The 41,651-nt window shown below is 67.6% G+C and carries 30 protein-coding genes; 16 read left to right on the top strand and 14 right to left on the bottom strand.

Annotated elements, in window-relative coordinates; translation table 11 throughout:
- Window positions 1-121: 121 nt before the first annotated feature.
- Entirely contained in the window at window positions 122-1,786 is a 1,665-nt protein-coding gene (locus KEG38_RS49850; protein WP_272427973.1) for a chemotaxis protein CheA, read from the bottom strand.
- Window positions 1,787-1,909: 123 nt separating this feature from the next.
- Here KEG38_RS49850 and KEG38_RS49845 point away from each other — a divergent pair, with 123 nt between their 5' ends.
- The gene (locus KEG38_RS49845) at window positions 1,910-2,410 is read left to right on the top strand and encodes a chemotaxis protein CheW (RefSeq protein WP_272427972.1); all 501 of its coding nucleotides are present in this window, start codon (window positions 1,910-1,912) and stop codon (window positions 2,408-2,410) included.
- A 1-nt stretch (window position 2,411) separates the two neighbouring features.
- Window positions 2,412-3,344, top strand: coding sequence for a CheR family methyltransferase (locus KEG38_RS49840; protein WP_272427971.1), 933 nt, complete (start codon window positions 2,412-2,414; stop codon window positions 3,342-3,344).
- A 295-nt stretch (window positions 3,345-3,639) separates the two neighbouring features.
- Here the strand turns inward: KEG38_RS49840 and KEG38_RS49835 are convergent, their stop codons facing one another.
- Entirely contained in the window at window positions 3,640-5,427 is a 1,788-nt protein-coding gene (locus KEG38_RS49835) for a methyl-accepting chemotaxis protein (protein ID WP_272427970.1), read from the bottom strand.
- 372 nt (window positions 5,428-5,799) lie between these two features.
- On the opposite strand from KEG38_RS49835, the gene KEG38_RS49830 reads away from it, so the two are divergent.
- Window positions 5,800-6,552 carry an SDR family NAD(P)-dependent oxidoreductase gene (locus KEG38_RS49830; protein ID WP_272427969.1) on the top strand — a complete coding sequence of 251 codons (753 nt, stop codon included), beginning with the start codon at window positions 5,800-5,802 and terminating at the stop codon, window positions 6,550-6,552.
- Window positions 6,553-6,606: 54 nt separating this feature from the next.
- Here KEG38_RS49830 and KEG38_RS49825 read toward each other — a convergent pair whose 3' ends face one another.
- The 6 genes from KEG38_RS49825 to KEG38_RS49800 all read right to left on the bottom strand — a co-directional run bounded on the left by KEG38_RS49825 (window position 6,607) and on the right by KEG38_RS49800 (window position 14,665).
- Entirely contained in the window at window positions 6,607-8,490 is a 1,884-nt protein-coding gene (locus KEG38_RS49825) for a hypothetical protein (RefSeq protein ID WP_272427968.1), read from the bottom strand.
- On the bottom strand, window positions 8,487-9,668 hold the full coding sequence (locus tag KEG38_RS49820) for a ferritin-like domain-containing protein (RefSeq protein ID WP_272427967.1): 1,182 nt from the start codon (window positions 9,666-9,668) through the stop codon (window positions 8,487-8,489). The genes KEG38_RS49825 and KEG38_RS49820 overlap by 4 nt, the downstream gene beginning before the upstream one ends.
- A gap of 90 nt (window positions 9,669-9,758) precedes the next feature.
- Window positions 9,759-11,387 carry a serine/threonine-protein kinase gene (locus KEG38_RS49815; RefSeq protein WP_272427966.1) on the bottom strand — a complete coding sequence of 543 codons (1,629 nt, stop codon included), beginning with the start codon at window positions 11,385-11,387 and terminating at the stop codon, window positions 9,759-9,761.
- The gene (locus KEG38_RS49810) at window positions 11,384-11,956 is read right to left on the bottom strand and encodes a sigma-70 family RNA polymerase sigma factor (protein WP_272427965.1); all 573 of its coding nucleotides are present in this window, start codon (window positions 11,954-11,956) and stop codon (window positions 11,384-11,386) included. Before KEG38_RS49810 ends, KEG38_RS49815 begins: the two co-directional genes overlap by 4 nt.
- A gap of 88 nt (window positions 11,957-12,044) precedes the next feature.
- Window positions 12,045-13,781, bottom strand: a complete 1,737-nt coding sequence (locus KEG38_RS49805) for a HEAT repeat domain-containing protein (protein ID WP_272427964.1) — start codon at window positions 13,779-13,781, stop codon at window positions 12,045-12,047.
- Between the two features lie 44 nt (window positions 13,782-13,825).
- Window positions 13,826-14,665 carry a hypothetical protein gene (locus KEG38_RS49800; RefSeq protein WP_272427963.1) on the bottom strand — a complete coding sequence of 280 codons (840 nt, stop codon included), beginning with the start codon at window positions 14,663-14,665 and terminating at the stop codon, window positions 13,826-13,828.
- 160 nt (window positions 14,666-14,825) lie between these two features.
- Here KEG38_RS49800 and KEG38_RS49795 point away from each other — a divergent pair, with 160 nt between their 5' ends.
- Window positions 14,826-16,280, top strand: coding sequence for a YecA family protein (locus KEG38_RS49795; protein WP_272427962.1), 1,455 nt, complete (start codon window positions 14,826-14,828; stop codon window positions 16,278-16,280).
- A 483-nt stretch (window positions 16,281-16,763) separates the two neighbouring features.
- On the opposite strand, the gene KEG38_RS49790 is transcribed toward KEG38_RS49795, so the two are convergent.
- A complete protein-coding gene (locus tag KEG38_RS49790; protein WP_272427961.1) occupies window positions 16,764-17,996 on the bottom strand; it encodes a hypothetical protein in 1,233 nt (410 codons plus the stop codon).
- Window positions 17,997-18,312: 316 nt separating this feature from the next.
- On the opposite strand from KEG38_RS49790, the gene KEG38_RS49785 reads away from it, so the two are divergent.
- From KEG38_RS49785 to KEG38_RS49770, 4 genes are all read left to right on the top strand, one after another.
- A complete protein-coding gene (locus KEG38_RS49785) occupies window positions 18,313-19,143 on the top strand; it encodes a hypothetical protein (protein WP_272427960.1) in 831 nt (276 codons plus the stop codon).
- Between the two features lie 66 nt (window positions 19,144-19,209).
- Entirely contained in the window at window positions 19,210-20,091 is an 882-nt protein-coding gene (locus KEG38_RS49780; RefSeq protein WP_272427959.1) for a hypothetical protein, read from the top strand.
- Window positions 20,092-20,498: 407 nt separating this feature from the next.
- Window positions 20,499-21,266: a hypothetical protein gene (locus tag KEG38_RS49775; RefSeq protein WP_272427958.1), complete on the top strand. Its 768-nt coding sequence runs from the start codon at window positions 20,499-20,501 to the stop codon at window positions 21,264-21,266.
- A 30-nt stretch (window positions 21,267-21,296) separates the two neighbouring features.
- Window positions 21,297-22,124, top strand: a complete 828-nt coding sequence (locus tag KEG38_RS49770) for a hypothetical protein (RefSeq protein ID WP_272427957.1) — start codon at window positions 21,297-21,299, stop codon at window positions 22,122-22,124.
- A 240-nt stretch (window positions 22,125-22,364) separates the two neighbouring features.
- Here KEG38_RS49770 and KEG38_RS49765 read toward each other — a convergent pair whose 3' ends face one another.
- A complete protein-coding gene (locus KEG38_RS49765) occupies window positions 22,365-23,828 on the bottom strand; it encodes a hypothetical protein (RefSeq protein WP_272427956.1) in 1,464 nt (487 codons plus the stop codon).
- A gap of 362 nt (window positions 23,829-24,190) precedes the next feature.
- On the opposite strand from KEG38_RS49765, the gene KEG38_RS49760 reads away from it, so the two are divergent.
- Window positions 24,191-26,326, top strand: a complete 2,136-nt coding sequence (locus KEG38_RS49760) for a hypothetical protein (protein WP_272427955.1) — start codon at window positions 24,191-24,193, stop codon at window positions 26,324-26,326.
- Here the strand turns inward: KEG38_RS49760 and KEG38_RS49755 are convergent, their stop codons facing one another.
- Window positions 26,327-27,697: an MFS transporter gene (locus KEG38_RS49755; RefSeq protein ID WP_272427954.1), complete on the bottom strand. Its 1,371-nt coding sequence runs from the start codon at window positions 27,695-27,697 to the stop codon at window positions 26,327-26,329.
- 71 nt (window positions 27,698-27,768) lie between these two features.
- On the opposite strand from KEG38_RS49755, the gene KEG38_RS49750 reads away from it, so the two are divergent.
- Window positions 27,769-30,498, top strand: a complete 2,730-nt coding sequence (locus KEG38_RS49750; RefSeq protein WP_272427952.1) for an MGH1-like glycoside hydrolase domain-containing protein — start codon at window positions 27,769-27,771, stop codon at window positions 30,496-30,498.
- A gap of 349 nt (window positions 30,499-30,847) precedes the next feature.
- On the opposite strand, the gene purU is transcribed toward KEG38_RS49750, so the two are convergent.
- On the bottom strand, window positions 30,848-31,744 hold the full coding sequence (gene purU / locus KEG38_RS49745; RefSeq protein ID WP_272427951.1) for a formyltetrahydrofolate deformylase: 897 nt from the start codon (window positions 31,742-31,744) through the stop codon (window positions 30,848-30,850).
- Window positions 31,745-31,913: 169 nt separating this feature from the next.
- Here purU and gpmA point away from each other — a divergent pair, with 169 nt between their 5' ends.
- On the top strand, window positions 31,914-32,660 hold the full coding sequence (gene gpmA / locus KEG38_RS49740; protein ID WP_272427950.1) for a 2,3-diphosphoglycerate-dependent phosphoglycerate mutase: 747 nt from the start codon (window positions 31,914-31,916) through the stop codon (window positions 32,658-32,660).
- 9 nt (window positions 32,661-32,669) lie between these two features.
- On the opposite strand, the gene KEG38_RS49735 is transcribed toward gpmA, so the two are convergent.
- Window positions 32,670-33,491, bottom strand: coding sequence for a PAS domain-containing protein (locus KEG38_RS49735; RefSeq protein WP_272427949.1), 822 nt, complete (start codon window positions 33,489-33,491; stop codon window positions 32,670-32,672).
- A gap of 108 nt (window positions 33,492-33,599) precedes the next feature.
- Window positions 33,600-35,918: an ATP-dependent helicase gene (locus KEG38_RS49730; RefSeq protein WP_272427948.1), complete on the bottom strand. Its 2,319-nt coding sequence runs from the start codon at window positions 35,916-35,918 to the stop codon at window positions 33,600-33,602.
- A gap of 152 nt (window positions 35,919-36,070) precedes the next feature.
- On the opposite strand from KEG38_RS49730, the gene KEG38_RS49725 reads away from it, so the two are divergent.
- From KEG38_RS49725 to KEG38_RS49705, 5 genes are all read left to right on the top strand, one after another.
- A complete protein-coding gene (locus KEG38_RS49725; RefSeq protein ID WP_272427947.1) occupies window positions 36,071-38,200 on the top strand; it encodes a D-alanine--D-alanine ligase family protein in 2,130 nt (709 codons plus the stop codon).
- 85 nt (window positions 38,201-38,285) lie between these two features.
- On the top strand, window positions 38,286-38,579 hold the full coding sequence (locus KEG38_RS49720; protein ID WP_272427946.1) for a hypothetical protein: 294 nt from the start codon (window positions 38,286-38,288) through the stop codon (window positions 38,577-38,579).
- Window positions 38,580-38,647: 68 nt separating this feature from the next.
- The gene (locus KEG38_RS49715) at window positions 38,648-39,967 is read left to right on the top strand and encodes a serine/threonine-protein kinase (protein WP_272427945.1); all 1,320 of its coding nucleotides are present in this window, start codon (window positions 38,648-38,650) and stop codon (window positions 39,965-39,967) included.
- Between the two features lie 17 nt (window positions 39,968-39,984).
- A complete protein-coding gene (locus tag KEG38_RS49710; protein ID WP_272427944.1) occupies window positions 39,985-40,977 on the top strand; it encodes a tetratricopeptide repeat protein in 993 nt (330 codons plus the stop codon).
- Between the two features lie 159 nt (window positions 40,978-41,136).
- On the top strand, window positions 41,137-41,535 hold the full coding sequence (locus KEG38_RS49705; RefSeq protein ID WP_272427943.1) for a response regulator: 399 nt from the start codon (window positions 41,137-41,139) through the stop codon (window positions 41,533-41,535).
- The last annotated feature ends 116 nt before the right edge of the window (window positions 41,536-41,651 follow it).

The raw sequence follows: 41,651 nt of genomic DNA, 5'->3' as shown, positions 1-41,651 counted from the left end.
GCGCATCGCGCAGTTCTTCCAACTCGAGTCCCGGGCTTGCCCTGGTTCGGGTCGAGGGGCGAACAGCCCCCGCGGGGTCCGGGGCAGCGCCCCGGCGAAGCGCCTCCGACCAATGCTCAGATCAGCCGCCTGGCTGCGCCCGTTCGCCCAGGGCCAATGCATGGCGGCAAATGTCCGGAATGCTCAAGACCAGGGCGACCCTCCCATCCCCCAGGATCGTCGAGCCAGAGACGCAAGGGACGTGGCCGAGGAAGGGCCCGAGAGGCTTGATGACTGCCTGCCGCTCGCCGAGGACGGCGTCCACGACGAGGCCGAGCGTCGTCTCCTCGTGCTGGACCACGACGACATGCTCGCGCGCGGGCGCCGCGCCGGAAACACCAAAGAGCGACCGCAATCGCAGGTAGGGCAATACGGTGCCGCGCACGTCGAGGAGGCCCACGGCGTCCGATTTGCTTCGTTCGGCCGCTGGGAAATCGAGGCACTCGCTGACGGCCTCGATCGGAAGGACATACGTCGTCCCCTCGAGCGCGACACCAAACCCGTCGATGATCGCGACCGTGAGCGGGATTCGCAGGGTGACGGTGCAGCCGTCGCCCGCGCGGCTCTCGATCCGCAGCGTCCCCCGAACGGCCTCCACGTCCCGACGCACGACGTCCATTCCAACGCCCCGCCCCGAGGTCTGGGTGAGGGCGCGCGCGGTGGAGAACCCGGGGGTCAAGACGAGACGAAGCATCTCCTCGTCCGAGAGCTCGGGCCGCTGCGTGACGAGGCCCGAAGCAATCGCTCGTTCGAGGATCTTCGCGCGGTCGAGGCCGGCGCCGTCGTCGACGATCTGGACGACGACCGCGCCCATGTCGTGGCGCGCGCGCATCACGATGCGCCCGCACGCGTCCTTTCCCTTGGCCACGCGCACGCGCGGGTGCTCGATGCCATGATCGACGGCATTCGAGACGAGGTGAATGAGGGCGTCGCGAATATGATCGACGATCCGGGTATCGACCTCCGCTCCCTCGGCTTCGACGACGAGGTTCACGAGCTTGCCGCTCGCCCGCGCGAGGTCCCGAGCAATGCGCGCATACCGCCGAAAGACCTCGTCGAGACGCACCATCCGAGCCCGCATGATGAGACCCTGGAGCTCGCGATAAGGGCGATCGGCCTGCTCGTGCGCCTCGCGCAGCTCGTACCCCGTGGCGGGCGTCTCGCCGTCGAGCAGCTCCGTGAGCCGGTTTCGTGCGACGGCGATCTCGCCGAGGAGCGTGAGCATCGTATCGAGTTTGTCGAGATCGATCCGGAGTGTACGTGGCCCCGATTCCGCGCCGCGGGCCGGCGCGACGACACCGGAGATCGAGCTCGGCCCCGTCGAAAGCCCCTCCTCGCCGCCCGGAGGCGGCGGCGCCGCGCCCTCGACGGCGCGCCCGAGCCGCGCGCGCACGGAGAGAGATTGGGCCGCGAGCGCTTCGCTCTGCGCGGACGGCGCTTCGACCATCTTCCGCAGGACATCGACGCTCTCGAGAAGCAGCGTAATCGGTTCGTCCTTGGGCGAGAAGGAGCGCGCGCGCATGCGCTCGAGCGCGGTCTCCATGGCGTGCGCGAGCTCGGCGACGTGAACGAAGCCGAGCGTCCCGGCGTCGCCCTTCAACGAGTGCACGGCCCGGAACACCCTGTCGAGCACCGCGCCGTCGTCGGCGCTCACCTCGCGGCCGAGCAGATCCTCTTCGATTGCGTCGAGGCTCTCCTTCGACTGGCCGAGGAACCGTTCGACGAGCGCTTCGAGATCAGCGTCCACGTCCGCAGGAGCATGCCTCGGGCGCGAATGCCTGTCAACGAACCGACGCCGCCGCCTGCGCGCACGTGGAACTTGACGGACGCGGCTCTTTTCGCTTTGCTGACGGGGATACGGAGGTCTCTCATGGGAGACGTCGAGCAGGCGGGCACCTCCCAGTACATCTCGTTCCACGTGGCGGGGGGCGAGTACGCGGTGCGTATCCTGGGAGCCCGGGAAATCATCGAATATACGGACATCACGCGCGTGCCCATGATGCCTCCCGCAATCCTGGGCGTTTTGAATCTGCGCGGGCACGTCGTGCCCGTTGTCGACCTCGCGGAGCGGTTTGGAATGCCTGCTTCGACCATCACCCGCCGGACGTGTATCCTCGTGGTGGAGACGCACATCGACGGGGCCCTCACGAGGGTGGGGATCTTGATCGACGCGGTGGGAGACGTTCTCGAACTGCAGGCGAGCGAAATCGAGAAGGCCCCGCCCTTCGGGACGAAAATGCGTCTGGATCATCTCCTCGGGCTGGGGAAGGTGGACGGGAAGCTGGTTCTCTTGCTCGACATCGATCACGTCCTCTCCCCGGACGAGCTCCTCGCCGCCCGTTCCCTCGAGCCAGCCGCCGCGAGCACGTGACGTGAATTCGTCGCGCAATGCGTCGCCGGCGGGGCTGTTCCTTTCGATCCCCGACGACGAGTTCAAGCTGTTCCAGGAGCTCGTCCGCCGGCACTCCGGAATATCGCTCGGCCCCCACAAACGCCCGCTCTTGCTCTCCCGGCTCGCCCCCCGGCTGCGCGCACTCGGGCTCCATTCCTTCGCAGAATACCACCGTCGTGTGACCGGCCCCGGAGGACAGGCGGAGCTCGAGCAAATGCTCGATTGCATCTGCACGAACGAGACCCGCTTTTTCCGGGAGCCCCGGCAATTCGAGCTGATCCGCCGCACCCTCCTGCCGGAATGGACCTCACGCCTCGGGCAAGGAGGGGCCGCGAGCGCGGCGGCGACGGTCCCCGCGACGCACCGGCGGCTGCGGGTCTGGAGCGCCGCCTGCTCGACCGGCGAAGAGCCCTATTCCCTGGCCATGACGCTCCTCCATGGCCTCGCGCCGCTCCCTCCGGATCCACGACACGCAATCGAAATCCTCGCCACGGATCTCTCGACCCGGGCGCTCGATCGAGCGCAGCGGGCAATCTATCCCATCGAGCGAGCCCCCGAAATCCCGCACGACTATCTGTTCGCCTACATGCTCCGCGGCCAGCGCTCGCACGCCGGGGAGATGAAGGCAGGCCCAGAGCTCCGAGCGCTCGTGACGTTCCGCCGGGAGAACCTCATCCAAGTCACGTCCCAGAAGCTCGGGCGTTTCGACCTGGTCCTCTGCCGCAACGTGCTCATTTATTTCGACGCAGCAACCAAGGCCCTGGTCCTCGACCGCATCGTCGATTGTCTCAACCCCGGCGGGTATCTCTTTCTGGGTTATGCCGAGAGCCTGAATGGCCAGGTGCGCGGAATGGCAAACGTCGCGCCCTCGGTCTACCGGCGCGAAGCTCTCAGAGGGGGGTCCACAGCGTAGCGCCGGGGTTTCACCCCGGACCCCGACCAGGGGTTGTCCACCCCTGGACCCGGACCAGCGCAAGCGCTGGACCCGGGGTCGATGAACTGCGCAATGCGCAGTTCATCGAGCAGGTCGAGGCAAGACTGGCAACGCCGCTCGTGGTCTTGCCACAGGCCCGTCCGAGAAACCGCGCATCGCGCGGTTTCTCGGCCCTCGGTCCAGGCCGTGCCTGGTCCGGGGTGCAGGGGGCGGACAGCCCCCTGCTGGGGTGCGGGGCAAAGCCCCGCGCACGCGCCCCCTGTGGAACACCCTCTCAAAATCGCGTGAAGTCATCGTCGGAGCTCGACGCTGACCGAACGCTTCCGTTTCCTTTCACCGACCGCTTTTGCAATCGAGCTGCGGGCCCGCCGCGGGGGGCGCTCCACTTCGCGTCGTGCGCGCGCGGCGACTTGGGGAGGCGGACGTCCTCCAGCCCAACGACTGTGAAGAATGCCACGAGCTCCGTCAGCATTTCGGCCTGCGTGGCTAGCTCTTCGGCGGTCGAGGCCAACTCTTCCGACGACGAGGCATTCTGCTGCGTGATCTGGTCGACCTGGATCATCGCCTGGCTGACTTGACCCACGCCGTCCGATTGTTCGTTCGACGCGTTGGCCACGGATTGCACGAGGTCCGCTGTCCTCCGGATCGCTGGCACGAGCTCTGTGAGGAGCTGCCCGGAGCGCTCGGCGGCGCGTACGCTCGTGAGTGCGAGACTGCTGATCTCCTTGGCCGAGGTCTGGCTTCGCTCGGCGAGCTTTCGGACTTCCATGGCGACCACGGCGAACCCCTTGCCGTGCTCCCCTGCCCTCGCGGCCTCGATCGCTGCATTGAGCGCGAGCAGGTTCGTCTGGTAGGAAATGTCCTCGATGATCGAGATCTTGTCCGCGATGACCTTCATCGCGTGAACCGTATCCGCGACGGCTTTCCCGCTCTCCTCCGCGTCCTGCACGCCCTTCAGCGCCATCTGCTCCATCTGCCGGCTGTTGTCGGCGTTTTGCTTGATCGACGCGCGAATCTGCTCGAGACGCGCCGTGGTCTCCTCCACGGCGACGGCCTGCTCGCTCGTCCCTTGGGAGAGCGTCTGCGACGTCGCGGAGACCTGCACGGCCGCGCCCGACGTCGCGGCCGCGCTTTCGCGGATTTCACCGATGATTCGCGAGAGTTTGTCGACCATCTTCCGGAAGGAGCTCCCGAGGACGTCCTTGTCCGACCAGGCTTTGACCTCCACGGTGAGATCGCCGGACGCGATTCGCTCGGCGGACGTCGCCGTGTCCTGGAGCGAATCGACCATGGCCTTCATGGCGGAGATCATTCGCCCCGTCTCGTCCTGGCTCGTGGCTTGCTCGACCTCGGGGAGCTCGCCCTTGGCGATCTGGGACGCGGCGGCGACGGCGGACTCGATGGGCTTCGTGATGGCGCGGGTGAGCATGATACCGAGCGTCAGGGCGACGAGGAATGCGGCGACCACGATGCCGAGGACGAAGGACCTCGACTTTTCGTACACGCCGATGGCGTCTGCCGCTGCCCGGTCCATCTTCGCGAAGGCTTCATTCGAGAGATTCTCGACGTGCTCGTCGACGTTCCCGGCGAGGGTGCGCGCCTCGTCGAGACGCTGGCTGGCCTCCTTGGCTTTGCCTTGCTGCGCCAGCTCGATGACCTGCGCTTCCACGCGCCGCAGGTCCTCGACTTGTGTCTTGATGTCGGCGGCGCGGCTCTTACCGTCGCTATAGGCGTGATCCTGGTAGCTGTCGAATTCTTTGTCGAATGCGGCGCTGTACTTGGAGTAGCCGGAGGTCCACTTCGGGATGGCCCCCATGTTGCCGGTGGCGCTCTCGATGACGATGTTCCGGACCATTCGCGCTTCCTGCACGAGCTGCGTGTTCGCGCCTCGAAGGTGCGCCAGGCTCACCGCGTGCCGATCGTGGAGATCGGTCAAGAGCTCGGCCATCGTGGCCATCCCGCGCAAGCCCTGGTAGCCGACCGCCGCGGCGAGGCTGGCGATCAACACAAAGCCGAACATCAGCTTTTTCGTGAGCGATGCGTCCCGAAACGCTGCCAGCATGGTTCACCCTCGCGCCGGGAGTGCGAGCCAGTGACGTACGGCCCCCCGGTGATTCCAATCATGGCAGATTACAAGCTTTCCATTCGAAGGGCAAGATCTCGCGAGGTCGAGCTTCGTGACACCCCCTTCCCCGCGCCCGCGTCATGTCCTGGATCGCCGAGCACCTGACGCTCACCCGATGCCACGCGAATGCGATACGCAGGTAATGGAGGGCGACCCGTAGGCCACCGCGCGCATCGGCCTCCGAGCGCTCGAGGCGCCTCCCACCAAACCCGCGCGGAGTGCAGCACGGTTCGTCCGGCAGAATGCCATTGACCCGATCCTTCCAGCGGAGTATGCGGTGCATCGGGGGCGTGAAAAGGTGGAATACGCATGCTTCTCAGGGACAAGGTGATCATCGTTACCGGGGCGACGTCGGGCATTGGCGAGGCGACGGCGCTGGAGGTCGCGCGCCAGGGCGCGAAGGTGGTGCTCGCCGCCCGCCGCGAGGAGAAGGGCGAAGCGCTCGCCGCGCGCATCCGCGACGAGGGCGGCAAGGCGCTTTTCGTGCGCACGGACGTCTCGGTGCCCGCGGACATCGAGGCGCTGGTGGCGCGCACGCTGCAGGCCTTCGAGCGCCTGGACGGCGCGTTCAACAACGCGGGGATCCCCGGGCCGCTCGGGCCGCTCGCGGACCTGCCCGTGGACGAATACCGCAAGCTCATGGCTGTCAACCTCGATTCCGTGCTGCTCTGCATGCAGCACGAAATCCGCGCCATGCAAAAGACCGGCGGCGGGGCCATCGTCAATTGCGCCTCCATCCTGGGCCTGGTCGGGGCGCCGACCTTCGGCGGGTATTCGACGGCCAAGCACGGGCTCATCGGCATGACGAAAGCCGCCGCGGTGGATTACGCCGCCGCGGGGATCCGCGTGAACGCGGTGCTGCCCGGGCCGGTGGAGACGGAGATCTGGAACCACGTGAACCAGGGCGAGCAGATCTTCGCGGCATTCACGCAGGGCGTGCCGATGCAACGGTATGCGCGATCGGAAGAGATTGCGCGGCCGGTGGTGTTCTTGCTGTCGGATTGGTCGTCGTACGTGACGGGCACGTACCTGGCCATCGACGGCGGGTACATGATCCGCTGAGAAGCCCAGCGTTCACGCCTCCTCGGCCCTCTCCCCAGCCGAAGAACCCGCGCTTCAGCGTGCGGTTTTTCCGAGCCCCGCAAGCGCCTTCGCCGCCGGCGCGGCCGCATCACCTTTCGTATCGGCGAGCGCGAGGAGCGTGCCGCGCTCTTTCATGAGCGCGAGCATCGCGATGAGCCCACGACGGTTCGTCGCGTCGGTTTGCGCCGCGCGGAAGAGACGATATCGCAGCACGGAGCGCGTCACGGAGTGGGGTCTCCAACCGAAACTGACGCTCTCGAGCCCCGCGGCGACGGCATCACGCACCCACGTCTGACGTTCGCCGCGCACCACCACGTCCGCGGCCTCTTCGGCGCGCGTCGCCCAGCGGAGGACGTTCGCAAATGTTGGATCCTCGTCCGTGACGTGGGCCATGCCGTTCGTGAGGGCCATCTTGATTTGCTCTTTTTCCCGCGCGTCGAAGCCGTCGATGCTCGAGAGCAGCCGCGTCATGGGGCCGGAGCCGCCGAGCAGGAGCGCGATCGCCGCATCGACGCGCAGCCTCTTGTCGCCGAGCTTCGCTTCGAGCCTCGCCTGCGCCGCGCTCTCCAGCGCGATCAAGCCGAGCCCGTAGGCCATGGAGCGACGCACGCTGTCGAGCGTCGCTCTTTCGAACAGATCGACCATATCCATGGCGTTGCCTGCCGCGGAGCGCTCGGTGAAGACGGACGCATAACAACCGGCGACGAAGTCGGACTTGGGCCCGCCCGTCGCCATCTGCGCTTTGATCTTCGGGAAAAGGCTCGCTCTCGCCGCGTCGTCCGTGCACCACGCGAGCGCATCACAAGCCTCGAAACGCGCCTCTTCGTGCCAGGTCGTGTCCTCGACGAGCTTCATGAGGGGTTGCGCCGCGCGCGGATCCGCGAAATGGGACAGCCCCTGCGACGCGCCAACCCCGAGCGCTCGCAGCACCATGCCGAGCATGGCGATGTTGTCCGTGTTGAGCACGTCCTGGGTGATGTCGAGCGCGGGGTCCTTCTTGCGTTCGAGCTGGGCCAGGAGCTTCGGGAACGACGGCTCGTCATGGAACATCCCGATGGCCCGAAGACCGGATTGTGCCAGCTCGAATGCGACGGGAAAGGGTGGCTCCGCCCCTCGCGCCGGGAGCGGCGTCTTCGGGAATGCCCATCCGCGAAGGAGGCCGAGCCCCTTTTCGGATCGAATGGCTGCGAGGACAAGCATTCCACGATGATGCGGCGCCGGCGTCTCACGGACCCACGCGATCACGGAGTCCTCGACCGCCGCCCGGATCTCGTCGACTTTGTCCGGGTGCATCGTCGCGAGGTCGCCGAGGAGGCGCGCCGCTCCGATGCGCTGCAAATCGTTGTCGGAGTGATGACCTCTGCCATCCTGCTCCCACCAGCGCTCCCGGTCATAAATGTCGGTCGGCTTGTGCTTCATCCGCTCGCCGAGCAAACGCACGGCCCGGAGGTCGCCTATCTCCGCGAGCAAAGCACCAACCACGCCTTGCCAGTGCATCGGTGGCTTTTTCGCGTCAACCCAGGCGACGAGCGGATCGGCGCTGCGTGGGTCCGCGAGAGCGTGCAGCTCATCCATGATGAACTTCGTCTGGAGATACATCACCTCCAGCGACGTCGCATCGACGACATCGAGCGCGCGGACAAGGCCCGGTCCGCCGAATCGGTCGCGGATCTCGCCGACGTGTTCCCTCCACTCGGGCGTCTTGATGCGCCGCAAGGCCTCGAGCAAAGGCTCGATCCTGTCCACGGGCGGCGCTTCCGCCACGGGGGTCGCCGTCTCCAGCGACGCAGGCGCGACGACGACGGGCGGCGTGGGCGTGGTCTTCGGCGGCGGAGGCGGTGGTGTTGCAGAGCAGCCGAGGAGGAAGGAGAAAAGCCCGATGGCGCGGCGCGGAAACACGGCTCGAAGAGGGGTCATGAAAGTCCGGCGCCTCCGTGCCTCCGCATCCACGCGCGCCGGGCGGGGATGCCGTGACGTTCGAGCCCGGGCACGATGACCTGCTCGACGGTATCGAAGAACAGGCCGCGCGCGTCCGGACCGCTGCACAACCCGTAGACGACGCCCTCCGGCGGAGGCAACGAGCCCTCCGGCAGGTGCGCGAGCTCGTGCTCTTCGAGGTGTGCGAAGGCGACCTCCAGGTAATCGCCGAGCCGCTCCTTGATCTCGTCATCGAGGCGCTGCGAGAGCGCGTCGAGCATACGCCAGCCAAAACGAGAGTGGCCGACCTCGTCGGCATAGATTTGCGTAAGGAGATCCCGGAGCTCGCCCGCGGGCATTTCGATGCGCTCGGCGCCGATGAGCGCCACGGCGACGGTCTCGCTCAGGCAGCAGATGCTGAGCATGTTGCGGAGCGCAGATTCGAGCGGCGTCGCGTCGTCCGCGTGCTCCGGATACGCTTCGCCCACGGGGGCCTCGGTGAGCGCTTCGCCCCCGAGCGCCTCCACGACCGCGCCGCAAAGGACACCGTGGCGCCGCTCCTCGTCCGCAAAGCCTCGGACCTCCTCCACGAGGTGCGCCTCGAAGCCCGCCCCTTCGAATTGCCTGGCGAGCCCCTCGAAGACACGCGCCGACCCGTGCTCATTGAGCATACGCGCGCGCCAGGTCGCGATGGCCGACGCGGTGAGGTGCGGCAAATGCGGGACGGCCGGGCGCGCCCGTCGCGCGGGCTCACGCAGATCGAGCCTCACGCTCGCGCTCGGGCCACGCGAAGGTCTCCCGTGCCACGTCATCTCCGGCGGAACGGGCGGGCCCCACGGCGAGCACGCGACCGATATTTTCGGGTCGTCCTGCACGACATTCGCACAACAATCCCAGCGGTGGTGCGCGGGCGCCCCGTTGCTCGCCGCGAGGAGCACCTCGCAACAAGAGATGACCTCGGGGGAGACATTCTGTTTCTCCCCGGGATAGGGGCTCTCCGTGGGAAAGGCCTCGGCGACGACGGCCTCGCAATTCGAAGTCGCGGGCGTCGTATCGGCCTCGTCGCCGGTGGACGCGACGCCGGACTGCACTTGCGCGCTGCACCCGCCGACGAAGGCCATCGAGAACGCGACCTTGGCGGCGGCCCGCAACGCTGTGAGATGGGTATCACGTCGCATGATGTGCCCCACATAACCGGTTTTTGTGCAGCATGCAATCCCCAAGGCTCGTCTGCGCCGCGCGGAAACGGGCGCGGGGGCGGAAAGTGATCACCGCTCGCGAACGACATCGGCAATCAGGAGCAGGAGAACCAGGGAACCTGCTGCGACGTAGATCAGGCTCGTGGCGCTCGGGAGGAACAGGCCGAGGAGCGCCCCTGCCATTGCGATCGCGGCAGGCAGCGCGATCTTTCGCCGGTCCGTCAAGGCGAGCGTCCCGAGGACCGTCGCGAGGAGGACGAGATCGTTCACGAGGACGTGATCGAGCGGCGTCCCGAGGCGCATCGCAATGAGCCGGTGCACGAGCATCACACCTTCCACTCCGACGACGATCGCCGCGGCCCGCCGCCCCATCCGGTTCTGGGAGAGCCTTCGCCACCGGAGCGCGATGATGGAGAGGACCATCAGGAAAGCCGCGCAATTGATCAGGATGACGAGCTCGAGCGTCACCTCGGCGTGGACGAGCCGGCGAAATGCGAGGCCCGAGGCCACGATCACGACGCCGAGGAGCGCCACGCGCAAGGCCACGAGTTCGCGCCGGATCCCGTGGCGATCGAGTTCCGGATCCCGCGGCAGGTGCGCTTCGATCGCCGCGAGCAGCGCATGCATCGAGGGGAATCGCGCCGCGGGATCCTTCGCCAGGCCCGAGAGGAGGATCGGCCCGAGCCACGCGGGCGCTTTCCCGCGCTGCGCCGGGATCTCCGGCGCGCCCGCGAGGACACGGCGCGAGAGCGCGACGAAATCACCGTCGAGGGAATACGGAGGAATGCCATAGGCCGCGTGATAAAGCGCCGCACAGAAGCTCCATTGATCACTCGCCGTCGTTGCGCGCTCCCCACGGAGCTGCTCCGGCGCCATGAATGCCGGCGTCCCGGCAATCGCGCCCCGCGGCAAGATCGATACGTCAAGCGCGACGGACCGCCCGCTCGGAGGCGCGGCGTCGCGCCCGCCCCCGCCGTTCGTCCCTCCGTCACGCTGGGCGAGCGCCGCCATTCCGAAATCGACGATCCGCGGGCGCCCGTCCTTGCCGACGAGCACGTTCTCGGGCTTGAAATCGCGGTGCACGAGGCCCGCGTCGTGCACCGCGGCGAGGCCCCGCGCGGCGCCGAGAAAGAGGCTCAGCACCTCGGGAAAGGTGCGAGGGCGCTCGGCGAGAAATGCGCGCAGCGTGAAGCCCTCGACGAACTCCATGGCCAGATACACGCGGCCCTCGTGCTCAAAAGCCTCGTGAATCGCGACCACGTTCGGGTGCGCGAGGCGGCCGAGGGCCTGGCCTTCACGCAAAAGCCAGCCCACGCCGGCCACGCTCGGGCGCAGGAGCTTGATGGCCACGCGACGATCGAGCATCTCGTCATACCCCATGTAAACGACGCCCATCGTCCCCTCGCCGAGCTTGCGCACCACGGAGAATCGTCCGATACGCGCCGCGACCGGGGGCGCATCGGGGAAGGCTGGAACGGGGTGCTCGCCGAGCGCCTCGAAGAGCAACGCGGGGCGCGGCGCGAGAAAGTCGCCGTCGGCCCTTCGATCATGCTCGAGGAGCCGCTCCACGGCCGCGCGGAGGGCCGCGTCGCCCTCGCATTCGACGTCCAGCCGAAGACTCGCCTCCTCGGGCCCCAGATCGACGACCGCGTCGAAAATCGCCTCGACGCGGAGCGGCTCCGGCCTCTCCGTCGTCACGTCTCCGCTCCGCGGGAGAGCACGTCGTGCAAATAGGCCCGGGCGAAGCGCCACTCCCGCTCGACGGTGCGGGTCGTGACGCCGAGCGCCTCCGCGATTTCCTGGTCCGGCAATCCGCCAAAAAACCGCATCACCACGACCTGCGCTTTGCGGGGATGCTCGGCCTCGAGGCGCGCGATCGCCGTGTTGATCGAAAGCACGTCCTCGATGCCGAGGAGCTCCGCGTCGACGGCGATTTCCACGTCGAGGGGCTCGGCCCGCTGTCCGCCGCCGCGCTTCGCCGCCACCTTTCTGCGCACGTGATCCACGACGATCTCGCGCATCGCCTGCGCCGCTGCGGCGAAGAAATGCCCCCGCCCGTTCCAGCCGGGCCCCGGCGATCCCACGAGCTTCAGATACGCCTCGTGCACGAGCGCCGTCGGCTGCAGCGTATCACCCGGCCGGAGGCGCGCCATCTGCGCCGAGGCGATGCGGCGCAGCTCTTGATAGACGAGGGGCAAGAGCTCCTGGGTCGCCTGGTCTCGCCCCACAGCAATCTCGGCAATGATCCGCGTGACCTCATGGTGCATGGCAAGAAGCCATCATCACGGGATTTGCGCGCGACTGTAAAGAGCCAAGCAGCGGCGCGCCTCTCGGCATTCGCCCGCGCGAAAACCTTCACGGCGAGGCCATGTGCGCGATCGCGGCGCGGATCGCTTCGAGGACTTGGTCGTCTTTTTCCTTTGCGAGCGCGGACTCGAGCCAGGGCAACCACACGGTCGCGTCCCGGAAGAATGCCGCGCGATACGTGGCCTGACGCACCTCGGGGTTCGGCGATGTGGTCGCGAGAGTATGCAGGAGCGTGTCGGCCTCGGGTGTCGCGAGGAATCGTAATGCGTAGGCCGCCGTCGGCGCGAGCCGGGGAGATGCGAGCGCCCCGCGGATGACCTCGAAGGCTCGCGGATCGCCGCTGTTTCCGAGCGCCGCAAGCAGCATGTCGCGCTCGGCGTCGTCCGTCGCGCTCGCATACCGCGCGAGCAAGTCCGCTACCGGATCGAGCCCTTCGCCGACGTCGCCGCTCGCGGCGAGCGTGCGCCCCGCGGCGCCGAGCGCCATCGTGCTCAGGTTGCGCAGGGCAGGATCGTCGCTCGCGGCGCCCTTCGACAGCGCAAAGGCCGTGTCCGCGTCGGCGACGGGCATCATCGCGAGGCTCACGGCGGACTGCCGGCGCGCCTCGATCGACGCCTCCGGGCTCGTGAGCGCGTCCGCGAGCGCGTGCGCCGCCTCCTCGGTGCCGGCCGCTGCGAGTCCGCCGGCGAGGAAGTTCGCCTCGGCGTCCGTCACGCCGCTCGCCGCGAGCCGTTTGCCCGCTTCGAGCGCGTCCTCGGGCCGCACGCGGAACAGGGCGCCGGCCGTGTGGATGAGCGTCGCGCGCCGCTGCCCGACCTCGTCCCTCGGCTGCCCGTCCGTCTCCGCGAACGCGGCGCGGAGCTCGTCGAGGTCGTGGCCCGCCGCGCGCCGCTCGTCCATTTCACGCCTGCTCGCGCTGCGCTCCCGCTTCGGCGGGACCATGTTCGGTTCCTCGTAGGCACCTGCGAGGGCGCGCGCGGCGGAGAGCTCGGCGCGCGTGGCCTCGGCGCGATCGACGAGGCGCAGCGAGACCCGGAGCTCGCCCGCGACGTCCCCGAGCGCGGTTTTCCGCGACGTGCGAGACACCTCGTGGGCGGTCGCCGATTCGACCGCATCCTTTCCATCCACGAGGATACGCAGATCCCCCTCGGCCACGAGCGGCGTCAGGCCCTCGTGCATGCGCAGGTAGCCTCGCTTGTGCCGCTCGATCGTGCGCTCGCCTTTTCGCTCGTAATCGGCGCGGTAGGTGCCCGAGCCGTCGACCTCGTCCGCGGACCAGGTCGGGCCTTTGCCGCGCGTGTATTGCGTCGCCGAGACGAGGCTCGTCAAGAGCAGGCGGCTCGCCTCGTCGGTCCGCGTATCGAAGCGCACGCCTTCGAGCCGGCCCTCCGCGTCGTAGGCAAGCAGGATCGGGCGGCGCAGATCGGCCACCCTCGGCGTCTCCCCGCCCGACACGTCGAGCAACGGATCGACGAGGCGCGCCTCGCAGAGGTTCGTGCCTGGAATCGGCAGAAACGAAATGCGGCCTTCGAGGTGCGTCTCGACGAATGTCTCTCCACCGATCGTGACGTGCCGGGCGAGCGTCACGGCATAGACGCGCCGCTCGGAGGCCTTGGCGCGCGCCGAGGGCGCGACCTTTGCCTCGGACGGCGCATCGGCGGCCGTCGCGGCGGCGGCGGGCGAAACGGCGCTGGGAGCGCACGTGCGCTGGAGGAGGGCGCCTCCTCCGAGCAGGGCGGCGGCGAGCAGCGGAAGGGCGGCGAGGGGGGAAAACCGGCGCTTCATGGGACTCCTCCGGCGTGCGTGTCGGGTTCGTCAGGGCGGGAGGATCACCAGGAGATGTTGCCCCACTTCGCGAAGAGCTGGCCTCCGGCGGTGAAGCCGTCGAAATTCACGAGCGTCTTGCTGTCGGAGTCCATGCAGTATTCGAGCTCGACCTTGAGCTTGCCGTCGAGGGAATGCAGGCTGTAATCGAGGGACATGAGCACGGACATCGAATTGTCCTCGGGGTACGTGGCCGTGATGACGGCCGGCACGTGGAGATCGAGCGCCGTGAGCGAGCCTTTCACGGCGACGCTGGCGCAGGCCGCGCCCACGTCCGCGTCCGCGTCCGCATAAGCCCTCGCGTAGGGCTCGGCCATCAGGCTCATGTACGAGCTCGTGATGCTGGGGGTCACGTCGACGCCGAGCTCGCCGCCCACCTTGCCGTCGAGGTCGATGTGGACGCCGAGCAGGCTGATGTCCTCGTCAGCCTTGAAGAAGGTCCGGCTCACGCCGAAGGGGATGGCGTTCGTGATGGACTCCGAATACAGGACGACGCCGACGGCCGCGACGTGGACGCCGCCCCAGCTCTCGCCGTTGTTGTGGTACGCCAGGGCGTACGCGTCGACGATCGGCTTGCTCACGCCGAAGGCCTTGGCCGTGGCGTGGATGTCGGCGCCCATCTTGAGGTAATCGGCGCCGTAGCTCGCGTCCGTCTGGAAGTTCTTTTTCGACTGCAAGCCGGTCCAGAACGAGTACGAGGCGCCGAAGCCGCCGTCGGTCCAGCTCGCGGCGTCCTGACAGACGGGGCCGCTGCAGGAGGGCGCGGCGGCGGCCGGCGCGGGCGCGGCGAGGAGGGCGGCGAAGGGGGCGAGGAGGGCGAAGGTCGGGAGGATCCTGGGCTGCATGGTCGTCTCCGTGAAGGCCCTCGGGAGCGCTCACCCTGAGCGCGCCGGAGAGCCGTTTCCCCTACGTCCGGAAAACGAGACCCCGGCCCGACATGCCTCTCGCGTTTTTTTTTTCGAGGCCTCATTGCGCCCGGGACGCGTTTGCCCTTCCATCGCCTTGATGGGGCACGCGCATCACTTCCTCTCTCGGCTCGATCGTGTCTCGCTCCCGCATGTCGAGCTCGCGCTCTCGCTCTACCGCGACGAGAGCCTCCTCCGGTACATCGTCGATCGGGCTCGTGTGCCCGAGAGCGTCGAGCGTGTTGCGCTCTCGCTCGATCACCCTGAAGAGGGGCCCTTCCTGATCGTCACGCGTGGCGGACGTTTCGTCACCTGCCTCGGCGCGGGCATGAAGGTCTCGAACTTGCCCGTCGTCACGCGCGGGCAGATCGACGCCATCTCTGCCAAGGCCGAGGAGCTCCGCGAACGCCTGGAGTCTGCGAAGGCGCTTGCCGGGGGGAAGGGCGTCAACGCGCTGCTCCGGCGCATTTACGACGCTGCCGACGAGCTTTCGCGTGAGGAGTTCCTCGCCATCTCGGCGCTCCAGCCGCTTTATGCCTTGGAGTTCTTCAAGCTCTACTTTTCTGCCGCGACCGACCTCAACGAGGCGCGGAAGATCCTCCTGCCCACGCTTCGGAAGACGGACAAGCTCAGGTCCCCGTACGAGGACGCGCTGCGCGCGTACTGGCAAACCTTCTGGGCCCTTGGCCACCTCATCGTCCTCGCGACCCTCGACGGACAGGAGACCTTGCCCCCTGGCCTTCTCGATCTGCTCGGCGATCGGACCACGCTCTCCTGGCCTGCCACGCGCCAGGGGTTCGTGGCCCTCGCGCTGCGTGGTGCCTGGGCCACGGCGCGCATTGGCAAGCCCCTGCTCGGCAGGTACAAACGCCATTACCAGGAGGCGCTGAGCCTCCTGCAGAACGTCGACAGCGGGGTTGGCCTCTTCGCGCTGGGGATGCGGCACACGCGGCTTCGCGCCGAGGTCGAGAAGACGCTCGGAGCAGACATCCCCGCGCTCTTGAAGGGCACGGTCGACGGCGACATCGCGCTCGGGGTGCGCGGCATGGTGCGCCGCGTCGCTCAGATCGACCGTGAATCGCCGGAGGCCGTGGACGCCATGCACCGCGACCTCGGCGCACAGCTCTGGCTCCGCGCCGCGGCGCACATGCCCCCGGGCCCTTATCGATTCGAGCGTGCCGAGGACGTCCCGGCGGATCTCGCCTACGCGCTTCCGGCGAACACCCAGTTTTCGTACCTGTATGGCACGAAGACCACTTCGGACGCGCTGCTCTGGCTCTTCACGATGGTCCCCTGGGCCGCTCGCGCCGCCCCGGAGGAGCTGTACCTCCCCCGCGCCGTCTTGCGGGCGTTCCACGTGCCCTGGAGACCCCAGCTCGCGCTCGACGTGCTCTGCGCGATGCGTGACCACAAGGACGCCCGCAAGCGCCCCGTCGCCCGCCCGGAGGGCCCCGCGCGCAAAGGTCCTTGCCCGTGTGGGAGCGGGAAGAAGTACAAGCGGTGCTGCGAGGAGAAGGAGGAGGAGGCGGAGGCGGAGACGGACATCACCGGCTGATGCCCGTAATCAGGCTGTCCTACGAAGAACCCATGGCGCCGTATCGCCACGACCACCGCCCCGCTGGCGAAGTCCATAAGGCGACGGACCCCGCCCCAGGCACCGAAGGCTCGAGCGCATTCGCCGGAGGACCCTCGACCGGCCGCTGATCTATCTGGGCTGACGACCCCGAGGCCCTCGCAGGGGGCCATCCCGCGCCCATCGAGGCCCCAACCCACCCAGGGGCAGGCTCCCCGCGCCGTATCGAAAGAAGAACGCCACCCATGGGGTGCCTCGGTTCACGCGATTGACTTCGGCGAGGCACCCAGAGGCAGGCCCGAGGCACTCCATGCACAGAGCCCAGGCACCCTGGGGAAGGGTCCTCGTCCTGAAGAGACTTCGGAGCAGCACCCTCGGCCTGGCTCGGAACAGTATGCCGACAGAGCCGAGGTACCCCGAGGGTGGCTGCGGAGGCGAAGCAGGAAGCGACCAGAGGACCCAGGCTCAGTGGTTCTTGCCCTCATCACTCGGGGCAGGGACCCCGGGCAAGGTTCGCTCGTCCAACTGGAAGAGCTTGGCCACCCACCGACGGGCCTCCTGCGGGGGAAGGTCGGCCTGGAGGAGCGCCTCGTACAGGCGCCGCACCCGCTCCGGCAGCGGCCCGCAGGGGGTGAGATCGCCGGCGCACGCCTCGACGCCGGCGCCGTACTCGGCGAACCCCACGAGGGTCCCCCTCGCGGCGTGCTTGCGCTCGACGGTCGCGCACGCCCCAGTCGTCGGGGCGCTCTTGTCGGGCGCCGACTTCCAGGGGACGAACCGTCCTTCCCGAACCGTGAAGCTCGGCTCTTCGGCGTGCGGCGGGCCGTCCCCGAGGCGGATGATCTTCGCATCGCCCTCGCGGAGGAGCTTGAAGTTGCCGTCCCATCGCTCCCCTCGGATGGCCTCGGGCAACGGCACGGGCGCCCCGCTCCATGCGATGTTGAGGGTCTGGGACGTGGCGTGTGACCGCGGTTCGTTGGAGCGACTTTGCACCCAGACGATCTCGGCAGCGCCGTCGCCGTCCAGATCGACCGTGCCGAGGGGGAAGATCGACCCGCGTCCGCCGGGATCGAGCACCTTCACCGTGTCGCCATTGACGAGGTACAGCCGCTCGAGGTCGTTCTTCACGAACGGGAAGGTCTCCCCGGCCCCTTCGTTGAAGTGAGGCCGATAAGGGCCCTCGATCATCCAGTGCCAGTGGATCGCGACGCCTCGGGGCGTCTGGCAACTGAACGCCCACAGGTCGATCGGCTCGGGCACCGTGACGTGGTGCTTCGGCGCCTCGACCTTCGCGTCGTGGTGCGCGCGCTCGAAGCGGGACACGGTCTCGTGCTCGTGCTTCTTCACGACCTTGCGCAGACGCTCGCGCTCGTCGGCCGAGGGGTAGGTGCAAGGCTCGTAACTGGAGATGCCCTCGGGGATGTAGTTGCCGGAGAGGCGGAGCCCCTCGGGCACGAAAATGCCGTCGCATTCGAGCTTCGCGCGCGCGTGCTCCTGATCGAGGCGGCCGCGCAGCTCGGAGAGGAAGCGCTTCGCGTCGGCGGCATCGGCGGCCGATGGCAGCGCGGCGGCGGGGCTTGTGGCCACGGGCTCGCCCGCGTCGCGGGGCGGCGGCGGGGGCGAGGGAGAAGGTCGGCAAGCGGAGAGCACGCCGGACATCAGGGCGGCGAGCAGGACGAATCGGGAGTCGCGGGGCATGGTCCTCGGAGGGGCAAGCGACGATGAGGTAGCTCAGACGTCAAGGCCCTTCGCGCGATTCCCGGGCGCATCGTGAGCCACCTGGCTGGGTTTCCGTTGCCGCCGAGCCGATGAACGTGCGACTCAATACACCATGCAAGCAATGACGAGACTCCGCTCGGCCATGCTGGGCGTGCTGGTGTGGGGCTTCGGTGGGACAGGTCTGACGGGTGCGTGCGGTTCGAATGATCCGGGGCCTCTCCCATCGTGCCCGACTCCACCCTACACCCCGACCGAGACGCCAACCGAATGTGCGGCGACGATGCCCGAGCCGTGCATGCGTTATCGTATCCCGCGCATGGGCAATCCGGGCATGGACCTCGCGCTACGCGCGAAGTACATCGCCGCGTTCGGGAGCGCTTGTTACCTGTCCGAGGGCCCCACCCCCACGTTCAACTGCTTCTACAAGACCCCGCAGGAAGCGTGCGACGAGGGCGTGCGGGTCGCAGAGGTCTTCGGAGCGGCGCCCTACGACAAGAACTACCCGGCGTGCGAGCCCATCGCCGGCACGGAGAACTACTTTCGCCAGGTCGGGCCGGACCCCGCGATCCACATCGTCATCAGCTATGAGCCCGCGCCGAGGCAGACGCCGCTCGTCGAGGTCGACGGTGTGCCGACGGAGGTGAGCGGCCCGTACCGGAATTTGCCGGAGCCGCCAACTCTTGGACCAGCGCAGCCGTTCAACAAATGTGACAGCGGCGTGCTTGGCGCCGATGGCAAGCCGCTCTTGCAGCACACGTATATTCTCCAGGTCAACCGTAACGCGCACAAGAATGACGCGGACGTCGGCGAGATTCACTCCGATCTCGCAGGCTTCAAGTGGCCGTGCACGGTGATGAACGAGAACTGCGAGGAAGTGGCCGCAGAGTGCGAGGAGCCGCTCGTCCTCTACGATCCGGCCGATAAGAAGGCGCCTTTCCACCCGGGCTCGATCGCGCGGGTGCACCACGTCGTTCCCATGAAGGACAAGCGCAGTTGCCCGTGGGGTACGAACTCGACCAAGAACGCGGCGGTCATCTCTCACGCGCTCAACCAGTATCTCTTGAACAACGACCCGCCGGCCGAGGAGGTGAAGAGGCTCAACAACGCGCCGGCGTACACGCCCTGACGCGGCAGCCGGACGCATGCAGCGAGCACGTTGACGCCGAGACCCACATGGCCTAGCCGAGGCCTCATGGTCGTGCGTAACCACCCCCGCGGGCGCCTCGTCTTCGACCGAGATGCGATCGTACGCGCTGCGCTGCGTGCCTACGTCGAATCAATGGTCGCAAGTCTTCCGAATGGCATGTGGTTCCCCGTCTGCGAGTACTCGAACTGGACGGGAGACGTCCAGCATGGAGGCTTCCGCAACGACGACGGATGTGGCGGCTACGAGGTCGTGGCCTGGACCGACGCCGGCGTCGTGGGTCTTGCGTACGAGCTCGGGTTTGGCCCGATTGCTCACTTTGGCCTGACGCCTGACACGGTGACGGGTGGCCCAGAGGATGTGCGCGGGGCTGTGCCAGGGCTTCCCGCTGAGCTGGAGCCAGCATTTCAGATGGCCGCCAGCAAGCTCGACACGCGCAGCGACTTGTACAATGGGAATTTACCCAATAGGAAAATGTATTCGGAAAGGTTGGCCGGGGTTGGCTTTTGGTTGCACGGCGATCGTGTCGCGGGCTCCATGTTCGACGCCCCTACCTTGCTTGGCGTCATGCGACTCGTCCCATGGGGCATGCTCCAAAACGGTCGGCTACCGTTCTGGGTAATCGGGGAACTTGCCCCGAAAGCAGCAGAGCGCGCCCGAACGAGGGACGCCCCCATCCACGCGATCATCGACGCGGTGGTCGATCGGCGGATGCGGGGCCCCACGGAGTTCACGGCCGACGAGATCGCGACGCTTCTCGCCAAGCCGCCCGACCCAGAGCGACAGCTCAGCGTCCAACGCAGGCTTCAGAAAGTCGGCATCACCTGGCCCGGCTCGCCCGAGCTTCCCCCCGAGCCGCCGCCGCCGGAGCCACGTATCAACCCCTTCACGGGCAAACCCATGCCGAAACTGACCCGTCCCGACAAGTGACGGCGCAAGCTCCGCGGATCAACAAGCCTCGACGCAAAGCGGAAGCGGCGGCGGAAACCGAAGCGGTTGTGGTAGCGGGTTTGGCAAGCGAAATCTGTTTGTGTACCGCTCCGCGGCTCCCGCCGGCGCCCGCCGGCAACGCTCGGTTCCCAGGCGCATCGTGAGCCCCCTGCCTCGTTTTCCCTTGCCGTCCAGTCGCTCACCGTGCGATTCGATACTCCATGCAAGCAATGACGAGACGCCGCTCGGCAATGCTGGGCGTGCTGATGTCGGGCTTCGCAGGGGCAGCGATGATGGGTGCGTGCGGGTCGCCTCTCGATCCGGGGCCTGTCGATTCTTGCCCTACTCCACCCGACACCCCGATCGACACGTCGACCGAATGTGCGGCGCCGATGCCCCACCCGTGCATGCGTTACCGCATCCCGCTCGTGGGAAACCCGAGCACGGACGCCCCACTGCGCGCCAAGTACATCGCTGCGTTCGGCTCCGCTTGTTACACCTCTGAAGTCGATACGTTCGACTGCTTCTATGAGAAGTGGGAGAAGGCATGTGCCGATGCCGCGAAGGTCGGAGAGGTCTCTGGAAATGCGCCGTACGACAAGGGCTACACGTGCCTGCCCGTAGGCAACGGTGACTATACGCTGCAAGTTGGCCCGGATGTCGCGAACAAGATCACGATCAACTACCAGGCAGCGCCGCGACAGACGCCGCTCATCGAGGTCAACGGCGTCCCGACGGAGGTCAACGGTCCCTACCGCAACTTGACCGAGCCGCAAAAGCTTGCACCGGGGCAAAACTTCTACTGCGACACCTTCGACAACAACGGCGCCAAGATCGAGCAGAGAACATGGATTCTCCGAGTGAACCGCGACGCGCACGGCGGCGAGATTCACTCCGATCTCGCGGGCTTCACGTGGCCTTGTGTGGATGAGAACTGCAAGCCAAAGACCTGCACCGAACCGCTCATCCTCAAAGCTGGGCCTCAGAACGACCCAGAGGCCGTGCAGGTGCACCACGTGGTGCGCAGCAAGGACCAGCGTGGGTGCCCCTGGGGCACGAACTCGAACAAGAACGCGGCGGTCATCTCGCGGAAGCTCAACAGGTATCTAACGAACAATTACCCCTCGGAAGACGAGGTGGTGCGGATCAGCCAGCTTCCGCCGTACACGCCGTGACGCCGCCGGCGGACGCTGGCGGCGAGCCCGTTGACGCCGAGACCGACGGAGTCTAGGCGAAACACCATGATCGAACGGGTCACCCGTCACTTCGGACGCCTCGTCTTCGACCGAGACGCCATCGTCCGCGCCGCGCTGCGCGCCTATGTCGAAACCCACCTTGCGATGGTGGACCCGCTCCAGCGCCATAGGTTGGCGGTCTCCTTTGGGGGAGTTTGGGCGGGCGACCTCCAGCGGGGTGCCTTCTACAACGACGACGGCTGCGGAGACTACGAGGTCGTGGCGTGGACCGAGGCAGGCGTCGTCGGCCTCGCGTACGAGCTGGGGTTCGGTCCGATCGAGCAGCTCGGCCTCTCGGTCGATGCGGTAACGGGTGGCCCGGACGACGTGCGCGGGGCGTTGCCGGGCCTTCCCGACGAGCTGGAGCCCGCGCTCGTGATGGCCGTCGGCATGCTCGGAGTGGGACCCGAGCATGGGCAGAGGGATGCGGGCGTGGGCTTCTGGCTTCACGGCGATCGCGTCGGCGGCATGCTCTTCGCCGTCCACGATCCGACGCTGGCTTGGGGCGCCAACCGGCTGGCCGCGTGGGGCTTGCTCCGAGGCGATCGCCTGCCGCTGGCGTGTAGTGACGGAGTCAAGTTCCGGGCGGACGAACCGAGCGCCGCGCCGATCCACGCGATTGTGGACGCGGTGACAGCCCGCGCCCTCGCTGGCCCCACGGAGCTCACGACGGACGAGCTTGCGACGCTCGTTCCCAAACCGCCCGATCCGAAGACACTGGCTTTCGCCCAGCAGATGCTTCGGAAGGTAGGCATCACCTGGCCCGGCTCGCCCGAGATCCCCGAGGAGCCGACATGACGCGCCAACCCTTTTCGCGGTGACTCGTCTCCCCAAATGAAGGCGCAAGCGTCCGCGGATCGACAAACCTCGACGCACGGGAGCGGTTGCGGTAGCGGGTTTGGGAGCGGGAGCGGGAACGGCAAGCGCGGCGTCGTGCCCGCCGCGGGCGCGCAGGAACGCAGGACGCCCATGGGGCTGTTCCGGCGCGCCCGGCGGACGGTCACGGCTCCGCGTGCCGTGGCTCCGCGGAATCGGTCATCAGAATCGATAGACCATGATGTTCTTCGTCCCGGACCCGAGGAAGATCATCGCGTGGAGCTTCGGCATCCAGAGCATGCGGCGGCGCACCTGGGTGTGGCCGTCGAGCTCGGGGGTCGTGCCATTCTGCACCAGCGGGCGGAGCGTCCACGGTTCCGTCGTGGGATTGAGCTCGAACCAGCCGAGCTTGCCTTCCTTGGTCTTGGTCGCCACCCAGTAGCGGTCGAGCGGCGGGATGTACACCATGCCGGCGCTGTCGCCCACCGGGAAGTCGACCGCCGAGAGGCCGTCCGCGTACTGCACGGTGCCGCTCTGCACGACCTTGCGTTCCTTCACATCGAAGAGCTGGTACAGGCCCTTGGCCGCGTACTGGCCGGTCGCGGGATCTTCCGGCACCTTGAAGATGGCGACGCGGTCGCCGAAGCGCGCATCGGCGGCGCCGTTCCAGTCCCAGCCATTCCAGGACGTGCCCTCGCCGGTCCAGTTCGACGTGTTCATGTCGAAGGTGTTGCTCCACGGCCCGTTGGAGCCGCACGACGCGACGAGGAGCTGGTCCTTGTACTCGTCGTAAATGGCGAGGCTCTCCTCGCCCAGCTTGTTCTTCCAATCCATGGCGGGCAGCCGCTTGTAAACCCACTTGCCCTCGTCGCGCGAGTAGCGCCACAGGCGCCGCACCGCCATCACGAGCTCGTTGGTCTTCGGGACGTACACCACGCCCGAGTACGTGTGGCGCGCCGTCGGCTGCCGATCCCAGAAGAGCTCGTCGTAGAACCAGTCGTTCTCCTCCTTCAAGGTGCCCGCGGCGAGGGCGGCGTCGAACTCCGCGGAGGACTCCGGGCAGCTCGTGTAGGTGGTCATCGACTTGTAGGCGTCGCTCCACTGCGTGGTGTCCGAGGGGAGGTGCTCGATGGCATAGGCCATCCGGAATGCGTCGAAACGGTAGATGCCATTGTTGCTCGAATCGGCGTGCCCGCCGGAGGAGACCCACCACGCGCGGCTGCCCTCCGGGTCGTGCGCGGGGGAGTTCCACGCGACCGTGACGGCGTTCCAGTCCCCCGAGCCGTAATCATTCCAGCCCGGGACCTTTTCCTTCACCTCGGCGTCGAGGGCATCGAGCCGCGTACCGTTCACCTCGATCCATTGCCCGCCGGGCACGAGATCCCACGAGTCCTCATTGACGAGGCCGTTCTCGTCGCGGCCCGGCGTCCACACGCCGCCTTCGAGAGAGCCGACGTCACTCCCGGTCCCCCATTCCGCATCGGGGCCCGGCGCCGTCACCCCGGCACCCTGGCCGCCGGTACCACCACCGCCGCTGCCGCCCGATCCACCCGTTCCGGAGGAGGAGGAGGACGCGTTGCCCGGGTTGTTCGGCGTGTTCGACGAGTCGCCGCAAGCCGCGAACAGTGCCGTGAGCCCGACGAGCGGGAGCCAAAGCCGCGGGGAAAGGAAGCTTGATTTCAGCATGTACACAACTCTTTCTCCCGACGGCAATGAGCTGTCGTCGGGATGCGGAGCCGATATCTCCCTTGATATCGGCGGTGTCACTGCGAAGACCCAACGCTAACACGTCGCGTTTGTATTGGGAAGTGTAGCCGTGCCTCGCCGTGTTGCCCATTGGAACAATCTTACCGATGGGGTTCGGGGCAACGGCGCAAACCACATCCACGCTCGAATAATCTGGCGCCACCGAATTCACAAACGTTCACAAACGACTCCATTGCGTTTCGCAATCGAATGTGGTTGTGCTCGTAAACGGTCCGGGCGACTTCTTTTGCATGCACACGGCGGGCTGCGGCCAGCGGCCCGATGTGCCTGGAGATTCATCGATGAGGAACCTTGCTTTTTCGTTGACGACGACCTTCGCCGCGCTCGCCTTTTTGGCGGCCTGCGGCGGCACCGATCCCGCCGGCAGCGGCGGCACCGGCGGCGACGGCGGCTCGGCGGGCAACGGCGGTCATAACCCGCTCGGGGAGACGTTCACCAAGGTCGTCGTGGTCGATCGGAGCGGCGGCGCATCCGAGCGAGAGGACGTCCTCGTCACGTTCGCGCAGCCATTCGCGGTCGGCGACGTGCCCTCCGGCGCCACCGTGGCGGCGCGTATCGAGGGCGTGGATGTTCCGCTCCAGGTCGACGCCAAGGCGACACACGCCGATGGCTCGCTCCGCCACGCCGTGCTGACGGCGCGCATTCCCAAGCTGCCCGGCAGCGGGAGCACGACGCTCGAACTGTATCCCGCGTCCGCCGGCGAAGAGGGCGCCTCCGTCGCGGCGTCGGAGCTCCTCGCGACGACGTTTGACGCCAAAGTATCGGTGGAGCTCGCGGGCAAACATTACGAGGCGTCCGCGCGCTCGCTTCTCGAAGCCAAGGTAGGACCTGCTTGGCTCGATGGCCCGCTAGTCTCCGAGTGGTCCGTGGTGGCGCCGGTGGCTGGCCCCGACGGCGCGCACCCGCACCTCACGGCGCGGTTCGACGTGCGCGCATACGCGGGCAAACCCAGCGTGCTCGTGAGCGTGACCGTCGAGAACGACTGGGCGTACGAGCCGGAGCCGCAGAACTTCACCTACGATCTCGCGATCGATACCGACAAGGAGTCCGTCTACACGAAGAGCGGGCTCGTTCATCTTCGAAAGGCGCGCTGGCGCAAGGCGTTCTGGTGGGGTGAGGATCCGCAGGTCGACGTCGAGCACGACATCCCTTACCTGCTCTCCACCGGCGCCGTCCCGCACTTCGATCCCACGCTGGCGCCGGCCGAAACGGCGCTCGCGAACCTCGATACGGCGTACAGCGCAAAGGCGTACGAGCCCATGGGGATCGGCCTGGCAGAGGAATACATGCCCCAGACCGGGGGAAGGATCGATATCGGACCCATGCCGGGCTGGAGCGCCATGTGGCTCCTGTCCATGGATGAACGCGCGAAGCGGGCCACGCTCGGCACCGCGGACGGCGCGGGGAGCTGGCCCATCCACTACCGCGACAAGGTGACCGATCGTATCGTGTCGCTCGAAGACCACGCGTACATGACCTTGCTCGGCAACCCCGGCGACGCCGTCAATCCCGAGACCGGCGTCTCCGACGCGTTCCCCGCCTGCGGGGGCGATTGCTCGAGCCCCTACGAGCCCGATTCGGCGCATCAGCCTGCGCTCGTCTACTTGCCCTATCTGCTCACGGGGGATCGCTACTACCTGGAGGAGCTCCAGTTCTGGGCGAACTTCAACATGCTCCAGTCGAACCCGGGCTTCCGCGAAAACAGGAAGGGGCTCGTGCAATTCGATCAGACGCGCGGCCAGGCCTGGTCGCTGCGGACGCTGGGGCAGGCGGCGTACATCACGCCGGACGACGATCCGATGAAGAAGTATTTCACCGACCGGGTCGGCTACAACATCGACTGGTACAAGAAGAACTACATCGACAACCCGGATGCGAACGTGCTCGGCATCATCACGAATGGATATTCGCTCTACGACGACGGCACGATGGCGCCGTGGATGGATGACTTCTTCACGTGGAGCGTCGGCCACCTGGTCTCGCTCGGCTTCGAGGACGCGCGGCCGCTGCTCGAGTACAAATCGAAATTCCCGGTCGGGCGCATGACTGGTCCCGACTTCTGCTGGGTCTTCGCGAGCGTCTATCACCTCCCCGTGAAGGACACGGCCCAGAACAAGTTCTTCACGACGTTCGCCGAGGCCTATCAAGCGTCGGTGGTTCACGAGGGGCATCCGGAGGTGGCGTCGATGGCCTGCGGGGGTCCGGAGATGGGGGCCGCGCTCATGCTCCAGGCAGGCGAGATGGTCGGCTACTCGCCGAGCACGCAAGGGTACCCGGCGAACATGCAGCCGGCGCTCGCGGCGGCGGTGGAATCGAAGATCCCGGGCGCCCAGGAGGCCTGGGACGTGTTCATGGCACGAAGCGCGAAGCCGGACTACAGCACGGAGCCGCAATTCGCAGTCGTGCCCCGGCCGTAATCACCCCGCCCCTTCCATCTCCTTCGTGACCCGCGCCTCCGGATACCTCGCGAATGCGAGGGCCGCGAGCAGCAAAATCGCCGTGGCGAGTGGCCCCGTGGCCTGAACTCCGAGCGGTTTCTCCGCGGAGCTGCCGAGCGCGTCCTTCACCCACTGAAAGACGCCCGTCGAGACGCCGAGCGAGATCTTCTGCAAAAATCCCTGCGCGCCGAAGAACATGGCCTCGCGGCGCTCGCCCGTGCGCCGCGTGGACGCCTCGCAGACGTCCGCGAGAATGGCGTTCGGGATGGCCATGAAGATCGCGACAGGGACGCCCGCGAGCGCGAAGAGGACCATGCCGATCCGGACGTCGTGCACGACCGGAATGAGGGCCATCAATGCACCAAAGACGAGCGCCGAGGCGATCATGGCCCCCTTTTTGGAGATTCGCCGCGTGAGGCCGCCGAGCAAAGGAAACGCGAGGGCGGCCACGCCGAACATGGGGCCGAGGAGCTTGCCCACCTCGGCGAGCGGGCGGCCCATGAGCACCTCGACGTAAAAGGGCACGCCCGTCGAGATCATGTTGAAGGCGAAGAAATAGAGCGTATAGCCGAAGACATAGGGTAAAAATGCGCGGTCCGCGAACGTCGCGCGCAGGGAATCCACGAGGCCGAGGTGGCTCGGCGCGGTATCCGTCTCCTGGGCACGGACCGAGAGGCGCCGCTCGTCGAGGAAAACGACGGGCAGGAGCATCAGGACGAACGAGAGCACGGCGAGGGCAAAGGCCATGGTCTGGAGCTCGACACGATCGTCACCACCCTTGCCGAGGAAAAGGGCCGGGGCGACGACCATGACGCCGAGCGCGCCGAGCAGGGCCGCGGCCGCGAGCAGGGTCGAGAGCGAGGTGTTTTCCTGCTTGTCGGGCGCGATCTCGGGCAGGAGCGCGAGGTACGGCGCGACGTACACCGAGAACATCGCGTAATAGGCCGTGAGCGTGGCGCCGAGCCAGACGACGTTGAGCAGCGACGAGGCGGCCGTGGGCGGGAAAAAGATGAGGCCTCCCGTGAGCGCGAGGGGAAAGACGCCCGCGAGCATGAAGGCGCGGCGGCGGCCGAAGCGGTGTTTGCTGCGATCGGACCAGTTCGCGATGATCGGGTCCCAGAAGGTATCGAAGCCTCGCGCGATGAGGTTCAGGAGGAGGTAGGTGGGGATCGCGCCGGCCAGGAACGCGGGGATCAGCGCGGTGCCCTTGTCGTCGGGCGGCGCGTAGAGCCTGAGGACGTAGGTCGTGACGAGCTGGTAACCAAGGACGTTCCCGGTGTTCCCCGCGGCGTAGACGAGCTTGTTGAAAAGCGAGAGCCTGGCCCGAGGAACGGCGGCGAGGGCGATCATAGGTTTGGGACGATACCGCAAATCGCTTCGGGCTTGACAAGCGGGTCGAAAAAGCCACGTGTTTTCTCATCATGAACGTGCTTCGCAACCCCCTGGGCACTTGCTTCGTCTCCCTCGCCGCGCTCGCGGCCCTCGGATGCGGAGGTGACGAATTGGGCGGTACGACCTCGGGAACGACCCTCGGAACAGGCTCGGGGAGCTCGAGCGGAAGCGGGAGCGGAGGCAGCGGCGCAGGCGGCGGCGGAAGCGGCGGCGGAAGCGCGAGCAGCAGCGGCAGCGGCGGCAGCGGCGGCAGCGGCGGCGGCAGCAGCGCCGAATGTGTGCCGCCGACGGGGACGCCGGCGTCTGGGACGGGCACGTGGTACGACGCGCCGAACCAGGCCACGGTCGTCGTGCAGAACGCGGCGAGCTGCGCGCGGACGTACGTGCTCTCGACCACGGGGCCGCTGCGCGACAACAACCCGTCGAACCCGCGGACGATCGCGGAAGTGCCCGGACAACCCGTGCTGCGGACGGGGCACGACATGCTCGACGCGCTCTATGCGCTGGCCGTCGAGGAGTCGCGCGAGTGTTCGGTCGCGGCGATCAGCGATTACGCGTTCAATGGTGGCAATCCCCTCCCCTGCCCGCAAGGCGGCTGCTTCGAGACGGGGCGGCTCTGGAAATACGTCTGGACGCGGGATACGTCGTATTCGGTGGCGCTCGGGCTCTCGCTGCTCGATCCGACGCGGGCGCGAAACTCGATGGAGTTCAAGACGAGCCTGCGGCGCGACGGGACGAAGCGCGAGATCGTGCAGGATACGGGGACGGGCGGGAGTTATCCGATCTCGTCGGATCGCGTGGTCTGGGCGATGGGCGCGTTCGAGCTGCTGAAGCACCTCGATGGGGCGGAGCGGTCGGCGTTCCGGGACCTCGCGTACGAGGCGATCGTGAACACGGCGGAGCACGATCGGCTCGTCGTGTGGGACAAGGCCGACGGGCTTTATCGCGGCGAGCAGTCGTTCCTCGACTGGCGCGAGCAGACGTATCCCGCGTGGGTCGCGACGGATACGGTGCAGATCGGGATGAGCAAGGCGCTCGGGACGAACATCGCGCATCTCGTGATGCTCGACGTCGCCGTGAAGCTCGCGGAGGAGAAGGGAGATACGGCGGCGAGTCAGAAATACGCCGGGTGGGCGACGGCGCTGCGGGACGCGATCCGGGCGCGGCTGTTCTTGCCGGAGCGGCAGATGTATTCGACGTTCGTGACGACGTATCTGGATCCGGCGCCGACGCTGCAATACGATCTCCTGGGCTCGGCGTTCGCGGTGCTGTTCGATGTCGCAACGAAGGCCGAGGCGGAGGAGATCGTGGCGCGGTATCCGCATTTGCCGAAGGGCGCGCCCGTGATCTGGCCGCAGCAGCAGAATACACGGATCTATCACAATCGCGCGATCTGGCCGTTCGTGACGGCGTTCTGGGCCAAGGCCGCGGCGAAGGCGGGCAACGCGGACGCGATCGACAACGCGGTGCGCGCGCTCGTGCGCGGCGCGGCGCTGAACCTCTCCAACATGGAGAACTTCGAGGCCGTGACCGGGGCGAACTGGAAGGAAGAAGGGCCAACGAGCGGGCCGGTCGTCAATTCACAAAGGCAGCTCTGGAGCGTGGCCGGGTTCGTCGGGGTCGTGCACGACGTGCTCTTCGGGCTGGAAGCGACGCAATCGGGGATCCGGTTCGCGCCGAAGATCACGCGAGGGCTGCGCAATACGCTGTTCTCGGGGATGGACGAGATCACGCTGTCGGGCGTGCGGTACAAGGGGAAGCGGATCTCGGTCCGGGTGAAGCTGCCGGCGGTGTCGGGCGACAATGGGCTGCTCGACGTGACGGCGGCGCGGCTCGACGGGCAGGACGTGGGGACGGGTTTCGTGGACGCGGCGGCGCTCGGGCAGGACAGCGTGTTCGAGATCGAGCTCGGTGCAGGCGCGCCGTCGACGAAGGGGATCACCGCGCTCGGGGACGCGGAGATCGCCAATTACAAGAATGTGTTCGGCCCGCATACGCCCTCGATTTCGGGTCTCGTGATCACGAATGATCGGGTCCAGGTCAATTTCTCCGTGGGAGAGAACCCGAACGACGTGACGCTCAACGTGTATCGCGACGGGACGCGAATCGCGCAGGACCTGCCCGGAGGCACGACGTCGTACGTGGACCCGGGGAGCACGGAGTACATGACGAAGACGTATTGCTACACGGTGGAGGCGGTCTTCAAGACGTCGGGCAACGCCTCGCAACGCGCGCGGCCCTGGTGTTACTGGGGGCCGAACAACACGCGGATCCAGTCCTTCGGCGCGCAGCAGAGCTTTCAGGCGACGGGCGGCACGCTCGTCCTGAACCACGGCCGCTGGCATTACGAGAACTGGGGCGATCCCGGGCACAAGATCACGGTCTCGAACGTGACCGCGAAGCAATCGGGGCGGCACTTGCTGCAGGTGACGGCGGGCAACGGCGCCGGCGATTACACGACGGGCATCACCTGCAGCGTGAAGGCGATCGAGGTGTGGGACGGCGCGACACTCGTGGGCAGCGGGCAACTCACGATGCCCCACCTCGCGACCTGGGACGACTGGCGCGATTCGAACTTCGTACCCGTCGATCTCGTGGCCGGAAAAACCTATTCAATCGTGATCCGAGAGGACGCCGGCTCCGGCAACATGAGCGACTTCGCCCATTTCGGTTCGTACAACGGGATGGGCGGGCAGAGCGGGCGCTTCAACAAGGTAAACATCTCGGAGCTGAAGGTGCTCGCGATCGGAGCGCCTTGACGCGGGGCTTTGCCCCGCACCCCAGCAGGGGGCTATCCGCCCCCTGCACCCTGGACCAGCGCAAGCGCTGGACCCGGGGTCGATGAACTGCGCGATGCGCAGTTCATCGAACAGGCCGAGGCAAGACCGGCGACGATGTTGCCAGTCAAAACCGCAGCGCTGACGTGTCTGCTCGAGGCGTGCAGCGCTGCCGTCTCGGCTGACGAGGTGGTTCGTGGTCTTGCCACGGGCCCGTCGGATAAACCGCGCATCGCGCGGTTTATCCGCCCTCGGTCCAGGCCGTGCCTGGTCCGGGTCGAGGGGCGGACAGCCCCCGCGGGGTCCGGGGCAGCGCCCCGGCGCTACGCCATCAAAGCACGATCGTCCGCCGCCCCTCGACAATCACGCGTCGCTCGAGGTGCGCGCGGACGGCGCGCGAGAGTACGACGCGTTCGACGTCGCGGCCGGTGCGGGACATCTCGTCGGGGCCCATCGCGTGCGTGACGCGTGCGACGTCTTGCTCGATGATGGGGCCCTGATCGAGGTCTTTCGTCGCGTAATGGGCTGTCGCGCCGATCATCTTCACGCCGCGCGCGTGGGCTTGGTGATAGGGTTTGGCGCCCTGGAATGCGGGCAGGAAGCCGTGGTGGATGTTGATCACGGGCGGTGCCTCGTTCAGGAAGTCCTCGGTGAGGACTTGCATGTATCGGGCGAGCACGACGAGATCCACGTGGTGCCGGCGGCAGAGCTCCAGGATTCGCTTTTCCTGGTCGCGTTTCGTGTCGGGTGTGACGGGCAGACAGAAGAACGGAATGCGGAAGCTCTCGGCGACGGGCTCGAGGGTCGGGTGGTTTGAAAGGACCAGCGGGATCTCGCAGGGCAATTCGCCTGAGCGCTGCCGCAGGACGAGGTCGTAGAGGCAGGCGGGGTCTTTCGTCACGAGGACGGCGACGCGCTGGATCTGGTCGCCGTAGCGGACGGACCAGGTGGCCGAGAGGGTCTGGGCGAGGTCGCCGAAGGCGCGCTCGAGGGCTGCGCGGGTCGAGGAGCCGCCGAGGGCTGCGCTTGCTGCGGGGGCGGAGAGGCCTGAGACGTCGACGACCATGCGCATGAAGAACCGCGCTCCGCCCTCGACGTGGACGTCGGTGTGGTTGCCGGCGTCGATGATGTTGAGGCCGGCGTTGTAGAAAAAGCCGGCGAGACGCGCGACGAGGCCCGGCTGATCGGGCGCGGCGACGAGGAACGTGGCGTGGACGGTGGAGCTCATCGGATCGCCTCCGATACCTGAACCGTGCTGCGAAGGCGAGCGGGATCGACGCGGCGCGGCGATGCGTTTGCCTCGGGACGAGACGCTTGACGCCGGAGAACGGCCGCGTCATGCCCCCGGGCGGGCCTCGTTGTGAGGTCGGATGCAGCTCTCTGAAGGGAAGAACGTGATGCACAAGCTCGTCCTCCTCCGCCATGGCGAGAGCCAGTGGAACAAGGAAAACCGCTTTACCGGCTGGGTCGACGTACCGCTCAGTGAAAAGGGCGTCGAGGAGGCGCGCGCTGCTGCGCAGATGATCGCGGCCGAGGGGCTGACGTTCGACGTGGCGTACACGTCGGTGCTGAAGCGCGCCATCAAGACGTTGTGGATCGTGCTGGAGGAGCTCGATCGGATGTGGATCCCCGTCACCGAGAACTGGCGGGTGAACGAGCGGATGTACGGGGCGCTGCAGGGGCTCGACAAGGCCGAGACGGTGGCGAAGCACGGCGAGGCGCAGGTGAAGATCTGGCGCCGGAGCTACGACACGCCGCCGCCTGCGATGGGCGAGGACGATCCGCGCTGGCCTGGGAAGGATCCGCGGTATGCCTCGCTCCGCAAGGAGGAGATCCCGGCGAGCGAATCGCTCAAGGACACGGTGGCGCGGTTCCTGCCGTTCTGGGAGTCCGATATCGCGCCGGCGATCCGGAGCGGGAAACGCGTGATCATCGCGGCGCACGGAAATAGCCTGCGCGCGCTGGTGAAGCATCTCGACGGGATTTCGGATTCGGAGATCGTCGAGCTGAACATCCCGACGGGGGTGCCGCTTTTGTACGAGCTCGACGGGAATTTGAAGCCGATCTCGCGCCGGTACCTCGGCGACGAGGCGGCGGCGAAGGCGAAGGCCGAGGCCGTCGCGAATCAGATCAAGGCGCGATAGAGCGCTGTCTCAGCGGCGCGACGATCCCCGTCGCAATGCGAGCGCCCTGGACAACCCCTGTTTCAGGGTGGCGCACGTCGTCATTCCTCCGAGATCCAGACCTCCCTCGACGAACGTGCGGGCCGACTCCGCGCTGATACCGACGAGGATCGTGCGGCAGCCGAGCAGGGCGAGGGCGCGCACCGCGCGGGCGATGATTTCTGCCCCGGCTGCGTCGGGTAAACCCGCGCCTGTGACGTCGATGAGAACCGTCTCCGTGTTGCGCTCGCTGACGGCGGCGAGCACGCTCTCGATGGCATGCGCTGCCCGACTCTGCGAGAGCGCGCCGACGAGGGGCAATAACAGGATGCCCTCCCATATTTCGAGCACCGGTACGACGAGGCCGTCGATGACCCGTTCCTGCGCCTCGATGATCGCCTGCTTCCGCGCCGCCTCGGCTTCGAGGAGCTCGGTCTTGCGGGCGTGCTCCATCTGGTGGGTGATATCCATGATGAGCCCATAGAGGCCCACCACGGCTCGCGACGCGTCGCGAATCGGCACCTTGCGCGTCCAGAGGATCCGGAGCTCGCCGCCTCCGAGCGTGATCTTCTCCTCGTTGAGGTCGGGCCGACCTGTCTCGAAGACCAGGTCGTCGTGCTCCCAGAAGACGGCGACCTGATCGGGCGGGAAAAAGTCGGGATCACTCCGGCCGCGGATCTCCTCGGGCGGCCGGCCGAGGAGGTCGCAGAAGGCACGATTGAATGCAATCCAGCGATGCTGCCGGTCCTTGAAAAACATCGGATCCGGCATTCCGTCGACGAGCTCTTGGAGCAGTCCGGCTTCGGTGTTCATCCTTCAAGCCCTCCCTCGCTCGGAAATCGCGACGCTACGATTTCCCAGCGTACACCACGTCGTCCCCCCATTGCGAGGGTCATGCGTGGCATCGGAGGGTGGATTGGATTACTCGGTCCGCAAGAATCGTGCTTTGATACGCTTCACGCCCCAGCCCGAGAATTTCACGGTGGCGATCGGGTCGTCGCCGGGATCGACCTCAACGATGACGCCCACACCGAACTTCTCGTGCATGACGCGCGCCCCGCGTGCGAGGCCCCCCTCGCCTGAGGCCTCGACCGGCTCGCGCTCGATGTAGCGCTCGCCCGGCGCGCGCGCGGGCAGGGCCGGGGAAGGCGTGGAGAACGGGCGCGCGGGTGCGTCGCCACCGCGATCCATGGGATGCGTCCACGGCCCGCGCGGGCGCGCGGGTTCGTCGCGGTAGCCGTCGCGGAAGGAGCGCTCGCTCGACGCCGCGGCCGTCATGAGGGGTTTTACGCCGGCGACCGGGAAATCGGCGATGAAGCGGCTCGGCACGCCGAAGCGCGTGTTGCCGAAGATCATGCGCCGCGCCGCGTGCGTCACGAAGAGGCGCTCGCGGGCGCGCGTGACGGCGACGTAGGCGAGGCGGCGCTCCTCCTCGATGTCCTCGTTGCGCTTGGGATCCGGGCCCTTGAAGGGGAAGATCTCGTCCTCCATGCCCGTGATGAAGACCGTGTCGAACTCGAGGCCCTTGGCCGCGTGCACGGTCATCATCGAGACACGCGGCGCGTCCTCGAGTGCGTCGATGTCGCTCGAGAGCGTGATGCGCTCGAGGTAGCCGGAGAGCGCGCCGACCTGGCCCACCGCCGCGGCCTCGGCCTCGTAATCGAGGATGGAGCCGATGAGCTCCTGGAGGTTCTGCTTGCGCGCGTCGCTCTCGGCGCTGTCGTCCTCGTCGAGCATGCGGGCGTAACCCGTGCGTTCGAGGACCTCGCGCGCGAGGTCGCTCGGCGGCGCGGAGGCGGCCTTTTCGCGCAGGCCTTCGATGAGCTCGCGGAAGGCGAGCAAGCTCTTCTTCGCGGCCGTGCCGAGGCCGCCGCGATCCGTGAGCGGCAGGATCGCCTCGTAGAGCGGCACGTTCAGCGCGTTCGCGACCTGCGTGAGCCGATCGAGCGTGGCCCCGCCGATCTTACGCGCGGGGACGTTGATGATGCGCTCGAGGTCGACGTCGCTCTTCGGGTTGTCGAGGATGCGCAGGTACGAGAGACAGTCCTTCACCTCGGCACGCTCGAAGAAGCGCATGCCGCCGACGATCTGGTAGGGGATGCGCTCGGCGCGCAGGACCTCTTCGAGCACGCGCGACTGGGCGTGGACGCGGTAGAAGATCGCGACCTCGCCGAGCGGGACGCCACGCGCCTGGGCCTCGCGCACACGCTCGGCCACCCACGCGGCCTCGTCGTGCTCGTTCTGCGCGGCGACGACGACGACGGGCTCGCCGCCGTCGCGCGCGGTCCAGAGCTCCTTCGGCTCGCGATCCTTCGCCGGCTTGATGACGCCGAGCGCGGCCCGGACGATGTTGCCCGTGGACCTGTAGTTCTGCTCGAGCTTGACGATGGCGGCGTCGGGGAAGTCGCGCCGGAAGTTGCGGACGATGCGCACGTCGGCGCCGCGCCAGCGGTAGATGCTCTGATCGTCGTCGCCGACGACGCAGAGGTTGCGGCTCGCGGCGAGCGCGCGCACGAGGCGGTACTGGACCTGGTTCACGTCCTGGAACTCGTCGACGAGGACGTGCCGGAAGCGCGCGCGGAGATCGTCGCCGGCGAGGCTCTTCGGATCCTCGGCGATGCGGAGGACCGAGAGGATGAGGTCGTCAAAGTCGACGGCGTTCGCCTTGCGGAGGTAACGCTCGTAGCCCTCGTAGACCTTGAGGATCGCGTCGTCGAAGAAGCCCTGCGGCTCGAAATCGGCGGGGCCGCGGCCCTCCTGCTTCTCCTTGTGGATGCGCGAGAGGACCTGCCGCGGCGGGTAGCGCTTGTCGTCGAGCGAGAGCTCTTTCAAGACACGCGCGACGACCGCGCGCTGGTCGGAGTCGTCGTAGATGACGAAGTTGCGCTCGAGGCCCGCCGCTTCGTGGAAGCGGCGGAGCAGGCGCGCGCACGTCGCGTGGAACGTGCCGATCCAGAGCTCCTTGGCGATCTCGTCGCCCGCGAGGCTCGCGATGCGGCGGCGCATCTCGCCGGCCGCCTTGTTCGTGAAGGTCACGGCGAGCACGCGGTACGGAGGCACGCGGTGCCCGGCGAGCAGGTTCGCGATGCGATACGTGATGACACGCGTCTTGCCGCTGCCCGCGCCCGCAAACACGACGAGCGGGCCCTCGGCGTGGGCCACGGCCCGCGCCTGGGGCTCGTTGAGCTCGTCCGCCGGCTCGGGGAACGTCGGCGGAGGAAAGGCCACCAGATCCGTCACGCACGGGGCCGTAGCACGTGCCCCCGCGCGAGGGGAGCCCTAGACGCTTGACGCCGCGGTCGTCCGCCCGCATCACACGCTCGCCCAGCTACATTTTCCCCTCGAAAAACCCGCGACATCCTCCCTCTCCTTCGGCACCCTCCTTTTCAACGATGCGCCTCGCGCTCACCTACAATTTGAAGATCACGGGCTCCCCCGACGAGGCGGAGTTCGACAGTCCAGCAACCATCGACGCGATCGAAGGGGCCCTCGTGCGCGCAGGCCACGAGGTCGAGCGCGTCGAGGTCTCCGGCCCCGCATCCCGCGTCATCGCGCGGCTCGAATCGATCTCGCCCGACCTCGTGTTCAACATGGCCGAGGGGCACAAGGGCAAGATGCGCGAGGCATTTTACCCCGCGCTTTTCGACGAGCTCGGCTTCCCGTACACGGGCTCGGACGCGTACACGCTCTGCCTGACGCTCGACAAGGCGCTCACGAAGCGCACGCTCGCGGGCTTCGGCGTGCCGACACCACGTGCGCGGCTCGTGACGCGCGTGGCGATCGAGGGCGGCGTGCTCGACGACGTCACGTTCCCGGTGATCGTGAAGCCGAACTTCGAGGGCTCCTCGAAGGGGATTTCAGGCGATTTCAGCGTCTGCGAGGACGGCCACGAGCTCGCCGAGATCGTCGACCGGCAGCTCTCGCGCTTCCCCACGGGCTTGCTCGTCGAGCGCTTCGTGCGCGGGGTCGACGTGTCGTGCTCGTTCGTCGAGGGCCTCGGCAGCGACGGGATTCTCGATCCGGTCGAGTACGTGATCGATCCTCGGTACCAGAACCTTTACAACGTCTACGATTTCCATCTGAAGAACGTGCGGCCCGAGCACGTGACGACGCGCCCGGCGGAGCTGCCGGCGGCGGTGCTCGATCGCATCCAGACGCTGACGCGCAGGATCGTGCGGGCGCTCGATCTCAAGGACCTCGGGCGCTGCGAGTTCCGCGTGGCCCCAGGGTCGCCGCAGACGGGCTATGACATCCACTTCCTCGAGGTCGACGCGTTGCCCTCGCTCGATCCGAGCGCCGCGATGTTCGTCGCGGCGAAGAAGGGCGGCTTCGATTACGACGGCGTGATCCGGTCGATCGTGCGGAGCGCTTGCAAGCGGAGGGGCATGTCGCACTTCGTCGACAGCGCGCCGAAGCGCGCGAAGAAGGCCACGCTGCGCGTGGGCTTCACGTTCAACATGAAGCGCGACGGCGGCGACGCGGAGGCCGAGTTCGACTCGCCGCAGACGATCGATGCGATCACGAACGCGCTCGAGAGCTTCGGCCACACGGTGATCCCGCTCGAAGCGAAGCCGGATCTGCCGCACCGGCTGCTCGCAGCGCAGCCCGACGTGGTCTTCAACATCGCCGAGGGCGTGCGCGGACGGGGCCGCGAGGCGCAGGTGCCCGCGATGCTGGAGCTGCTCGGCATTCCCTACTCCGGCAGCGATCCGACGACGCTCTCGCTCTGCCTCGACAAGGGCCTCACGAAGCAGATCCTGCGCGCCTCGCGCATCGAGACGCCCGAGTGGCAGGTGCTCACGACGGGCCGCGAGAAGCTCAAGGCCTTCCGTTACCCGGTGATCGTCAAGCCGAACGCGGAGGGCACGTCGAAAGGGATCAGCAGCGCGTCCGTGGTGCCGGACGAGGCGAGCGCGCGCGCCGCGGCGAAGGTCTTGCTCGAGCGGTATGGGCAACCAGCGCTCGTCGAGGAGTACGTCGACGGCCGCGAGCTCACCGTGGGCCTGCTCGGCGACCGAAGGCCGCGGGTCTTGCCGCCGATGGAGGTGGTCTTCGTCGATCCGCCCGAGCACCCGGTCTACGGCTTCGAGGAGAAGCAGATGGGCACGACGCGCGTGCGCTTCGAATGCCCGGCGAACCTCGGATCGGCGGAGCTCAAACGGATCGAGAAGATCGCGCGCGACACGTTCCTCGCGCTGCACTGCCGCGACGTCGCGCGGATCGATCTGCGCATGGCGAAGGACGGCACGGTGTACGTGATCGAGTGCAACCCGCTGCCGGGGCTCACCCCGGATTTCAGCGATCTCTGCGTCATCGCGAAGGTCGCGAGCATGGATTTCCGGACACTCATCGGCGAGATCCTCGCGGGCTGCATCAAGCGGTACCGCGGCGAGCGCGCCGCAGCCGCGCCGCCTCTGGTGCAGGTCGCCGCCCCGACGCAGCCGCACGGGCTGCTCCCACTGCTCACGTCCCCCACGCCTCCCACGCCCCCTACGGGCCCCGTGAAGGCCAACGGGTCCTGATCGAAACATCCGTCCTGACTGACCGGATTCCCGTCGCGCACGTCCTGCACACCGCCCCGGCCCGCGCCTTGCGTGGGGCCGGGGCATGGGATCTTCGGCCCTGTGTCGGTTCTCCCTGCTGGCGTTCGCGTGTGGCCTCTCCGCGCTGGGCTGCGGGCGCGGTGCGACGCAGCGCGCTGCCGAGGCGCCGCTCGCGCCCGAGCCGCCCACGTATGCCGTGGTGATCGCGCCGGGGACCTACTTTCCCGACTGGCCGTCGCTATCGGTCGGAGGCGAGCCGGAGTACGACGAGACGCGCTCGATCGAGGTGCGCGAGCAGCTCCCGCCACAGGGGCCCGCGGCACAAATTCCGATGCGGATGAGCGGAGGGCCGCGCTAGATCGGACGGACCCACGCACGGGGTGTTTCCCGTTTCGGCGGCTCGTGGTTTAAACTTTGGTCTCCGCCGTGAGACCTCCCGAACCCGAGCTGCAGAGCGTGAGGCCGAGCCCCTGGGCGCCGGGCTCGATCATCGGGGGAAAATATCGCCTCACCACGCCCATCGGGGCCGGCGGCATGGGGCAAGTCTGGCGCGCCGAGCACACGTCACTCGGCACGACCGTGGCGGTGAAGCTCGTCGATCTCGCGTCGTCGCAGAATCCGCAGGAGACGATGGCGCGCTTCCTCCACGAGGCGCGCGCCGCGGCGAGGCTCAAGAACGAGAACGTGGTCCAGACGATGGATCACGGCGCGCAAGGGCACGTCGCGTACATCGTGATGGAGCTGCTCGAAGGCGAGAGCCTGGCAAAGCGGCTCACGCGCACGCGCGTCCTGCCCGCGTCGGACGCGGTGCGGATCTTTCGCGAGATGGCGCGCGCGCTGGAGAAGGCGCACAAGCAGGGGATCGTGCATCGCGACCTCAAGCCGGAGAACGTCTTCCTCTCCGTCGAGGAGGGACGCGAGGTCGTGAAGATCCTCGACTTCGGCATCGCGAAAACGGCCGACGGCGGCCACGATCCACACCTGAAGACGCACGCGGGCACGGTGCTCGGGACGCCCGCGTACATGAGCCCGGAGCAGGTGCTCGGCAAGGAGCTCGATTTCCGCTCGGATCTCTGGCAGCTCGCGATGATCGCGTTCGAGTGCGTGACGGGCGTGCGAGCCTTCTCGGGCAGCACGCTCGGCGAGCTCTTCATGCGCATCTGCTCGGCGCCCTTGCCCGTGCCGTCCCAGGCCGCGCGCAACGTGCCGCCCGGCTTCGACGCATGGTTCGCGCGCGCGGCGCAACGCGAGCCGAAGGACCGGTTCCAGTCCGCGCGCGAGCTCGCCGAGGGGCTCTCGCTCGTGCTCCTGCGCAGCCAAGGCGGAGGAGCCGCGACGGTGCCGCTCGGCTCGATGGTGCAGTCGGGCGGGCCCGAGCCGACGGGGCGGAACACGGCCTGGTCGAGCGGCCCCACGAACCCGAGCTCGCGGCGCGCGCTCACGATCGCGCTCGCCGTGCTCCCGGTGTTCCTCCTGGGCGCGGTCGGCGCCGTGTGGATCGTGAAGGGGCGTGACCCAGGCACGGAGGCCCCGACGCCCTCGGCGATCCACCCCGCCACGAGCGCGCTTCCTCCCGCGAGCCCGCCGAGCGCCGCGCCGAGCCCCGCGCCGAACGTGCCCGTCACCGCGACCCCTGGAGACGACGCAGGCGCGCCGGCCGCGCCAAGCGCGCCCGACGCGGGCTCTGCTCCGAAGATTCGCACCGGGACCAAGAAGAACACGAAGGAAGACGTCCTCGGCTTCTGAGACGAACACGAGCCCCGATGAACCGCCCTCCCTCGAAGCCCACGCGAGCGCCCTTCCGGACGTGCCTGCCGCTCGCCTTCGCCGCGCTCACCTGGCTCTCGCCGGCCGTGAGCACAGGGCAGGACTTCGCGACCCGCAGCGCCGCGCGCAAGCTCGGCGAGGAGGGCATCGCGCTCTTCGACAAGGGCCAGTACGCCGAGGCGCTCGAAAAGTTCAACCTCGCCGATCAGCTCGTGCCCGCGCCGACGCTCGGCCTGCGCGCGGCGCGAAGCCTCGTGAAGCTCGGCCGCCTCGTCGAGGCCACGGAGCGTTACCTCGCGGTGACGCGCATGGATCTCTCGCGCACGCAGGTCACGCCGGCATTCCGCAAGGCGCAAGCCGACGCGCTCAAGGAGCGCGAGGAGCTCTTGCCGCTCATCCCGAGCCTGACGATCGAGGTCACGGGGCCCTTGGGCGACGGCATCACGGTGTACGTCGACGGCACGCAGATCCCGCTCGCGCTGCTCGGGCAGAAGCGTCCGATCGATCCAGGGCCGCACGAGGTCGAGGTTCGTCGCGGCGAGACGAAGGTGAAGAAGAAGGTCGACCTCGTCGTGAAGCAGACGGAGAAGGTCGTGCTCATGCTCCCGCCGCTGCCAAAGCCGAAGCCGCCGGAGCCGGATCCGTTCTGGAGAACGATCGCCTGGGTGGGGATCGGCGTCGGCGCGGGCGGCATGGTGGCGTTCGGAGTGACGGGTGGGCTCGCGCTTTCGAAGGAGCAGGAGCTCACCACGAAGTGCCCGAACCGGACGTGTCAGCCAGAGTTCCACGCGGACGCGGACTTCTTCGATGCGCTGCGCTACGCGACGACGGCAGGCCTCGTGGTCGGCGTGGTGGGCCTCGGCGTGGGCGTGCCGCTGCTCATCGCGGGTCCGACCGAGAAGCCCAAAAAAGACGAGAAGAAGGCCGCCGGGATCACGTGGACGCCGGTGCTCGGGATCGGCACGGCGGGCGTGCGCGGAACGTTCTGAGCGGGCTCTGCACGCGAAGATCGCAGAAGTGCAAAGCTGGCGCGCACCGGCCGTTTAGCCCTGCAAGACGTCCTGGACGGGCGAGCCAAAGAATCCCTTTCTTTTCACGCATTTCCAGCGTTTCCGGATCGTGGTCCGTTCCTTGCATCTGGGTCGACCATGGCCCGCGTTTTGATCATCGACGACGACCCGACCTTCGGCCAGCGCGCCGTACGTTGCCTGGAAAAGGCAGGTATGCGGGCGCGCTTTCATGAGGGTCCCTTCGGCAGCCTGCACGCGGTCCGCGAGACGGGCTGCGAGATCGTGCTCGTCGACGTGGACATGCCGCGGCTCGACGGCGGTCTGCTCGTAAAGATGATCCGAGACGCCTACGGGCTCGGACAAACCCGAATCATGCTGGTCGGGGACAAGTCCGACGTGGAGCTCGCAGATCTCGCAGTGAGCGTGGGAGCCCACGGGTACGCATCGAAGAGCGTGACGGACGCAGAGCTCGCCGGGCGCGTCGCCGGGCTCGCCCTGCGAAGGCCGTCGCGACGGCCGACGCCAGCGATGGGCTGAAAGGTGAGCGCGGGGCTTTGCCCCGCACCCCAGCAGGGGGCTGTCCGCCCCCTGCACCCCGGACCAGGCACGGCCTGGACCGAGGGCGGATAAACCGCGCGATGCGCGGTTTATCC

The organism is Polyangium jinanense (genome assembly GCF_028435265.1).
Classification (GTDB): domain Bacteria; phylum Myxococcota_A; class Polyangia; order Polyangiales; family Polyangiaceae; genus Polyangium; species Polyangium jinanense.
Note: the sequence above shows the minus strand (reverse complement) of the source record. Positions and strands in the feature narration are given on the sequence as shown.

Excerpts from the sequence above, each read along its gene's own strand:
- KEG38_RS49845 (WP_272427972.1), top strand. The coding sequence starts at position 1,910 with ATGGGAGACGTCGAGCAGGCGGGCACCTCCCAGTACATCTCGTTCCAC.
- KEG38_RS49835 (WP_272427970.1), bottom strand. The coding sequence starts at position 5,427 with ATGCTGGCAGCGTTTCGGGACGCATCGCTCACGAAAAAGCTGATGTTC.
- KEG38_RS49830 (WP_272427969.1), top strand. The coding sequence starts at position 5,800 with ATGCTTCTCAGGGACAAGGTGATCATCGTTACCGGGGCGACGTCGGGC.
- KEG38_RS49825 (WP_272427968.1), bottom strand. The coding sequence starts at position 8,490 with ATGACCCCTCTTCGAGCCGTGTTTCCGCGCCGCGCCATCGGGCTTTTC.
- KEG38_RS49820 (WP_272427967.1), bottom strand. The coding sequence starts at position 9,668 with ATGCGACGTGATACCCATCTCACAGCGTTGCGGGCCGCCGCCAAGGTC.
- KEG38_RS49810 (WP_272427965.1), bottom strand. The coding sequence starts at position 11,956 with ATGCACCATGAGGTCACGCGGATCATTGCCGAGATTGCTGTGGGGCGA.
- KEG38_RS49805 (WP_272427964.1), bottom strand. The coding sequence starts at position 13,781 with ATGAAGCGCCGGTTTTCCCCCCTCGCCGCCCTTCCGCTGCTCGCCGCC.
- KEG38_RS49800 (WP_272427963.1), bottom strand. The coding sequence starts at position 14,665 with ATGCAGCCCAGGATCCTCCCGACCTTCGCCCTCCTCGCCCCCTTCGCC.
- KEG38_RS49795 (WP_272427962.1), top strand. The coding sequence starts at position 14,826 with ATGGGGCACGCGCATCACTTCCTCTCTCGGCTCGATCGTGTCTCGCTC.
- KEG38_RS49790 (WP_272427961.1), bottom strand. The coding sequence starts at position 17,996 with ATGCCCCGCGACTCCCGATTCGTCCTGCTCGCCGCCCTGATGTCCGGC.
- KEG38_RS49785 (WP_272427960.1), top strand. The coding sequence starts at position 18,313 with ATGCGTTATCGTATCCCGCGCATGGGCAATCCGGGCATGGACCTCGCG.
- KEG38_RS49780 (WP_272427959.1), top strand. The coding sequence starts at position 19,210 with ATGGTCGTGCGTAACCACCCCCGCGGGCGCCTCGTCTTCGACCGAGAT.
- KEG38_RS49775 (WP_272427958.1), top strand. The coding sequence starts at position 20,499 with ATGCGTTACCGCATCCCGCTCGTGGGAAACCCGAGCACGGACGCCCCA.
- KEG38_RS49765 (WP_272427956.1), bottom strand. The coding sequence starts at position 23,828 with ATGCTGAAATCAAGCTTCCTTTCCCCGCGGCTTTGGCTCCCGCTCGTC.
- KEG38_RS49760 (WP_272427955.1), top strand. The coding sequence starts at position 24,191 with ATGAGGAACCTTGCTTTTTCGTTGACGACGACCTTCGCCGCGCTCGCC.
- KEG38_RS49755 (WP_272427954.1), bottom strand. The coding sequence starts at position 27,697 with ATGATCGCCCTCGCCGCCGTTCCTCGGGCCAGGCTCTCGCTTTTCAAC.
- KEG38_RS49750 (WP_272427952.1), top strand. The coding sequence starts at position 27,769 with ATGAACGTGCTTCGCAACCCCCTGGGCACTTGCTTCGTCTCCCTCGCC.
- purU (WP_272427951.1), bottom strand. The coding sequence starts at position 31,744 with ATGAGCTCCACCGTCCACGCCACGTTCCTCGTCGCCGCGCCCGATCAG.
- gpmA (WP_272427950.1), top strand. The coding sequence starts at position 31,914 with ATGCACAAGCTCGTCCTCCTCCGCCATGGCGAGAGCCAGTGGAACAAG.
- KEG38_RS49735 (WP_272427949.1), bottom strand. The coding sequence starts at position 33,491 with ATGAACACCGAAGCCGGACTGCTCCAAGAGCTCGTCGACGGAATGCCG.
- KEG38_RS49725 (WP_272427947.1), top strand. The coding sequence starts at position 36,071 with ATGCGCCTCGCGCTCACCTACAATTTGAAGATCACGGGCTCCCCCGAC.
- KEG38_RS49720 (WP_272427946.1), top strand. The coding sequence starts at position 38,286 with ATGGGATCTTCGGCCCTGTGTCGGTTCTCCCTGCTGGCGTTCGCGTGT.
- KEG38_RS49710 (WP_272427944.1), top strand. The coding sequence starts at position 39,985 with ATGAACCGCCCTCCCTCGAAGCCCACGCGAGCGCCCTTCCGGACGTGC.
- KEG38_RS49705 (WP_272427943.1), top strand. The coding sequence starts at position 41,137 with ATGGCCCGCGTTTTGATCATCGACGACGACCCGACCTTCGGCCAGCGC.